The 56,181-nt window shown below is 57.2% G+C and carries 54 protein-coding genes (2 of these 54 running past the window's edge); 31 read left to right on the top strand and 23 right to left on the bottom strand.

Features of this window, described 5'->3' with window-relative positions; translation table 11 throughout:
* Together mnmE and Q9R35_RS12665 are read right to left on the bottom strand one after the other, a co-directional pair.
* Positions 1 to 1,255, bottom strand: the 5' portion of a protein-coding gene (gene mnmE, locus Q9R35_RS12670) for a tRNA uridine-5-carboxymethylaminomethyl(34) synthesis GTPase MnmE (protein WP_042485159.1). Its footprint begins 119 nt before the window's first position; 1,255 of the gene's 1,374 nt are visible here — the first part of the coding sequence; its start codon is at positions 1,253 to 1,255; the stop codon falls past the left edge of the window.
* Between the two features lie 244 nt (positions 1,256 to 1,499).
* Complete coding sequence (locus Q9R35_RS12665) at positions 1,500 to 2,102, bottom strand: helix-turn-helix domain-containing protein (protein ID WP_233249576.1); 603 nt, start codon at positions 2,100 to 2,102, stop codon at positions 1,500 to 1,502.
* A gap of 109 nt (positions 2,103 to 2,211) precedes the next feature.
* On the opposite strand from Q9R35_RS12665, the gene argE reads away from it, so the two are divergent.
* From argE to Q9R35_RS12590, 15 genes are all read left to right on the top strand, one after another.
* Positions 2,212 to 3,408, top strand: coding sequence for an acetylornithine deacetylase (gene argE, locus Q9R35_RS12660; protein ID WP_035274907.1), 1,197 nt, complete (start codon positions 2,212 to 2,214; stop codon positions 3,406 to 3,408).
* 30 nt (positions 3,409 to 3,438) lie between these two features.
* The gene (locus Q9R35_RS12655) at positions 3,439 to 4,413 is read left to right on the top strand and encodes a threonine/serine dehydratase (RefSeq protein ID WP_086060683.1); all 975 of its coding nucleotides are present in this window, start codon (positions 3,439 to 3,441) and stop codon (positions 4,411 to 4,413) included.
* Positions 4,414 to 4,415: 2 nt separating this feature from the next.
* Positions 4,416 to 5,420, top strand: coding sequence for an ornithine cyclodeaminase family protein (locus Q9R35_RS12650; protein ID WP_109089798.1), 1,005 nt, complete (start codon positions 4,416 to 4,418; stop codon positions 5,418 to 5,420).
* A gap of 30 nt (positions 5,421 to 5,450) precedes the next feature.
* Positions 5,451 to 6,422, top strand: a complete 972-nt coding sequence (locus tag Q9R35_RS12645) for a tripartite tricarboxylate transporter substrate-binding protein (protein WP_311219945.1) — start codon at positions 5,451 to 5,453, stop codon at positions 6,420 to 6,422.
* A gap of 625 nt (positions 6,423 to 7,047) precedes the next feature.
* Complete coding sequence (locus Q9R35_RS12640) at positions 7,048 to 8,178, top strand: ABC transporter substrate-binding protein (protein WP_226791423.1); 1,131 nt, start codon at positions 7,048 to 7,050, stop codon at positions 8,176 to 8,178.
* A gap of 44 nt (positions 8,179 to 8,222) precedes the next feature.
* Entirely contained in the window at positions 8,223 to 9,098 is an 876-nt protein-coding gene (locus Q9R35_RS12635) for a branched-chain amino acid ABC transporter permease (protein ID WP_311219944.1), read from the top strand.
* Entirely contained in the window at positions 9,099 to 10,058 is a 960-nt protein-coding gene (locus tag Q9R35_RS12630) for a branched-chain amino acid ABC transporter permease (protein WP_045930453.1), read from the top strand. It abuts the gene before it with no gap.
* Entirely contained in the window at positions 10,051 to 10,809 is a 759-nt protein-coding gene (locus Q9R35_RS12625) for an ABC transporter ATP-binding protein (RefSeq protein ID WP_042485129.1), read from the top strand. The genes Q9R35_RS12630 and Q9R35_RS12625 overlap by 8 nt, the downstream gene beginning before the upstream one ends.
* The gene (locus Q9R35_RS12620) at positions 10,806 to 11,534 is read left to right on the top strand and encodes an ABC transporter ATP-binding protein (protein ID WP_063690094.1); all 729 of its coding nucleotides are present in this window, start codon (positions 10,806 to 10,808) and stop codon (positions 11,532 to 11,534) included. Before Q9R35_RS12625 ends, Q9R35_RS12620 begins: the two co-directional genes overlap by 4 nt.
* Before the next feature lie 2 nt (positions 11,535 to 11,536).
* Positions 11,537 to 12,370, top strand: coding sequence for an alpha/beta fold hydrolase (locus tag Q9R35_RS12615; RefSeq protein ID WP_404977951.1), 834 nt, complete (start codon positions 11,537 to 11,539; stop codon positions 12,368 to 12,370).
* Between the two features lie 19 nt (positions 12,371 to 12,389).
* The gene (locus Q9R35_RS12610) at positions 12,390 to 13,430 is read left to right on the top strand and encodes a 2,5-dihydroxypyridine 5,6-dioxygenase (protein WP_311219943.1); all 1,041 of its coding nucleotides are present in this window, start codon (positions 12,390 to 12,392) and stop codon (positions 13,428 to 13,430) included.
* Entirely contained in the window at positions 13,427 to 14,044 is a 618-nt protein-coding gene (locus Q9R35_RS12605) for an isochorismatase family protein (protein ID WP_060186798.1), read from the top strand. Before Q9R35_RS12610 ends, Q9R35_RS12605 begins: the two co-directional genes overlap by 4 nt.
* Before the next feature lie 93 nt (positions 14,045 to 14,137).
* Positions 14,138 to 15,346, top strand: coding sequence for an FAD-dependent monooxygenase (locus tag Q9R35_RS12600; protein WP_311219942.1), 1,209 nt, complete (start codon positions 14,138 to 14,140; stop codon positions 15,344 to 15,346).
* A gap of 23 nt (positions 15,347 to 15,369) precedes the next feature.
* Positions 15,370 to 16,245 (top strand): oxygenase MpaB family protein, encoded by an 876-nt coding sequence (locus Q9R35_RS12595; RefSeq protein ID WP_035269503.1) that lies wholly within the window; start codon positions 15,370 to 15,372, stop codon positions 16,243 to 16,245.
* A 36-nt stretch (positions 16,246 to 16,281) separates the two neighbouring features.
* Complete coding sequence (locus Q9R35_RS12590; protein WP_035269502.1) at positions 16,282 to 16,989, top strand: TetR/AcrR family transcriptional regulator; 708 nt, start codon at positions 16,282 to 16,284, stop codon at positions 16,987 to 16,989.
* A gap of 112 nt (positions 16,990 to 17,101) precedes the next feature.
* Here Q9R35_RS12590 and Q9R35_RS12585 read toward each other — a convergent pair whose 3' ends face one another.
* The 6 genes from Q9R35_RS12585 to rpmH all read right to left on the bottom strand — a co-directional run bounded on the left by Q9R35_RS12585 (position 17,102) and on the right by rpmH (position 21,973).
* On the bottom strand, positions 17,102 to 17,491 hold the full coding sequence (locus Q9R35_RS12585) for a VOC family protein (protein ID WP_060186797.1): 390 nt from the start codon (positions 17,489 to 17,491) through the stop codon (positions 17,102 to 17,104).
* A gap of 104 nt (positions 17,492 to 17,595) precedes the next feature.
* Positions 17,596 to 19,038, bottom strand: a complete 1,443-nt coding sequence (locus Q9R35_RS12580) for a catalase (RefSeq protein ID WP_115634667.1) — start codon at positions 19,036 to 19,038, stop codon at positions 17,596 to 17,598.
* A 351-nt stretch (positions 19,039 to 19,389) separates the two neighbouring features.
* The gene (gene yidC, locus Q9R35_RS12575; protein ID WP_045930460.1) at positions 19,390 to 21,057 is read right to left on the bottom strand and encodes a membrane protein insertase YidC; all 1,668 of its coding nucleotides are present in this window, start codon (positions 21,055 to 21,057) and stop codon (positions 19,390 to 19,392) included.
* 107 nt (positions 21,058 to 21,164) lie between these two features.
* The gene (gene yidD, locus Q9R35_RS12570) at positions 21,165 to 21,407 is read right to left on the bottom strand and encodes a membrane protein insertion efficiency factor YidD (protein WP_035269485.1); all 243 of its coding nucleotides are present in this window, start codon (positions 21,405 to 21,407) and stop codon (positions 21,165 to 21,167) included.
* Positions 21,404 to 21,769 carry a ribonuclease P protein component gene (locus Q9R35_RS12565; RefSeq protein ID WP_042485108.1) on the bottom strand — a complete coding sequence of 122 codons (366 nt, stop codon included), beginning with the start codon at positions 21,767 to 21,769 and terminating at the stop codon, positions 21,404 to 21,406. The genes yidD and Q9R35_RS12565 overlap by 4 nt, the downstream gene beginning before the upstream one ends.
* A 69-nt stretch (positions 21,770 to 21,838) precedes the next feature.
* On the bottom strand, positions 21,839 to 21,973 hold the full coding sequence (gene rpmH, locus Q9R35_RS12560) for a 50S ribosomal protein L34 (protein ID WP_003800771.1): 135 nt from the start codon (positions 21,971 to 21,973) through the stop codon (positions 21,839 to 21,841).
* Positions 21,974 to 22,197: 224 nt separating this feature from the next.
* Between rpmH and dnaA the strand changes: the two genes are divergently transcribed.
* The 4 genes from dnaA (at position 22,198) to Q9R35_RS12540 (ending at position 28,183) form a co-directional block, all read left to right on the top strand.
* The gene (gene dnaA, locus Q9R35_RS12555; RefSeq protein ID WP_009461437.1) at positions 22,198 to 23,595 is read left to right on the top strand and encodes a chromosomal replication initiator protein DnaA; all 1,398 of its coding nucleotides are present in this window, start codon (positions 22,198 to 22,200) and stop codon (positions 23,593 to 23,595) included.
* Between the two features lie 2 nt (positions 23,596 to 23,597).
* Positions 23,598 to 24,707: a DNA polymerase III subunit beta gene (gene dnaN / locus Q9R35_RS12550; RefSeq protein ID WP_009461439.1), complete on the top strand. Its 1,110-nt coding sequence runs from the start codon at positions 23,598 to 23,600 to the stop codon at positions 24,705 to 24,707.
* 76 nt (positions 24,708 to 24,783) lie between these two features.
* Positions 24,784 to 27,237 (top strand): DNA topoisomerase (ATP-hydrolyzing) subunit B, encoded by a 2,454-nt coding sequence (gene gyrB, locus Q9R35_RS12545; protein ID WP_042485102.1) that lies wholly within the window; start codon positions 24,784 to 24,786, stop codon positions 27,235 to 27,237.
* Positions 27,238 to 27,481: 244 nt separating this feature from the next.
* The gene (locus Q9R35_RS12540; protein ID WP_042485099.1) at positions 27,482 to 28,183 is read left to right on the top strand and encodes a pseudouridine synthase; all 702 of its coding nucleotides are present in this window, start codon (positions 27,482 to 27,484) and stop codon (positions 28,181 to 28,183) included.
* A 170-nt stretch (positions 28,184 to 28,353) separates the two neighbouring features.
* Here the strand turns inward: Q9R35_RS12540 and Q9R35_RS12535 are convergent, their stop codons facing one another.
* Positions 28,354 to 28,821: a GNAT family N-acetyltransferase gene (locus Q9R35_RS12535; protein WP_042485098.1), complete on the bottom strand. Its 468-nt coding sequence runs from the start codon at positions 28,819 to 28,821 to the stop codon at positions 28,354 to 28,356.
* A gap of 478 nt (positions 28,822 to 29,299) precedes the next feature.
* On the opposite strand from Q9R35_RS12535, the gene Q9R35_RS12530 reads away from it, so the two are divergent.
* The 5 genes from Q9R35_RS12530 to Q9R35_RS12510 all read left to right on the top strand — a co-directional run bounded on the left by Q9R35_RS12530 (position 29,300) and on the right by Q9R35_RS12510 (position 33,558).
* Entirely contained in the window at positions 29,300 to 29,782 is a 483-nt protein-coding gene (locus Q9R35_RS12530; RefSeq protein WP_042485095.1) for a TRAP transporter small permease, read from the top strand.
* Positions 29,782 to 31,071: a TRAP transporter large permease gene (locus Q9R35_RS12525; protein WP_086069958.1), complete on the top strand. Its 1,290-nt coding sequence runs from the start codon at positions 29,782 to 29,784 to the stop codon at positions 31,069 to 31,071. The genes Q9R35_RS12530 and Q9R35_RS12525 overlap by 1 nt, the downstream gene beginning before the upstream one ends.
* 39 nt (positions 31,072 to 31,110) lie before the next feature.
* Positions 31,111 to 32,145, top strand: a complete 1,035-nt coding sequence (locus tag Q9R35_RS12520; RefSeq protein WP_051316312.1) for a TRAP transporter substrate-binding protein — start codon at positions 31,111 to 31,113, stop codon at positions 32,143 to 32,145.
* Between the two features lie 7 nt (positions 32,146 to 32,152).
* Positions 32,153 to 32,983, top strand: a complete 831-nt coding sequence (locus Q9R35_RS12515) for an alpha/beta hydrolase (protein ID WP_311219941.1) — start codon at positions 32,153 to 32,155, stop codon at positions 32,981 to 32,983.
* Positions 32,984 to 33,102: 119 nt separating this feature from the next.
* Positions 33,103 to 33,558 carry a GFA family protein gene (locus Q9R35_RS12510; RefSeq protein ID WP_311219940.1) on the top strand — a complete coding sequence of 152 codons (456 nt, stop codon included), beginning with the start codon at positions 33,103 to 33,105 and terminating at the stop codon, positions 33,556 to 33,558.
* 247 nt (positions 33,559 to 33,805) lie between these two features.
* Here the strand turns inward: Q9R35_RS12510 and Q9R35_RS12505 are convergent, their stop codons facing one another.
* The 3 genes from Q9R35_RS12505 to Q9R35_RS12495 all read right to left on the bottom strand — a co-directional run bounded on the left by Q9R35_RS12505 (position 33,806) and on the right by Q9R35_RS12495 (position 37,037).
* Entirely contained in the window at positions 33,806 to 34,990 is a 1,185-nt protein-coding gene (locus tag Q9R35_RS12505; protein ID WP_199265218.1) for a porin, read from the bottom strand.
* A 165-nt stretch (positions 34,991 to 35,155) separates the two neighbouring features.
* Positions 35,156 to 36,079, bottom strand: a complete 924-nt coding sequence (locus tag Q9R35_RS12500) for a dihydrodipicolinate synthase family protein (RefSeq protein WP_042485077.1) — start codon at positions 36,077 to 36,079, stop codon at positions 35,156 to 35,158.
* A gap of 43 nt (positions 36,080 to 36,122) precedes the next feature.
* Entirely contained in the window at positions 36,123 to 37,037 is a 915-nt protein-coding gene (locus Q9R35_RS12495; RefSeq protein ID WP_311219939.1) for a Rid family hydrolase, read from the bottom strand.
* Between the two features lie 360 nt (positions 37,038 to 37,397).
* Between Q9R35_RS12495 and Q9R35_RS12490 the strand changes: the two genes are divergently transcribed.
* From Q9R35_RS12490 to Q9R35_RS12475, 4 genes are read left to right on the top strand one after another with little or no spacing between them, the layout of a single operon-like run.
* Positions 37,398 to 37,934, top strand: a complete 537-nt coding sequence (locus Q9R35_RS12490) for a helix-turn-helix domain-containing protein (RefSeq protein WP_026483973.1) — start codon at positions 37,398 to 37,400, stop codon at positions 37,932 to 37,934.
* A 43-nt stretch (positions 37,935 to 37,977) separates the two neighbouring features.
* A complete protein-coding gene (locus tag Q9R35_RS12485; RefSeq protein ID WP_311219938.1) occupies positions 37,978 to 39,207 on the top strand; it encodes an FAD-binding oxidoreductase in 1,230 nt (409 codons plus the stop codon).
* Positions 39,200 to 39,490, top strand: a complete 291-nt coding sequence (locus Q9R35_RS12480; protein ID WP_210939135.1) for a (2Fe-2S)-binding protein — start codon at positions 39,200 to 39,202, stop codon at positions 39,488 to 39,490. The genes Q9R35_RS12485 and Q9R35_RS12480 overlap by 8 nt, the downstream gene beginning before the upstream one ends.
* Positions 39,483 to 40,919: an NAD(P)/FAD-dependent oxidoreductase gene (locus tag Q9R35_RS12475; protein ID WP_311219937.1), complete on the top strand. Its 1,437-nt coding sequence runs from the start codon at positions 39,483 to 39,485 to the stop codon at positions 40,917 to 40,919. Before Q9R35_RS12480 ends, Q9R35_RS12475 begins: the two co-directional genes overlap by 8 nt.
* Positions 40,920 to 40,928: 9 nt before the next feature.
* Here the strand turns inward: Q9R35_RS12475 and Q9R35_RS12470 are convergent, their stop codons facing one another.
* Genes Q9R35_RS12470 through Q9R35_RS12450 form a run of 5 tightly spaced genes read right to left on the bottom strand, consistent with a single transcriptional unit; the run spans position 40,929 to position 45,847 of the window.
* Entirely contained in the window at positions 40,929 to 41,747 is an 819-nt protein-coding gene (locus tag Q9R35_RS12470) for an enoyl-CoA hydratase/isomerase family protein (RefSeq protein ID WP_311219936.1), read from the bottom strand.
* Positions 41,747 to 42,856 carry a nitronate monooxygenase gene (locus tag Q9R35_RS12465; protein ID WP_311219935.1) on the bottom strand — a complete coding sequence of 370 codons (1,110 nt, stop codon included), beginning with the start codon at positions 42,854 to 42,856 and terminating at the stop codon, positions 41,747 to 41,749. The genes Q9R35_RS12470 and Q9R35_RS12465 overlap by 1 nt, the downstream gene beginning before the upstream one ends.
* 1 nt (position 42,857) lies before the next feature.
* Positions 42,858 to 43,823, bottom strand: coding sequence for a tripartite tricarboxylate transporter substrate binding protein (locus Q9R35_RS12460; RefSeq protein ID WP_311219934.1), 966 nt, complete (start codon positions 43,821 to 43,823; stop codon positions 42,858 to 42,860).
* Positions 43,824 to 43,864: 41 nt separating this feature from the next.
* On the bottom strand, positions 43,865 to 45,013 hold the full coding sequence (locus Q9R35_RS12455; RefSeq protein WP_311219933.1) for an acyl-CoA dehydrogenase family protein: 1,149 nt from the start codon (positions 45,011 to 45,013) through the stop codon (positions 43,865 to 43,867).
* A gap of 24 nt (positions 45,014 to 45,037) precedes the next feature.
* Positions 45,038 to 45,847, bottom strand: coding sequence for an IclR family transcriptional regulator (locus Q9R35_RS12450; RefSeq protein ID WP_063690053.1), 810 nt, complete (start codon positions 45,845 to 45,847; stop codon positions 45,038 to 45,040).
* 158 nt (positions 45,848 to 46,005) lie between these two features.
* Between Q9R35_RS12450 and Q9R35_RS12445 the strand changes: the two genes are divergently transcribed.
* The 3 genes from Q9R35_RS12445 to Q9R35_RS12435 are packed head-to-tail and all read left to right on the top strand — an operon-like array spanning position 46,006 to position 49,255.
* Entirely contained in the window at positions 46,006 to 47,217 is a 1,212-nt protein-coding gene (locus Q9R35_RS12445) for a CaiB/BaiF CoA-transferase family protein (RefSeq protein WP_086069711.1), read from the top strand.
* A 14-nt stretch (positions 47,218 to 47,231) separates the two neighbouring features.
* The gene (locus Q9R35_RS12440; RefSeq protein ID WP_311219932.1) at positions 47,232 to 48,233 is read left to right on the top strand and encodes a YhdH/YhfP family quinone oxidoreductase; all 1,002 of its coding nucleotides are present in this window, start codon (positions 47,232 to 47,234) and stop codon (positions 48,231 to 48,233) included.
* Positions 48,230 to 49,255: a CaiB/BaiF CoA-transferase family protein gene (locus tag Q9R35_RS12435; RefSeq protein WP_042485047.1), complete on the top strand. Its 1,026-nt coding sequence runs from the start codon at positions 48,230 to 48,232 to the stop codon at positions 49,253 to 49,255. Before Q9R35_RS12440 ends, Q9R35_RS12435 begins: the two co-directional genes overlap by 4 nt.
* A gap of 69 nt (positions 49,256 to 49,324) precedes the next feature.
* Here Q9R35_RS12435 and Q9R35_RS12430 read toward each other — a convergent pair whose 3' ends face one another.
* The 6 genes from Q9R35_RS12430 to ilvC form a co-directional block, all read right to left on the bottom strand.
* A complete protein-coding gene (locus Q9R35_RS12430) occupies positions 49,325 to 49,999 on the bottom strand; it encodes a GntR family transcriptional regulator (RefSeq protein WP_042485044.1) in 675 nt (224 codons plus the stop codon).
* A gap of 70 nt (positions 50,000 to 50,069) precedes the next feature.
* Positions 50,070 to 51,839, bottom strand: a complete 1,770-nt coding sequence (locus tag Q9R35_RS12425; protein WP_311219931.1) for a TRAP transporter large permease subunit — start codon at positions 51,837 to 51,839, stop codon at positions 50,070 to 50,072.
* Positions 51,836 to 52,429, bottom strand: coding sequence for a TRAP transporter small permease subunit (locus Q9R35_RS12420; RefSeq protein WP_045930479.1), 594 nt, complete (start codon positions 52,427 to 52,429; stop codon positions 51,836 to 51,838). Before Q9R35_RS12420 ends, Q9R35_RS12425 begins: the two co-directional genes overlap by 4 nt.
* Positions 52,430 to 52,598: 169 nt before the next feature.
* The gene (locus Q9R35_RS12415) at positions 52,599 to 53,609 is read right to left on the bottom strand and encodes a PDR/VanB family oxidoreductase (RefSeq protein WP_311219930.1); all 1,011 of its coding nucleotides are present in this window, start codon (positions 53,607 to 53,609) and stop codon (positions 52,599 to 52,601) included.
* A gap of 51 nt (positions 53,610 to 53,660) precedes the next feature.
* Positions 53,661 to 55,166: a Rieske 2Fe-2S domain-containing protein gene (locus Q9R35_RS12410; RefSeq protein WP_042485031.1), complete on the bottom strand. Its 1,506-nt coding sequence runs from the start codon at positions 55,164 to 55,166 to the stop codon at positions 53,661 to 53,663.
* A 34-nt stretch (positions 55,167 to 55,200) separates the two neighbouring features.
* Positions 55,201 to 56,181, bottom strand: partial view of a ketol-acid reductoisomerase gene (gene ilvC, locus Q9R35_RS12405; RefSeq protein WP_226349122.1) — the 3' portion only. The gene runs 81 nt beyond the window's last position; only the last 981 of its 1,062 coding nucleotides appear in the window; the start codon falls outside the window, past its right edge — the gene reads right to left on this strand; the stop codon is at positions 55,201 to 55,203.

Below are 56,181 nucleotides of genomic sequence, written 5' to 3'. Positions count from 1 at the left end.
GCACCTGATCGCTGTGTGTGGCGTGTTCTGCGGCCAGGCCCAGGTGGTACTCCGCGCGCTCCAAGGCCCGCAGGTGTCGTTCTCGCGCCAGCCAGGGGGACTCACTGCCGGGGTTCCAGCCTGCGATATCCAGCAAGGTGCGGCGCAGCGTGTCCAGGCCGATATCCTTACGGGCAGAAATTGGCAGCACAGTGGCGCCACTCTCTTGTGCGGGCAAGGCGGCCTGTTGCTCTGCTGTCAGCAAGTCTATCTTGTTATAGACGCGCAGCACGGGTACGTGTGATGGCAGGCGAGTGGTAATGGCACTGTCCAACTCGTCTTGTGGGTTACGTGCATCGAGCAGGTGCACGATCACGTTCGCCTTGGCGATTTCGTCCCAGGTACGGGCGATACCGATGCGCTCCACGGTGTCCTCGGTTTCACGCAAGCCGGCGGTATCCACGATATGCAGCGGAATGCCATCAATGTGGATCAGCTGCATGACGCGGTCGCGGGTGGTGCCGGCAATATCGGTCACGATGGCCACATCTTCACCAGCCAGGGCGTTGAGCAGGCTGGATTTACCCACATTGGGCTGGCCTGCCAGTACAACGTGCAGGCCCTCGCGCAGGATCGCCCCCTGACGCGAATGCTGCAGGATGCGTTCCAGCTCGTCCTGTATGCCTTGCAGGGTGGCCGCAGCCTGGTATTTTTCCAGAAAGTCGATTTCTTCTTCGGGGAAATCCAGCGTGGCTTCTACCAACATGCGCAGGTGAATGATGCGGTCGGCCAGGGCGTTGACGTTGTTGGAAAACACGCCGGACAGGGAGGCGACGGCACTGCGGGCCGCGGCTTCCGAGGAAGCGTCAATCAAGTCGGCCACGGCCTCGGCCTGGGCCAGGTCCAGTCTGTCGTTCAGGAAAGCGCGCTGGGTGAATTCTCCCGGCTCGGCCAGGCGCAGGCCCTGATCTTTACCTGCTTCCAGGCAGCGATCCAGCAGGCGGCGCAGAACAGCCGGGCCGCCGTGGCCTTGCAGCTCCAGCACGTCTTCGCCGGTATAGGAGTGCGGGCCTTTAAAGAACAGTGCAATGCCCTCGTCGATTGCCTCACCTTGTGCATCCTTGAAGGGCAAAAAGTGCGCATGACGCGCTTGCAGCGTACGGCCAAACAGGGTCTGGATCAGAGTATCAAGCTCTTTGCCAGACACGCGGATGACACCAATACCACCCCGGCCGGGGGCGGTGGCAATAGCCACAATAGGGGAAGAACTGGACATGGGCAGATCGATCAAAGAGGCGGGACAGAGCCGTATTGTAATGGAGCTGGTGGATGGTTCGGGCTTGGCACACTCGCCCTTGTTGGTATCTGAAACGCTTGTGTTTATATACCTGTGGCCTAGGCTCTTGAGAATCAGGCAATCCAGCAGACATCTGGGCTATCTAACCGGGGCCAGAGCAAATAAACAAGCGCTTTGGTCTGTCACCAAAGCGACTGAAGCCAGCCGTCTGTGCCTCTTGAACCTAGTGATTGTTCACACAAACCACCAGAATCTCCACGCTCTCCCCGTGCTCACACAGGTACAGGTGGCCCAGATTGCTTTTGAAGTAGATGCTGTCGCGCGCTTGCAGCACATGGCGGCGGCCGTCCTGGAACTGCATGGTCAACTGCCCGTCAATCACAAAAATGAACTCTTCGCCTTCGTGCTGGCTGAAGTCGCTGGCATCGCGCGGCTTACCGGCCAATACACGGCCGTGCATGGGCGTCATTTTCTTGTTGATCCATTCCGATGCCAGCATGCCGTACTCATAACGATGAGCATGGTAAGTCACGGTGCGCGAGGCCCGTCCCACCAGAATATCCATGCCGGACTCGTTCTGATCGCGTGGCGTCTTGAACAGGTCGGACAAATCCATTTTCAAGGCCCGGCTGACGGCCAGGAATTTCTCGTAGCTCAGGCCAATCAGGCCGCGCTCTGCCTTGGACAGGGTGGACAAAGACACATTGGATAAGCGTGCCAACATCAGCAGAGTCAGGCCCTGTCGTTTGCGTTCATCACGTATGCGCGCCCCCATGGCTGTTTTGCTCAATAAGTTGGGGGCGGTGTTGGCTAAGTCTTTTGTCATAACCTAAAGAAGTAATAAACCATCTTCTTATAAATAATATTAATTTTCTTATAAGAAAACTCTGTCCTATTGTATAGAACTACACGCTTTACGCTGGGAGAAAGAAGGCATGACTGCGTTGTTTGATCCTACTGCTTATCCCTCTACCTCGGTGGAATGGATACAAAAACTGATTGCTTATGATACGACAAGCCGGGAATCTAACCTGGAACTGATTCATGACGTGCAGGCCTATTTGCAGCAGCAAGGGCTGGAAACCGTGCTGACGCATGATGCCAGCGGCCGCAAGGCCAATCTGTTCGCCACGATTCCGGCAGCTGATGGCACACGTACTGGTGGCATTGTTCTGTCGGGCCATACCGATGTGGTGCCCGTCGACGGTCAGAACTGGAGCAGTGACCCCTTCAAGGCCGAAATCCGCGACGATCGTCTGTATGGCCGCGGCACTTGCGACATGAAAGGCTTTGTCGGTGTGACGCTGCAATTGGTTCCTGAAATGCTGGCGACCAAGCTGGCCAAACCCATCCACCTGGCCTACTCCTACGACGAAGAGGTCGGTTGTGTCGGCGCGCCCGTCATGATTGATGATCTGGTTCGTCGTGGCGTGAAACCCGAAGGCTGCGTAGTGGGTGAACCCACCAGCATGCGCACCATCGTGGCGCATAAAGGCATTAACGCTTATCGCTGCCGCGTACATGGTCATGCCGCTCACTCTTCGCTGACCCCCAAGGGTGTGAACGCGATTGAACATGCGGCACGCATCATTACCGCCATCCGTGATCTGGCCGACGACTACAAGAGCATGGGCCCCTACGACCACGATTTCGACGTGCCCTTCACCACCTTGCAGACCAGCATGATTCGGGGCGGTATCGCCTTGAATACGGTGCCTGATCTGTGCGAATTCGAGTTTGAATACCGCAATCTGCCCGGTGTGGACCCCGAGCCGATCTTGCAGGAAATCCGTGAATTCATCGATCTGAAAGTCCTGCCTGCCATGCGCCGCGAGCATCCCGATGCTTTGGTGGAACTGGAAAAGCTGGCCAGCGCCCCCGGTCTGAATCCCGAAGAGCAAGCCGCCATCACCAAGCTGGTGCGCGAACTGACAAGGGACGACACGGTACGCAAAGTGGCCTACGGCACCGAAGCAGGTCTGTTCCAGCAAGCCGGTATCCCTTCGATTATTTGTGGCCCCGGCAATATCGAGCAGGCCCACCGCCCCGATGAATACGTGGAACTGGCCCAGGTGGAACAGTGCGAGCAGTTCTTGCGCGCCCTGATTCGCAGCCAGGCCGTGGCCTCTTAAAAACAGACAAACAGGTTTCAACGCAAACCCATGACAACAGAAAAAGTTACCAAGGAAAACGTGGTGCAGGCGCATGAGCGTCTGCGTCCCTATGTGCGCCAGACGCCCGTGTTCGATTACCAGACCGGGCGTCTGGACAGCGCCGTCAATTTCAAGTTCGAGCATCTGCAGGCCTCGGGTACCTTCAAGGCACGCGGTGCTTTTACTAACTTGCTGAGCTTGTCCGAAGAGGCTCGCCAGCAAGGGGTGACCTGCGTTTCCGCAGGTAATCACGCTGTCGCTGTGGCCTACGCCGCCCATCAAATGGGGGTGAAAGCCAAGACCGTGATGATCAAGACCGCCAGCCCGGCCCGCGTAGCCTTGTGCCGCGAATATGGGGCCGAGATCGTCTTTGCTGATAACGGCGAGCAGGCTTTTGAGCTGGTGCGCCAGATTGAAAAGGACGAACAGAAAACCTTTATTCATCCGTTCAGTACCTACCCCACCGTGCTGGGAACCGCCACGCTGGGCTACGAGTGGTTGCAGCAGGCTGGCAAGCTGGATGCTGTGCTGGTGCCGATAGGAGGCGGTGGCTTGGCCGCGGGAGTCTCGGCAGCCGTCAAGCTGTGGCAGCCGGATTGCGTGGTCTATGGTATCGAGCCCGTGGGCGCGAACGTCATGGCACTAAGCCGCCAGGCTGGCGAGCCGCAAAAAATCGGTGCCATGCAATCCATCGCAGACAGTCTGATGGCCCCGCATACGGACGAGTTCAGCTTCCGCGTGTGTCAGGACAATATCGACACTCTGGTGACGGTCAACGACGACCAGATCCGCGCTGGCATGCACTTCCTGTTCAACGAATTCAAGATGGCCACTGAACCGGCTTGCGCGGTGGCGACAGCCGCCTTGATGTTCCCCTTGCGCAAACATCTGGCCGGGCAACGAGTGGGCGTGCTGTTCTGCGGCTCCAACACGGATACCGACACCTTTATCCGCCATATTACCACGCCACTGGCGCAAGGCTAATCATGCAGCTAAGCGTTTATGTAGCAAAAGCCCAGGAAGTGTACGAGGGGCTGGATATGGGGGCGGCGATTGATCTGATGCGCCAGGGTTTTATCGCCATGCAGCAAGGGCGTATTGACCAGCCCTTGCGCACGATTGTGCGCAGCCATTTGTCCAGCGGCTTTCTGGGCATGATGCCTGCCTGCATCGATATGCCGGAGATTTATCCCGAGCCTTTGTACGGTGCCAAGATGGGCACCCTGTTTCCAGACAATGTGCGCCTGGGTAAAGACCCCCATCAAGGCTGCGTGCTCTTGATGAGCGGCTTGACTGGCGAGACTCGTGCCATTCTGGACGCCAGCAGCGTGACGGCCTTGCGTACCGCAGCGGTCAGTGGCCTGGCCACCGACATGCTGGCGCGCCCGGATGCCAGCGTGCTGACCTTGTTTGGCGGCGGGCATCAGGCCTTGTGGCAGTTGCGTGCCGTGGCGCAAGTGCGTCGCTTGAGCAACGTATTTGTGATTACTCGCTCTGCACCGTCGGCTCAGCATTTTATTGAGGAAGCTCAGGCGTATCTGGATTGCCCCTTGATAGCCGGAGTCTCGGCCCAAGAAGCCGTGTCCCAGTCGGATATGGTACTGACGGCCACCAGCTCTGCCACACCTGTCTTGCAGCGCGAATGGCTGCGCCCTGGCACGCACATCACCGCCATGGGCTCCAGCACACCTGCCAGCAGCGAGCTGGATGGACCCACCATGACGGCAGGCCGCTTGTTTGTGGACCGTGCGCAATCGACTCGTAACGAGTCGGGCGAGTTCTTGAATGCGTGCAAGCAGGGTTACTTGTCGGCGGATACCGAGTTGAACGAGCTGGGTGCCGTCCTGGAGGGACAAGCCGCAGGCCGCATCAACAACGAAGAAATCACGATTTTTAAATCCTTGGGATTGGCATTCGAGGATGTACTGACGGCGGCCGCCTTGTTAAGCCGTCATGCCGCGCAAGGGAATGGACGAGTAGTAGAACTTTAATAGCGTCATCAAGAGGTAGGGAGACAAGTAATGAAAAAGAAATGGGCGCAGGTTTTGCTGGGAACGGCGTTGACATTGGCAACAGGCATGTCTGTTGCCAGCAAATTGCCGGACACCATACGTTTGGTCGTGGGCTATCCGGCTGGTGGAACAGCGGATGCCGTCGCGCGGGTGTATGCCGAGCAACTGCGTGAAAAGTTGGGTGTGAATGTGGTGGTGGATAACCGTGCAGGTGCGGGTGGGCAGGTTGCCGCTCAAGGTTTTTTGCGCTCGCCTACCGATGGCTCGGTGCTGCTGGTCGCCAATAATCACATGATGACCACCCTGCCCCTGACGGTGAAAACGGTCAACTACGATCCCATGAAGGACTTTGCGCCGGTGGCGGTGATTGCCAAGTTCGAGCATATCTTTGTGGTGGGGAAAACCACGCCTGCCAATACCTTGCAGGAGTACGTGGAACTGGTGCGCAAGGAACCGGAAAAGTACGGCCACTATGGCATTCCTGCTCCTGGCAGCGCTCCCCAGTTCATGGGCTACAGCATCGCCAAGAAGAACGATATCCAGATGTCCCCCGTGCCTTACAAAGGGGGCGCACCCTTGATCAACGACCTGCTGGGAGACCATATCCCTGCCGGCGTGGATGCTGTGGGCATGATTACCGAACACGTTGCTGCTGGCTCGGTGCGAGTTCTGGGAATTACGGGTGAAGCGCGTCTGCCTATCCTCAAGGACGTGCCGACCTTTGTAGAGATGGGCTACGGGGATCTGAAGGCTTCGGGCTGGATGGGGATTTTTGCCCCGCTGGGCATGGAGCCGGAGATGGTCAAACAGTTCCAGGATGCCTTCAATGAAGTGGCCAAGCTGCCACGCATTGAAAGCGCGATTGTGCCGATTGGCTTTCGACCCGAGTCAGGCGATGCTCAGGAACTGTCCCGCATTGTTCAGGATGATCTGGATACCTGGGGACCCATCATCAAGGAATCGGGGTATTTGCAGCAGTAAAACTCAGGGCTTTGGTGCAGACGGCTGCTTGGGATGGGCGGTGTCCATCAAGCCCGATGAGTGCAGATTAGCGTTTCGACCCGGTTCTTATGGGACATGGAGAGCAATGGCCAGTCGCAGCTAACAGGGCAAAACGTGTTAGCGCAGAAAAGCCGGAATGCGGGCCTGATGCCAAATCAGGTCCGCTTTTTTTTGGCGATTTCAAAAAGGGAACCGGCACTTTCAGAGTCTGTTGGTTGTGTCTCGTGTGAGGCCAGCTTTTGGGCGGCATTTCCTTATCAGAAAGAGGCCTCGTAGCCCGAAAAGGGAGCTGGTTATTTATGTGCTGAGACATCGAATTTTCGGTGCGTAGGCAGTCTGTGGGTAGCTGAAATACCTCTGGTCCACCCCTTCAAAGAGCACTTGAAGGATGCCATCAAGATTGGGCTGGCGAACAGGTTTCGACTGGGCTCAATCATCCGTGAAAACTACTGAAAATCAATTAAGTGACTGATAGATAACAATAAAAAATTATTTTAAGTCTGTAGGGAATTCCCTATATTTTATTTATTGGCTAGTCAGTTAATAATATTTCAAACTAGAAATAATCAATCAGTTAATTAAAAACCAAGGAAGGAGATACAAGGTGCGCAAGACGATATTGACGATGGGGTTGCTCATGACGCTGGGTGCTGCGGGGGCCGTGCAAGCGCAAACCATCAAAATTGGTGTGATTCAGCCTTTGACCGGGTCGGTGGCCTACAACGGGGAGGCTGATGTGAATGGCTCCAAGTTGGCTGTCAAAGAGCGAAATGCTCGTGGCGGGGTCCTGGGCAAACAGGTTGAACTGGCTATTGAGGATGGAGAATGCCAGCCCTCCAAAACCGTGAACGCGGCTGAAAAACTGATTCAGAAAGACAAGGTGCCAATTATTTCCGGCGCCTTTTGCAGCTCCGCCACCATTGCGGCTATGAGCGTGGCGCAAAAGTACAAAGTGCCTCTGCTCTCGGGCGTGTCGTCAAAAAGTGATTTGACCGAGCGTGGCAATGAGTGGTTCTTCCGCACCGCAGAAACCGATGGTTTGCTGGCCCATGCCTTCGCAACGATTCTGGTCGAGCAGCTCAAGCTGAAAAAAATCGCCTACATCGGGGTGAATGATGACTGGGGCCGGGGCGGCATGGAGGAGTTCTCCAGCCAGATCGAAGCCCTGGGCGGTGAAACCGTGCAAAAGTTGTATTTCGACCATGGCACCACGGACTTCTACACCTTGTTGACGCGGGTACGGGCCGCTAAACCGGATGGTGTCTTTGTGGCAGCCGAAACTCAGGACGGCTCGATTCTGGTCAAACAGATGAAGGAAGTGGGTCTGGAGAGTCTGATTTTCGGCGTAGGCAGCTGGGCGACCGCGGACTTTGTGAATCTGGCCGGCTCTGCATCAGAAGGCATTCATGCAGCTGTTCCTTATGCCCACACCTTGCAGCGTCCCGAAAATCTGGAGTTCGTGCAGTCCTATCAGAAAGAGTATGGCGAGCTGCCTGGCAAGTATTCGGTAGCTGGCTATAACGCGATGAACATCATCATGGACGCGATCGAACGCGCAGGGGAAGCCGATCCGGACAAGATTCGTCTGGCATTGCCGGCCACTGATTACAACGGCCCCAATGGCAACTTCAAATTCAACGAAAAACGCCAGGGCTACGGCTTTGATGCCGTGCTGGTGAAGCTTCAAGGCGGGCAGCCGGAAATTGTTGCTCAGGCAAAGGTAACGGCGGACTAAGAGCACGATGAGCTGCGGATTTTATCGTTTGATGAGGGGGCATTGTGTTTGATTTATTGCTGCAGTTCATTGCCAATGGACTGGTGAACGGGACGTTTTACGCGCTGTCGGCTCTGGGTCTGACCCTGATTTTTGGCTTGATGCGATTGGTGAACTTTGCCCATGGCGAGTTCTACATGATCGGTGGCCTGCTGGGATGGTTGGTGACCCAGCAACTGGAGCTGAACTTCTTTGTGGGCCTGGCGCTGGTCATGATGATCGTCGCGGTGTTTGGTTGGCTGCTGGATCGCTTCCTGATTGCCCGTATCCGGGACAAGGGCCCGGAGCCTGGCATTTTGCTGACTATCGGTTTGTCGATTTTCCTGACAAATACCGCCTTGATGATCGTGGGTACGGCACCTCTGAAAGTGGTGGCGCCGGTGCCTAATACTCCCCTGTTTTTGGGACCGATATTCATCACCGAGGTGCGCGTTTTTGCGATCGGGATGTCTATTGCGGCCATCGTCGGCGCACGCCTTCTGATCCAGAAAACCCGCTTGGGTAAAGCCATGCGGGCCACGTTCCAGGATTCGACGGCGGCCAGTCTGGTCGGTATTAATACCGCCACGATCTACGCCTCCACTTTCGCCTTGGGTGTAGTTCTGGCGGCAACCTCGGGCATGTTGCTCAGCTCCATTTATGTCGCGCAGGCTTCGATCGGTGGCCTGATCAGTTTGAAGGCCTTTGTGGTGGTCATTCTGGGCGGGATGGGCAATTTCGGTGGAGCCATTCTGGGTGGCTTGATCCTGGGCGTGGCAGAAGCGCTGTGGGGAGGTTATGTGCAAACGGGGACGGCGGACATGGTGGGCTTTGCCCTGGTTATCTTGATTCTGTTCTTCCGCCCCTATGGCTTGTTTTCGGTTCGAGCGGAGCGCGCGTAAATGAAAATAGAACGTCACTTTATGGTGGGCTTCCTGGCCTTGTCGGCGTTGCTCGCTGGTTTTGTGCAGAACGATTATTTGCTGCATATCCTGGTGCTGGTGTTGATGTATAGCGTGCTGGCCAGCAGCCTGAATCTGATCATTGGCTATGTAGGGGAATTCCCGCTAGGTCATGTGGCATTTTTTGGCCTGGGCGCGTATTCGGTCGCCATTTTGAGTTCACCTGCGGTGGGCTGGCCTGTCACGGTCACCATTGCTGCGGCGGCCTTGATTGCCGCAGCAGCGGGTTACGTGATTGGGCGTGTGACTTTGCGTCTGAATGGGCCCTTCTTTGTCATTGTGACCCTGGCCTTTGCCGAGGTCCTGCGCCTGCTGGCCAATAACTGGGTGGACCTGACCAATGGCCCGATGGGCATCTCGGGTGTGGCTCATCCTGCCTTGCTGGACATGTCGCCCTGGCTGGCTGGCAAGCGGGGTTTTGTGGTGATGGGCATTGTGCTGGCCGCCATCACTTTCTACATCTGCTACCGCCTGGTGCATTCCAGTGCAGGCCGTGCTGCTGTCACCCTGCGAGAGAACAACTACGTGGCTCAATCGGTCGGTATTGATCCTTTTCGCTACTCGCAGTTTGTCTTTGTAGTGGCGGCCTTTCTGGCGGGGATTGCCGGGGCCTACTACGCCAGCTACATCAGCTTTGTAGGGCCAGAAGTCTTCGGTTTTCCGTTCACAGCGACCATGATCATCATCGTTTTGCTGGGTGGTAAAGGCACTTTGCTGGGGCCGATCGCCGGGGCCATCGTGGTGGCCTTGCTGGAGGAGTATTTACGCGAATTCAAGGAATTGCGCCTGTCCCTGTTTGGGCTGATCGTCATGGCCTCGGTGCTGTTTGCTCCGGATGGAATCATGGGATTTGTGCAGCAGCGTTTTCATCATCTATTTGGGAGGACGCGTCATGCTTGAAGTGTGCGGTCTCAGCAAATCCTTTGGCGGTATTCATGCGGTCCAGGATATTGATTTCACCGTTCCTGCCGGGCAAATCGTCAGCTTGATCGGGCCTAATGGCGCTGGCAAAACAACGTGCTTCAACCTTATCACCGGCTTCTATCAGCCTACTCGTGGGCGGGTGTTGTGGGATGGCAAAGAGGTCACGGCCAGCAAGCCTTATCGCATGGCACAGCAGGGCGTCATTCGCACTTTTCAAAAGACCAATGTGCTGCGGGCTCTGAGTGTTTTCGACAACCTGGTCCATGCCCATTATTTGGCTGATCGGGCACCCTTGTGGCGCACTTTCTGGCCTAGCAAAGAGCAGGCAAAAACCGAACAGGAAATCATCGTCTCGGCCCGCCGTATTCTCGATCAGATTGGCCTGGCCAAGCGTGCTGATGTCCTGGCCAGTTCCTTGTCTTGCGGCGAATTGCGACTGCTGGAGGTGGGCGTTGCTCTGGGCGCCAAACCCAGGCTGCTGATGCTGGATGAACCAGCGGCAGGACTCAATACCCACGAGGCAGAAGGCTTGGCCGACCTGCTCAAACAGCTGCCTGGGCAGTGGGTGGAGTCCATTTTGCTGGTAGAGCACAACATGGGTCTGATCATGCGTGTGTCTGACCAGATCGTGGTCATGAATTTTGGCAAAAAACTGGCAACGGGTACACCGGCAGAGATTCAGGCCAATGAGCAAGTGTTGGAAGCCTATATGGGGAAAGCGGCATGAGTAAACAGGACATTGAACCTTTATTGGCTTTGCAGGATGTGGTGGCGGGTTACGGCAATTTGACGGCCTTGCATGGCGTCAGCTTGCATGTGCAGCCTGGTGAGGTTGTGGCCATTCTGGGAGCCAATGGCGCCGGAAAATCCACCACGCTCCGGGCAATCTCCGGCCTGATTCGCCCTACTTCCGGCCAGATCACCTGGAAAGGACAAGTGATCAGTGGTCGTAGCCCTGAACATATTCTGAAGCTAGGTTTGGCTCACTGCCCTGAAGAACGGCATGTGTGGCCTGAAATGACCGTTGAAGACAATCTGGATCTGGGCGCTTACCTGATCAAGTCCAAGACTGAAGTGGAGCGGCGTAAAGGCATTGCCTTTCATCGCTTCCCGCGCCTGAAAGAGCGATACAAGCAACTGGCAGGCACGCTTAGCGGCGGGGAGCAGCAGATGCTGGCGATTGCTCGGGCATTGATGTCAGAACCGGAGCTGTTGATTCTGGACGAGCCCTCCTTGGGGCTCAGCCCCAAGATGGCTTTGGAGGTTTTTCAGGTGGTGCGGGACATCAGTGAGCATGGCGTGTCCATTCTGGTGGTGGAACAGAACGTGCATAACGCGCTGAACGTAGCCAGTCGAGCCTATGTGCTGGAGACAGGGCGTGTTATTGCAGAGAAAGACAGCGCCAGCATGCTGAAAGATCCTGAACTATTGAGTGCTTACCTGGGAGGCTGATGATGAGCATGAACAAGACGACTGAACTCCCATCGCGACTTAGCTATGGCGCTCATGTCCACGCTAACGGCATCCGGCAGCACTACTTGCGTTATGCCGGTCCCGGACCCGCTTTGGTGCTGGTGCCGGGTATCACCAGCCCTGCTCCCACCTGGGGGTTTGTGGCAGAGCGTCTGGCCCGGCATTTTGATGTGTATGTGCTTGATGTACGTGGTCGTGGTCTTTCTCAAGCAGGCGCAGATCTGGATTACGGCGTGAATGCTTGCGCGGATGATCTGTGCGAGTTCGTTCGGGAACTGGCACTGGAGTCGCCCATTTATGTGGGGCACTCCATGGGGGCGCGCATTCTGTTGCGTGCGGCCAGCCGAGGGCTGGCCAAGGGGGCCGCCATGGTGCTGGTGGATCCGCCAGTGTCCGGCCCAGGGCGACGCCCCTATCCGGCGAATATCGCCTGGTACACCGATTCCATTGCACAGGCTCAACAAGGTATGAGCGCCGAGCAGATGCGGCAGTTTTGCCCGACCTGGACTCCCGAGCAACTGGCGCTGCGCGCCCAGTGGCTGCACACCTGCGATGTGCGCGCGGTGACGGACAGCTACGAGTGGTTCCACACCGACGATGCGTTCCCGGACTTTAGCCAGCTCAATGACTGGAAGGTGGCCCTGATGGTGGCGGGCAAGGGGGATGTCATTCGCGATGAGGATAGTAAAGAGGCGCAGTCCTTGAAGCCCGACTTGCAGGTCTTAGGTGTGCCAGGCGCCGGGCACATGATTCCCTGGGATGACGAGGAAGGCTTTTATAGCGCATTGGGCACCTTTCTGGGCCTTACCTTTTAACAAGAAACAGGAGTGGAAGATGGCTGTATCTGATCATCAAATGGTTCAGGCCTGGAACGAGGTGCTGAGTCTTTCTGGAGTGAAGCCGGGGCAGATGGTCACCATTCTGACCAGTTTGCATACTCATCCTCAAACCTTGGCTACAGCCAAGCTGGCCGTGGCGGCCTTGGGGGCAACCCAGATGCAGGTGGATTTGCTGCCTGTAAACGCAGAAAAAGCATTGAGCCGCGACCTTTTGGCTTACTTGGGCACGACCCCGTTGACGGGTAATCCAGCCGCGATTGCCGCCCTCAAGGCCAGTGATTTGGTGCTGGATCTGATGACTTTGCTGTTCTCTCCCGAACAGCATGAGATTTTGCAGTCTGGCACTAAAATTCTCCTGGCAGCCGAGCCGCCCGAGGTGCTGGTGCGTATGGTGCCGTCCTTGCAGGATAAGGAGCGTGTGGAGCGTTCGGCACAGGTGCTGAAAGGGGCTCGTGAAATGCGGGCTACGTCCAGGGCTGGAACGGATCTGGTCATGCCTTTGGGTCAGTACCCGGTGGTAAAGGAATACGGCTTTGTGGATGAACCGGGGCGCTGGGATCACTGGCCTAGCGGTTTCATCCTGACCTGGCCAAACGAGGGGCAGGCTCATGGTCGCATCGTGATTGATCGTGGCGACATTTTATTGCCCATGAAGTCCTATACGGCTGATCCCATCATCATGACGGTCGAGAACGGTGTGGTGACCTCGATTGAAGGCGGGCTGGATGCCGAGCTGCTGCGCGAATACATGGCCTCGTTCGACGATCCTGAGGCTTACGCCATGTCCCACATAGGCTGGGGCCTGCAGCCTCGTGCTCACTGGTCCACGCTGGGCCTTTACGACAAAGAGCAAACCCTGGGCATGGATGCCCGTGCCTACGCAGGCAATTTTCTGTTCTCCTTTGGCCCCAATAATGAAGTTGGGGGCGACCGCACAACGGCTTGCCACATTGATATTCCGCTGCGTGCCTGCACCGTGACGGTAGATGGTCGCGAGACGGTGCGGGAGGGCAAAGTGGTAGAGGAGTTGGCATGAGCAGCCAGAGTGTTTACGAGCGACAGGGATTTGGGCAAGGGCTGGAGCTTGAAGGCAATGTCGGGCTGTTAATTGTGGATTTCGTTAATGGTTTTGCCGACCCCCAGGCATTTGGTGGTGGAAATATTCTGGAAGCCATTGAGCAAACGCGTACGGTTCTGGCGGATGCACGGGCACAGAACTGGCCGGTGGCACACAGCCGCATTGTCTTTGCCGATGACAGCGCCGACCGCAATGTATTCGGTCTGAAAGTCCCCGGTTTGGTGCAGCTACGAGAGCACAACCCGGCCAGTGCCATTGTCGATGCCCTGAAGCCTGCACCGGGTGAACTGGTCGTGCGTAAAACGGTTCCATCGGCCTTCTTTGGTACTGCCTTGGCTGCCTGGTTTGCAGAGCGGGCGGTGCAGACTTTGCTGATTGCTGGCGCAACGACCAGCGGGTGCGTACGTGCTTCCGTCGTGGATGCCATGTCCTGCGGCTTGCGCCCTTTTGTCCTGGCAGATTGCGTGGGTGACCGAGCCAAGGAGCCTCATGATGCGAGCCTGTTTGATATTCAACAGAAGTACGGCGAGGTTCGTCCGTATGCAGACTTGCGTCCTTTGCTGGTGATCTAGGCTTATCAGTTTTTTTGCGTATTTATTATTTATTTGTTTAATTAATTGGGGAGGTTTGGGCTTCTCAGGGCCCAAACACCGAGGATGTACAGCATGAAAAAAACGTTGAAAGTAGGTGTGATAGGCGGTGGTATTGGTGGCGTGACTTTGGCAGCAGCCCTGGAGCAACGCGGCATCGAAGTACATTTGTTTGAGCGTGCAGCCGCCTTTGGAGAGGTCGGTGCCGGGATTCAAATGACTCCGAATGCGGTCAAGGTGCTCAACGCTTTAGGTGCCCACGATGCGCTGGCCAAGGTTGGTTTCTTGCCCGAGGCTTTGGTGGGGCGTGATTGGTCCAGTGGAGAGGAAAGCTTTCGTATCCCTTTAAAGAGCGACTGCCCGAAGCTGTATGGGGCGGAGTTCTTTCACGTGCATCGCGCGGACCTGCATCATTTGCTGACCGAGCTTCTGGATACAACAACGGTCACCTTCAACACGCAGTGCACCGGGGTGTCGCAGCAAGATGGCAAGGCGGTGGCACATTTTGCTGACGGATCTAGCTTTGAGGCTGATCTGATTGTGGGGGCTGATGGTGTACGTTCGGAAGTACGTCGTTCCATCTTCGGGGAGGAGGAACCCAAGTTCACCGGCAATATGTGCTACCGGGCCGTTGTGCCCTTTGATGAAATGCCTGATTTCGTCGCACCTGAGTCTTCCTTCTGGCTGGGTCCTAAAAGCCACGTGGTGACCTATTACGTAAACGGCGGCAAGGCCGTCAATATTGTGGCGGTGAATGAAACGGCCAGCTGGGTGGAGGAGTCCTGGAATGCGCGCAGTACCCAGCAGGAAATGCTGCAGGATTTCAAGGACTGGCACCCCAATATCGTCAAGCTGTTCGAGCGTGTGACGGATGTCTATCGCTGGGGGCTGTTCGATCGTGACCCTATGACTAAATGGTCGTCGGGCCGTGTGACTTTGCTGGGCGATGCGGCGCATCCCATGCTGCCCTTCCTGTCTCAGGGGGCGGCAATGGCTATCGAGGACGCCTACGTGTTGGCGGTTGCGCTAGCCGCTTTGCCAGATGATCTGGACACCGCTTTGTCGCTTTATGAAGCAGAACGCTTGCCACGTACCAGCCGGGTGCAACTGGAAGCACGTGAGCGCGGCCGCACCTATCACCTGTCCGATAGCGAAGCCAAGGCCAAGCGTGATGCCGAATACCGTGAGCAGCAGAAGAAAAACCCGCACGCGGGCGGCATCAAGACGGACTGGGTTTATTCATATAATGCTACTGACTTTCAGCCGAAAGCATTACAGGTTTAATGGGTAGGGCCGGAGGGAGCGTCTTGTTGTCGATACGTCAGTATGTTGAGAACCAGATTCACATCATTACCGGTCTGCAAGGCAGCCCGGTAGACTTTACGACGCCTGCGGGCGACCCCGGCTTGTTTGGCCCACAGTCGGCTGTGTGGCAAGTGCATGCAGATTTCACCTCCATGATGCTCGGGGGGATTTCTGCATTGTGTTTGCAGATGCTGGACCCGAAGGTTTTGGCCGGGGTCTGGGATCATTCCCGCTTTCGTCAGGATATGCAGGGGCGCTTGAGTCGAACGGCGCAGTTCATCTCGGCAGTCAGTTATGCGGGTACGGAGCAGGCTGAGCGTTGCATTGATCAGGTACGGCGGGTGCATGAGCACGTACACGGGTATTTGCCGGATGGCACGCCTTACGATGCCAATGACCCGGAGTTGCTGCGTTGGGTGCATCACACGCAGGCCTACTGTTTTCTGCAATCCCATATGCGCTGGCGTAATGCCAGACTGGCGCCAGAGCAGCAGGATCGCTATGTTGCACAATACTCGAAAGTTGCTGTGTTGCTGGGGGCGGATGGGCTGGTCATGGATGCGGCAAGCTTGAGGGAGCTGTTTGCCCAGGCCGGTCCGCAATTACGGGTTGATGCGCGAACCCGGGAAGTGGCTACAATTTTAATGTCTTCACATACCCTGTTTAAGGGGCCCAAGGCTTGGGTTGCCAGGGTGTTTCTGTTAGCGGCATTGGATATGTTGCCAGAGTGGGCTCAACGCTGTTTTGAGCATCGCCCCAGCACGGCATCCATGTGGTGGCGTCGCAAGGTGGTGAACAGCGTTGCTGGCGTCTTGCGTTGGGCCACACGTAACGGTTCCGTGCATCGGGCGCGGCGTCGCGTCGCCAATCTGGCTTAGCTGGTAGATAAGAATGAATCAAATTTTGAGGCAAATATGGGCCGTGTAACTTTGTCGTCGGATAGCTCCTGGGTCAAGCGGGATAAGCCTGGACGCCCGGAAGGGGTAGGTGACAACACGTCAGAGCGAATTCTGGACGCCGCCGAGGAAGAGTTTTCCGAGACTGGCTATGCCGGGACCACATTGCGCGTCATCGCTCAAAAGGCGGCTGTGACCCAAGCCTTGATCAACTACTACTTTGGTTCCAAGTACGGCCTGTTTGAGGCCGTGTTCATCCGCCGAGGCAAAACCATTTCCGATGAGCGTCTACGGCGCTTGCATGCCTTGCGCGATCAAGAGGGCAAGGTCCTGGTCGATGATGTGGTGCGCGCTTTTCTGGCACCCACGATCGCCTTGCGCGAGACGCCCGGAGGTCGACGCTTCTTGCGACTGCAAGCCCGTTTGCACACCGAGCCGGCCGAGATTTCCTACAAACTGCGTAATGAAGCCTACGACGGCTCAACCCGTGCGTATGTGCAGATTCTGGAAGAAATACTGCCCGAGCTGCAGGCCAAGGACGTGTACTGGCGTGTGGTCCTGATGATTGGGGCCTATATGTATGCCTTCTCCGATACCCACCGGCTGGAAGAGCTGGCGCCAGGTATCTGTGACCCCAACAATACCGACGAGATTCTTGAGCAGATCATTGCCTTTGTCTCTGCCGGTTTGCTGGCTGCGCCGGTTGTCTTGCCTGGCAAGGCTTGAACTGGACGCCTGCATGCCGACCAGGGACCCTGTTGAACTCTCTACTTTGAAATGACACTTGTCCTTTCTCGCCATCAGGGCCGACGCCAGCAAATTTTGCTGGCGTTTTCGTTTATTTAACCGGCGTACACAACTCCACCACAACCCGCTCTGGCGTCTGCACATAAGACACCATCTGTCCCCATGGCTTGTTCTGTGGTGGCGCCAGTTCCGTGCCCCCTTCCGCCAGTGCCTTGGCATGAGCTGCAGGCACATCGTCGCAGACCAGGGCGATTTCAATGGCTAGTGGCACGTCGGATGCGTGAGTCGACAAATGCCCTTTGGGGTAGTTCATGTAGGCCAGCATTTCCCCCGCAAAGGCCAAGGTGGTTTGGCCGGTTTCCAGCTCGCCGTACAAGCCGGTTTCATGCAGCATTTTGGTGGACAAACCAAACGCGCGGTTAAAGTAATCCAGTGCCTGGCCGACGTCGGGAACGTAGATGATGGTGTAGCCAAATTTCATGGTGGGGCTCGATAGGAAAACGCAGGGCCAGTGCAAAAAAAATCGGCTCCCCGATTGTAGATGGGGAGCCGATTCTTTGATGGCTTAAACAGCCCGGTCAGGGTTTAAAGCTGACCGCGTTTTGTCAGTTCTGCCCTTACACCGGCACCGTAGGCAGGGTCTGCCTTGGTGAAGTGGCCCAACTGACGTTCGATGATTTCCTTGGGAACACCCGCCATGGCGTCGGCAATATTGCTGAACAGACGCTGCTTTTCCTCGTCGTTGAACAGGCGGAACAGATTGCCGGGCTGCGAGTAGTAATCATCATCTACACGGTGATCCCAGTGATCTGCCGGCTGGCCGTCCAGCGCCAGAGGCGGCTCGCTGCGGGGAGCCTGTTGCCATTCACCCTGGCTGTTGGGCTCGTAGTTGATCGTGCCGCCGTTATTGTCGCCAGTACGCATGGCGCCATCGCGGTGGTAGCTGTGGAACGGGCAACGTGGTGCGTTCACCGGCAGCAGGCCGTGGTTCACGCCCAGACGGTAGCGCTGGGTGTCGCCGTAGGAAAAGATACGGCCTTGCAGCATGCGGTCGGGCGAGTGGCCAATACCAGGCACCAGGTTGGCAGGCGTAAAGGCGGCTTGCTCCACTTGGGCGAAGTAGTTGGTGGGGTTTTCGTTCAGTTCCAGCATGCCCACATCGATCAGCGGGAAGTCGCCATGTGGCCAGACCTTGGTCACGTCAAAGGGGTTGATGTGGTAGGTGCGCGCCTGCTCTTCGGTCATGATCTGAATGCGCAGCGCCCAGCGTGGGAAGTTGCCCTTTTCAATGTTTTCGTACAGATCGCGCTGCGAGCTCTCGCGGTCCTGGCCTACGACTTTGGCGGCTTCTTCGTTGGTGTAGTTGGCAATGCCTTGCTGGGATTTGAAGTGGAACTTCACCCAGTGGCGCTGGCCCTTGTCGTTGATCAGGCTGTAGGTGTGTGAACCAAAGCCATGCTGCTGACGCAGGTTACAGGGCAAGCCGCGGTCGCTCATCAGGATGGTGACCTGGTGCAGGGATTCGGGCGACAGGGACCAGAAATCCCAGGCAGCGCTCATGTTGCGCAGGTGGCTGCGCGGGTCGCGTTTCTGTGTGTGGATGAAGTCGGGGAACTTCAGTGGATCCCGTATAAAGAAGACAGGAGTGTTATTGCCCACGAGGTCCCAGTTTCCGTCTTCTGTATAGAATTTGAGGGCAAATCCTCGAACGTCGCGTTCTGCATCGGCGGCTCCTGCTTCACCAGCTACGGTGGAAAAACGTAAGAAAACGGGGGTCTGGCTGCCTGGCTTGAAGACCTTGGCCATGCTGTACTGCGTGATGTCGTGCGTGACGGTAAAGGTACCAAAAGCGCCCGAACCCTTGGCGTGTACGACACGCTCCGGGATGCGTTCACGGTCAAAGTGAGCCAGCTTCTCCAGCAGCCAATAATCCTGCATCAGGACAGGACCACGAGGGCCTGCCGTCATGGAGTTCTGGTTCTCCTCAACTGGGCGGCCAGCGGCGGTCGTCAGGGTTTTGTTGCTCATTGTGATTCTCCGTTGAAGCTGACCCGAACCGAGTGGGGCGGGTCGTTTTAAGAAGTTGAGATCAGTCTACTTGCCTGGGTGAAAATAGTTAAATCAAATGATTTTAGCGAACGAATAGCTTTTTGCTATTGAAAGGGGTTTTCATCCCGATCATAGCGGTAAGTAGAAACACAGAAAATGAAATTTCTACGATCGGGGCAGAGAGGAAAAGCTAATAAATGTGTGCACACAGTCTTTAAGCGCTGGGGGACAAGGCATTATTGGCGGGTAGTAGCGTTTAGTGCAATCGGGTAGATAACAGGCATAAAAAAACCCCGCTAAACGTAGCGGGGTTTTTTGTGTCAGAGCGAATTAGCTGTTGGCTGCTTTCGCGCTGTTCTTTTCGATCTGCACCATGATGTAGCGCTGCTGGGCAATGGACAGGATGTTGTTCACGCACCAGTACAGAACCAGGCCGGCGGGGAAGAAGAACATCATGCCACCAAAGACCAGAGGCATCAGCATCATGACTTTGGCTTGCATTGGGTCAGGTGGCGTTGGGTTCAGCTTGATCTGCAGGAACATGGTACCCATCATGATGGCGGGCAGAATCATCCATGGGTCGCGTGCGGCCAAGTCGTGAATCCACAGAATCCAGGGTGCACCGCGCATCTCGACGCTGCCCAGCAGCACCCAGTACAGCGCAATGAACACAGGGATCTGAACCAGCATGGGCAAACAACCACCCAGCGGGTTGATCTTCTCGGTGCGGTACATCTCCATCATGGCGGCGTTCAGCTTGGCCTTGTCGTCACCGAACTTCTCGCGCAGGGCTTGCATGCGTGGAGCAAATTGCTTCATCTTGGCCATGGAGCGGTAGCTGGCAGCCGACAGCGGGAAGAACACCAGCTTGATCAGCACGGTCAGCGCCACAATGGCCCAGCCCCAGTTACCCAGCAGGGAATGCAGCCAGGTCAGCAGCTTGAACAAGGGCTTGGAGATGATGGTCAGCCAGCCGTAGTCCACCACCAGGTCCAGACCGGTAGCCAGTTGCGACATGGCTTTCTGGTCTTGCGGGCCTACCCACAGGGCAGCGTCCACAGCCTTGCTCTGGCCAGCGGCGATCGAACCGACCGATTCCAGCGTGCGCACGGCGTACAGATTGTTGCCCAGCTTCAGGATCTCATTGGTGCGTTGCAGGTCCTGGGCAGGAACCCAGGCGGTTGCAAAGTAATGCTGCACCATGCCAATCCAGCCGTTATCCACGCTGCGAGCGTAGGCGGCCTTGTTCTTGTCGATGTCCGAGAAGGTGATCTTCTGGAACTTGTCGCCGCTGGAATAGACCACAGGACCGGTAAAGGTGCTGTACAGGCGGGAAGAGTCGGGTGGGTTGTTGCCGTCGCGAGTCAGTTGCAGGTACAGGCGTGGGTCAATGGCCGAGCCGGTATTGTTCTGGATGTCGTGACGAACCTGGATGTCGTAGCGGCCCTTGTGCAGCGTGTAGGTCTTGGTGACCTTCACGTCGTCCGAAGTGGCTTCAAACACGACGTCCAGCGTATCGCCCGTCATGCTGCGCTGGCTGGAGACCAGGGTGAACGGGGTCAGGTGGTTGGGCAGGTTCTGGCCGGCGGCACCCACAATACCGGACTGAGCCAGGTAGGTGGAGGCGGGCGAGTTATCCAGCAGCACCATGGGCTGTTCGGGGTTCTCGGGCGAACCGTACTTCAACAGCTCGGCCTTGATCAGCTGGGCACCTTCGGTGCTAAAGCCCAGCTTGTAGACGTCTGTCGTGATGTCGATGGTTTGCGCTGTGGCGGACACCGCGCTGTTGCTCGAGGGCAAGGCAGCAGACGCAGTCGGCTCTTGAGCAGCGGGAACACCACCATTTGCGGCAGGTTCGTCGGAGGCTGCTGGCGCTTGTGTGGTGGCTGGGGTGGAAGCGAACAGCGATGGCTTGCCGTTATATTCCTGCCAGTTATTCCACAGCAGCAGCAGTGCAAAGGAGAAGATCATCCATAGGATGGTGCGTCGGATATCCATAGCGCCTGTATCACATTTATAAAGCTGAGCAAAAGCTTAGCAGTTTAACGTAGCTGGTCGGCAAACAGGGGGTTGCCTTGAAAAACAAGGCGCAGACCAGGACGGTTTTAGAAAGTGTTGCGGTCTTCGGGCGTGCGAGCGGGCACAGGATCATGCCCTCCCTTGCACCAGGGATTGCAGCGGCAGATGCGTACACCACCTAGCCATAAGCCTTTGAGCGGGCCATGAATGTCAATGGCCTGCAAGGCATAGTTGGAGCAGCTGGGGGTAAAGCGGCAGTTTCTGCCGATCCAGGGACTCAGAAAAAACTGGTAAAAGCGGATCGGCGCCGAAGCCAGTTTGCGCATCATGGCCGTACCCTGGACAACAAGGTGGTGGCCTCATCGCGAACCAGTTGCTTCAAGACAGTCAGCGACACCAGGGGCACCTTGCTGTGCAGCCTAAAGACATAGGCGGCATTGGGCAAGCCTTCGCGTTTGTGGCGGAAGGTTTCACGCAAGATACGCTTGATGGTGTTGCGGGTGACGGCGCGGTTGGCAAAGCGCTTGGGGACGATCAGTCCCAGACGGGCGCCTTCGGTCTGGTGTGGATCTTCGCCACGAGAGCGAGTGACCACGAACAAAGCCCCGCGACCTACGCGTTGCCCTTTAAGAGACTGTGCGTATTCGGTGGGGCTATGTAAGCGAGCCGTAGCTGGAAAGGAGGCACGCATGATGCGTATCGTGGGAGTCGGGCTTTAGATAATAGATCCATCACCCTAGGCCCCGCATCCCGACATGGCTTATACAGCCAGACGTTTGCGACCTTTGGCGCGACGTGCGTTCAAAACAGCGCGGCCACCGCGAGTTTTCATGCGAACGCGAAAACCGTGGGTACGCTTGCGACGGGTAACAGAGGGTTGGTAGGTGCGTTTCATGGTGTATCCAAAAAAATGAGCCGCCAGAAATCGCAGAAAATCTCCACCCCGACAGCGCAAACGCTTGGGATCTGGCAACAGAAAATCGTGTTAAGCCCGTCATTTCAGCAAATTCTTTCTGTTGTGTCAATTATTTAGCCCGATATTACGCAACTAAATTTGTTAGCCTGTGGATAACTTGGCACAGCTCAGGGTAGAATCGAGGTTTACAGAAGTGATGACCGATGAATGAATTCTGGCAGTCCTGCGTTCAGAAATTGGAGCAGGAGCTTCCCCCCCAACAAATAAGTGCGTGGATACGTCCACTGGTTCCCCTGGACTTCGATAGCGAAGCCGGGGTGTTGCGCGTTTCTGCTCCTAATCGTTTCAAACTGGATTGGGTCCGCAAGAATTTCGCCACTCGTATCGAGGAACTGGCTTCGGATTTCTACGAATGTCCCGTTACGGTTCAGTTCGAGCTGCCTTCGGCCAGCGCGGCGCCGCGTCGCGCCCTGGCCGATCGTGCTGCTCCTGCGCCTGCAGGCAGCCCCGCCGGTGAAAACCTGGCCCCGCCTGTTGCCAACCCGGCCATGACGGCGGTGGTGGATGCGGTACAGGATCGTTCGCGCCTGAATGCCGAACTGACCTTCGACAATTTCGTGACGGGTAAAGCCAACCAGCTGGCACGCGCAGCAGCCTTGCAGGTGGCCGAGAACCCCGGTGTCTCCTACAACCCGCTCTTTCTGTATGGCGGTGTGGGTTTGGGCAAGACCCACCTGATTCACGCGATCGGCAATGCGCTGGTCGCCAATGGCAATGGTGTGCGGGTCCGCTATGTCCATGCCGACCAATACGTGTCGGACGTGGTCAAGGCGTACCAGCGCAAGGCGTTTGACGAGTTCAAGCGCTACTACCATTCGCTGGACTTGCTGCTGATTGACGATATTCAGTTTTTCGCCGGCAAGAACCGTACGCAGGAAGAGTTTTTCTACGCCTTTGAAGCGATGGTGGCTCAGCGCAAGCAGATCATCATCACCTCGGATACGTATCCCAAAGAGCTGGCCAATATTGATAGCCGCCTGATCTCGCGCTTTGACTCCGGCCTGACCGTGGCGATTGAGCCGCCCGAGCTGGAAATGCGCGTGGCGATCTTGCTGCGCAAAGCCCAGGCTGAAGGCATTGCCATGCCCGAAGAAGTGGCCTTCTTTATTGCCAAGCATCTGCGCAGCAACGTGCGCGAGCTGGAAGGGGCGCTGCGCAAGGTTTCGGCCTACGCGCGTTTCCATGGCCGCGACGTCCTGACGGTGGAAGTGTGCAAGGATGCACTGAAGGATTTGCTGTCGGTCTCCAATGGGCAGATCACAGTGGAAAATATTCAGAAAACCGTGGCCGATTTTTATAAAATCAAGGTCGCGGATATGTACTCCAAGCGCCGCCCCGCCAATATCGCCATGCCGCGCCAGGTGGCCATGTATCTGGCCAAGGAACTGACCCAAAAGAGTTTGCCGGAAATTGGCGATCTTTTCGGTGGCAGGGACCACACTACGGTGCTGCACGCGGTGCGCAAAATCTCGGATGCACGCACCAAGCAAGCCGAACTGAATCACGCATTACACGTACTGGAACAAACTCTCAAAGGATGACCATGCAACTCGTTCAAGCTACCCGCGACGCATTGCTAAAGCCCTTATCCACAGTAGTTGGCATTGTGGAGCGCCGCCATACTTTGCCGATTCTGGCCAACATCCTGCTGCGTAAAAACGGCTCTGATGTCTCTTTCCTGGCAACCGACCTGGAAGTGCAGATCACCACCAATGCTGATTTTGGCGTGGGTGAGGACAATGCAGCCACCACTGTGGCGGCCCGCAAGCTGCTGGACATTCTGAAAGCCCTGCCCGACTTTGGCGATGTGCGTCTGGGTCTGGACAGCGGCAAGCTGACCATCCAGTCCGGCAAGAGCCGCTTTCAGTTGCAGACTCTGGAAGCCGCTGATTTTCCAGTGCTGAACCTGCCCGAGCAATGGGACGTGTCCTTGAGCATGCCTCAGCGTACCTTGAAGCACCTGTTCAATACGGTGCACTTTGCCATGGCCCAGCAAGACATCCGCTACTACCTGAACGGTATGTTGCTGGTGTTTGAACCCGGTCTGGTACGTACGGTTACCACGGACGGTCACCGTCTGGCTCATAATGCCACCGCAATTGATGGCGTGCAGGAACGTCACGACATCATCGTGCCTCGCAAGACGGTGCTGGAAATGCAGCGTCTGCTGGGCGATACCGACGATCTGGTCAATATTGACGTGTCCAGCCGTCAGATCCGTTTCCGTTTTGGCGATGTGGAGCTGGTCTCCAAACTGGTTGAAGGCAAATTCCCCGACTTTGCGCGTGTGATTCCTTCCAACTACACCCGCCACTTTGATGTCAGCCGTGAAGTGCTGCAAGGCAGCCTGCAGCGTGCTGCCATTCTGACCACCGACAAACTGCGTGGCGTGCGACTGCAACTGTCGCAAAACCAGTTGAAGATTTCTGCTTCCAACGCTGAACAGGAAGAAGCCGTCGAAGAGCTGGATATTGATTATGAACACGAAAGTCTGGACGTTGGCTTTAACGTCAGTTACCTGCTCGATGTGTTGGCCAGCATCAAGGACGAAACCGTCCGCTGGTCTGTGCAGCCCGATGCCAACGCCTCCGTGTTGATGACGCTGCCCGAGCAAGAAGACTTCAAGTACGTGGTCATGCCGATGCGCATTTAATGCGGCATGTTCGACTGGTATGGCCCGCCGGGCCATACCCGCTTGAAGCAGACAGGCTATTACAAGGTTTTATGCTATGACCGATCAAACCACGACCACCCAGCCAGCCGATTACGGCGCTGATTCCATCAAAATGCTCAAAGGCCTGGAGGCCGTGCGCAAGCGTCCAGGCATGTACATCGGGGACACCTCCGATGGCACCGGCCTGCACCACATGGTTTTCGAGGTGGTGGATAACGCGATTGATGAGGCGCTGGCCGGTCATTGCGACGATATCGTCGTCACCATCCACTCCGACAACAGCATTTCGGTGTGCGATAACGGCCGCGGTATTCCAACCGATATCCACAAGGACGACGAACACCAGCGCAGCGCCGCTGAAATCGTCATGACCGAACTGCACGCCGGCGGTAAATTCGACCAGAACTCCTACAAGGTGTCTGGCGGTTTGCACGGTGTGGGTGTGTCTTGTGTGAACGCCCTGTCCGAATGGCTGCTGCTGACCATCTGGCGTAACGGCAACGAACACCAGGTCGAGTTCCGCCGTGGCGAGCGCACTGCGCCCCTGGCCGTGACTGGTCTGGCTGAAGGCCGCACGGGTACTTGCGTGCGCTACCTGGCTGACGTGGAAATTTTCAGCAACATCGAATACCACCACGAAATTCTGGCCAAGCGTCTGCGCGAGCTGTCCTTCCTGAACAATGGCGTGAAGATCCGCCTGGTTGACGAGATCCAGGGCAAGGAAGAAGACTTTGCCTTCCTGGGCGGTGTCAAAGGCTTTGTGGACTTCATCAACCGCAACAAGACCCCGCTGCACCCTAACGTGTTCAGCGTGGCTACCGAGTCCAATGCTGGCGGCACGCCGGTGTCGGTTGAAGTGGCCATGCAGTGGAACGACAGCTACGCTGAAACCGTGCTGTGTTTCACCAACAATATTCCCCAGCGCGACGGTGGTTCCCACCTGACCGGTCTGCGTGCAGCCATGACCCGCGTGCTGAACAAGTACATTGCCGACAACGAACTGGCCAAGAAGGCCAAGGTCGATACCTCCGGTGACGATATGCGCGAAGGCTTGGTCTGCGTGCTGTCGGTGAAGGTGCCCGAGCCCAAGTTCAGCAGCCAGACCAAAGACAAGCTGGTGTCCAGCGAAGTGCGTCCCGCCGTGGAAGAAGCCGTGGCCCGCACCCTGGAAACCTGGTTGCTGGAGAACCCCAACGACGCCAAGGCCTTGTGTGGCAAGATCGTGGAAGCAGCCCGTGCCCGTGAAGCGGCCCGTAAAGCCCGCGAAATGACACGGCGCAAGAGCGTGCTGGAAGGCGCTGGCCTGCCCGGCAAGCTGGCCGATTGTCAGGAAAAAGACCCAGCCCTGTGCGAACTGTACATTGTGGAGGGTGACTCCGCAGGCGGCTCGGCCAAGCAAGGCCGAGACCGTAAATTCCAGGCCATCCTGCCGTTGCGCGGCAAGGTGCTGAACGTAGAAAAAGCCCGTTTCGATCGTCTGATTTCCAGCGAGCAGATCACTACCCTGATCACTGCCCTGGGTACCAGCATCGGCCCGGACTTTGATATCGACAAACTGCGCTACCACCGCATCATCATCATGACTGACGCGGACGTGGACGGTGCTCACATTCGTACCCTGCTGCTGACACTGCTGTACCGTCAGATGCCCGAGCTGATTGAGCGTGGCTATGTGTACATCGCGCAGCCGCCTTTGTTCAAGGTTAAGGTTGGGCGTGAAGAGATGTACCTGAAGGACGAGGCCGAGGAAGCGGAATTCATGTTGAAGCTGGCACTGCGCGATGCAGTGCTGACGCCATCTGAAGGTGCAGCTCCCATCACAGGCGAAGCCCTGTCCGACTACGCCCATCGCTACGTGAAGGCCAAGGCCGTGATTGAGCGTCTGTCGCGTCATATGGACGGTGATGCCCTGTCAGCGTTGGCTGAAGGCGTGAAGTTGAACTTGGACACGCAGGAAGCAGCCGAACAAACTGCTCAGGATTTGGAGAAGGCGCTGTTCGACGAAGCTGCCCCCACCGTCGTTAAAGTCTTTGCTGCCTTTGATGAAGGGAGCGAATCCTGGCGTGTGGTGGTGCAGCGTCTGCACCATGGCAACATCCGTGTCACGGTGTTTGACCGCAACTTCGTGCGTGGTGGCGATCACCAAACTCTGGCCCGCGCTGGCGAGACCTTTGCCGGTCTGATCGGTGATGGCGCCATGGTGGCTCGTGGTGAAGGCGAGAAGCGTCGTGAAACCGCCGTGGATGATTTCCGTGAAGTCATGCAATGGCTGTTGACCGAAGCCGAACGCGGGCTTAGCAAGCAGCGCTACAAAGGTCTGGGTGAGATGAACCCCAGCCAGCTGTGGGAAACCACCATGGACCCCACCGTACGTCGTTTGCTGCGTGTGCAGATCGCTGATGCCATCGATGCGGATCAGATCTTCACCACGCTGATGGGTGATCACGTTGAGCCACGTCGTGCCTTTATCGAATCCCATGCCTTGCAGGCGGGGAACCTGGATATTTAAGGCTGTCGGTGCTCACAGTTTCTGAAAGCTTCTCGGTTTGATGAAAACCGATCTCAGGAATTCGTGAAAAACCTCGCAGCGATGCGGATGAATAAAATGGGCTCCGGCGTTCCTGCTGGGGCTCATTTTTTTGGTGATGACGGATGGGCCTTGAATCCTAAGGATCAGGCGTCGGCCGTAAGGCCCCCTGACCGATCGTAGAGACGTTGTAAATTATTCAATAACTTATTTGTTTGGAAATGGAATGCGACTGGACAAGTTTCTTGGTGAGAGTACGGATCTGAGTCGCTCAGACGCACGTAAGGTGCTAAAAAGCGGGGAAATCACGGTTAATGGCGAGGTGGTGACTAAGGGCACCCACGTTGTGCAAGAGGGCGATGTGGTGTGCTGGGACGACGAGCCGCTTGCCCTGGTTGGTTTGCGTTACATCATGCTCAATAAGCCCGCTGGTTACGAGTGCAGCCTTAAAAATAGTGCTTACCCGTCCGTGATGATGCTGATCGATGTAGAAAAGCGCGAGCGCTTGCACACCGTCGGTCGCTTGGATGTGGATACTACCGGCCTGATTTTGATTACGGATGATGGCCAGTGGACGCATCGTATTATCTCGCCCCGCCATCAATGCGATAAGGTCTACGTGGCGACCTTGGCAGAGCCTTTGCCTGACAATGCAGAAGAACTGTTCAAGGCCGGTATCTTGTTGAATGGCGAGGACAAGCCAACGCTGCCAGCTGTGCTGGAACGCATTGATGAACGCACCGCAAGGCTGACCATTCAGGAAGGGAAATACCATCAGGTGAAGCGTATGTTTGCCTCCTTGGGGAATCTGGTTCAGACCCTGCATCGTGAGCGCATTGGCTCGCTTTCCCTGGATGACAGTCTGGAGCCGGGAGAGTCGCGCTACTTAACGCCGGCCGAGGTGCAGCAGTTTGTAGAAGAAGGCTAAGCCCCCGGTCCTTGGTTCTGGCTTTGATAAGTCAAAGGTGTATCAAGGCCAAGGCTTTGATGTCCTGACATTGGGAAACCAGTCAAAAAAAGCGCTCAAACAGAATGTGTTTGAGCGCTTTTTTGTACCTGCATCAATCATCAAAGGGTCTGGTGGCGCGGTGTCCTGCCTTATTTAAGCGCCTTGCGCATGATGCTGGTGTTGTGTTCATAGCCCAGCTGCTCATACAGAGCGATAGCGCCCCGATTATTGCTCAAGACCCCCAGCTCGATGTAGTCCAGTCCACGCACGTGTGCCCACTCCTGGGCGGTCTGCATCAGCAGCTTGCCCAGTCCCATGCCTCGTGCCGATTCTGTCACGACAAGATCAATCACATAGGCAAAGTCATGCGGCGTGATGCAGTTGTACGGCGGGGTCTTTTGCTGCTGAACAATAATGAAACCCAGCGCCTGATCGTCCTTCTCGGCCACAAACAAGGCTGCCTGGTCCGACTCGATCATGGACCGGATAAAGCCTTCGTCCTGCCGTGCTTCCAGGTAGTAGTGCGGCTGCAAATGATGCATGTGGGCAAATAGCTCGGCGTACATATCTCCAATCGTGCCAATGTCAGCAAGTTGGGCGGGACGTAGGGTGGGCATGGTTCGGGCTCTTGGTCAGTAATAAAGTGGAAGCGAAAACAGAAGCGTCTTGATGGTAGGCCGGGCACGGGGAGGAGGCAAATCTTCTGTTCAGAATATCCCTTCAATAACAAGGGGTAATCCGCTTTCATGCAAGCCTGAAGCTTGGGTCCAGCTTCGTTCTCTGCACACCCTTTCCTCCTGAAAGCCGCTTCTGTACATTTATCCCTGTTTTTGTAAAGTATTTGTGCACGTACTTTACGACCGTCTTTTTCCTGCAAACTCTTTTCCCGGGTTTCATAATGAGGCTCTGAAACCCTTGTGAATTCAGGTTTTTTATAAATATTTAATGGAAAACCCCAAGCTTATTTTTTTCAAAAAACTAGAGGTTTAAAGTAATATCACACTGTTTTTGGGAAAATTTTGTGTACATTTAATGCACGAAATTTACACGAGGCGCTGAAATTTATACGCAATGCCTATAGAGGGGAGGAGATTGATGCAGACCCGTTTCTTGCGTCATGTTTGTAGTTGGATGTTCGGGCTGTCCGCACTGGCCATTCTGGCCTTGATGGCGGTGGCCTTTGCCGATGTCATGATGCGCAGCTTTGTGCGGCCGCTGTCTGGCGCTTTTGAATTAACCGAGGTGCTGGTCGGGGTGATGGTGTTTGCCGCCCTGCCCTTTGTCACCTTGAGTGGCAAGCACGTCAAAGTGTCCTTGCTGCGCTCTCTGGTGGGCAAGAACGTGCTGATGCAAGGTCTGTTGCGCTGGTGCAGTCGTGTGGCGACAGGTGTGCTGATGGCCTTTCTGGCTTATCACCTGTGGGCCTTGGGTACACAGTTTGCGCAGACCAATTCGCGCGCGGTATTTGCAGACCTGCCATTGGCGCCTTTTGCTTACTTTGCAGCGGTGATGTGCGCCCTGTCCACGCTGGCCGCACTGTTCAGTGCCGACGGCGACGAGCTCGCTGAGGAAAAATAATGACTGTCGTTGTCACTGGCATGATCATCCTGATCGTGCTCATGGTTCTGGAAGTACCCATCGCCGTGGCGATGGCTCTGGTTGGTATTGGTGGCTTTGCTTACGTAGTCGATTGGGGCCCGGCCGCCTATATGGCCGCAGAAACCTCGTATCGCCTGGTTCATAACTACAACTTGTCGGTCATCCCACTGTTCATCCTGATGGGCAATCTGGTAACACGGGCGGATGTCTCCAAAGACCTGTTCGATCTGGCCTATCGCTTTGTCGGTCATCGTCGTGGCGGTCTGGCCATTGCCACAGTGCTGTCGGGCGGCATGTTCTCGGCCGTATGCGGTTCCAGCTTTGCGACGACGGCCACCATGGCCCGGGTTGCGTACCCCTCCATGAAGCGCTACGGCTATGCCGATTCCCTGGCAGGTGGCGCTATTGCATCAGCCGGAACTCTGGGTGCCATGATCCCGCCCAGTGTGCCCCTGATTGTCTATGGCGTGCTGACCAGCACGGATATTGGCAAGCTGTTTATTGCAGCCGTGTTGCCCGGTATTTTGGGCATGGTGTTGTATATCGCTGCGGTGATGGTGGCCACTCGCATGACCCCCGGTCTGGCAACGGCGGGAGAGCGTAGTTCCTGGCTGGAGCGCATTCGTAGCTTGAAAAGTGTCGGTGCCGTTTTGCTGTTGTTCCTGCTGGTCATCGGCGGGATTTACGGCAACTTGTTCACTCCCACAGAAGCAGCCGGAATCGGGGCCGTAGGCGCCTTGCTCATCATGATCTGGCGTCGCAAGTTCTCCTGGCAGAGCTTGATGGGTGCCCTGCGTGAAACTGCCATGACCAGCGCCGCCATCTTCGTGATTATGGTGGGCGCACAAATCTTCACCACCTTTGTGAACGTGGCCGGTTTTACCGCCATGTTGTCCGATGCGGTCCAGCAATGGGACTTGCCGGGCTGGGGCATCGTGCTGGGCATCGTGGTGTTGTACCTGGTCCTGGGCTGCATGCTGGAAGGCATGTCCATGTTGCTGCTGACTCTGCCCATTGTCTTCCCATTGATCACGAACCTGGGCCTGGACCCGATCTGGTTCGGCATTCTGGTGGTGACCTTGATCGAAGTGGGCCTGATCACACCGCCCTTGGGGATGAACGTCTTTGTGCTCAATTCCGTGGTGCCATCCATGTCACTAGGGACGATTTATCGAGGCGTTATCTATTTTGTAATGGCTGATCTGCTGCGCCTGGCGCTCTTGATTGGCATTCCTGGCATTGCTTTGTTTCTGCCCTCATTGATGTAAGCCATTTTTATTGAATCTGATTTTCTCGAAGGAATAAGCATGATTAAGCAAGTTAGCAAATGGGTGGGGGTAGCAGCAGTCGCCCTGGCAGCCAGCACCAGCGTGCAGGCACAAAACGTCACGCTGCGTTTTTCCAACTGGTTGCCACCCACCCATCCCATGGTGACCGAGATGTTGAACCCTTGGGCCAAGGATGTGGAACAGGCCACGGAGGGACGGGTGAAGATTCAGGTTCTGCCGCCCCTGGGCACCCCTGCTTCGCACTACGATCTGGTGCGCAATGGCGTGGCAGACATGACAATTGGTGTGCACTCCTACACCCCGGAGCGTTTCAAGCTGACGGAAATGGTGGAGCTGCCCATGACGGCCGAGAACGCTCAGGTGAATTCGCTGGCCTACTGGCGCACCTACCAGAAGTACTTCATGGGCAAGAACGAGCACGCCGGTACCAAGTTGCTAGGCGCGTGGGTTCCTGGCTCGTACCAGTTGTGGACAGCCGCCAAGGTAGACAGCCTGGACAAGCTGGATGGCACCAAGATCCGTATTCCCGGTGTGCTGGTGGAGCGTATCGCCAAGCTGCTGGGTCTGGTGTCGATTTCCTCAACGCTGACCGAAGCCTATGACCAGATTTCGCGAGGCATTATTGATGGCATGTTCCAGAACTACACCACGGTGATCGACTTCAATCTGGCGCGCTTCATGCCGAATCTGTTCGTCCTGCCCGGTGGCTTCTCCGCTTCCAGCCAGTTCATGGTGGTTAACGAGCGCAGCTGGCAGCGTATCAGCGAGGCCGACCGTGCCGCGATTGATGCCTTGTCGGGTGAAGCACTGGTCAAACGTTTCTCGGGTATCTGGCAAAAGAACAATATGGCCGCTTTTGATCGCTTGAGCGCTGAAGGCATCAAGGTGCACCGCATTGAAGGCGAGCAGCTGGAAGCCATGAAGACCAAGCTGGCGGTGATTGAGCAGCAATGGTTAAGCGAGGCCAAGGGTGTGGAGGCTCAGGAAGCGCTGAACTTCTACCGTGCCGAGCTGGATCGCGTAGCTGCCGAACTGGGCGTTCCCAAGGACTAAGCCCGTCATGACACAGCATCTGGAAAGTGAGTACAACGCCAGTTGGCATGTGCCCGATCACAAGGAGATTGTGGCCTCGTGGTCGGGGTTGGCCGAGCAGTTTCGGGCTGGTTCGCGTCATGAAGCCAATCAGCCTTACGGTCCGGAAACGCGTAATGTCATGGACATTCACTTTCCGGTTGTGGAGCGCCCGGATGCGGCGGTGCTGATGTTCATTCATGGTGGTTATTGGCAATCCATGGACCAGCGTCGTTTCAGCCATCTGGCACAAGGCAGCGTGGATAACGGCCTGATTACGGTATTGCCCACCTATACCTTGTGCCCGCAGGCTAGCGTGGCGCAGATTATTGACGAACTGCGCCTGGCTTGTGCGACGGTCTGGCGACGTTTCAAGCGCCCGATCGTGGTGGCAGGACACTCGGCAGGAGGGCATTTGGCAGCCTGCCTGCTGGCTACCGACTGGCCCGGTTTTGCCCCGGATCTGTCTGGTGATATGTTGCAAGCAGGTTTGGGCTTGTCCGGCCTGTATGACCTGGAACTGCTGACGCATATCGGCATTAATGATGCCTTGCAGCTCAATGCCGAAACCGCTCGAGCCTCCAGCCCCTTGTTCTGGCCTGCCCCTGCACATGGCCAGTCTTTCGAGGCCTGGGTAGGGGGAGATGAAACCTCGGAGTTTCATCGTCAAAGCCAGGAACTGGCCAAGGCCTGGTCCGGGCAAGGGGTGGATGCGGTGTATCGCAGCTTGCCTGGAACAAATCACTACAACGTGATCGCGGCCTTGGCCGATAAAGAATCCGTACTGGCAGCTCGTCTGGTTGCGCTGGCAAGGAATTGAGTTATCTCTGTCTTTCATTAGGCAAACCACTTTTACCGGGCCTTTGGCCCGGTTTTTTTTGCGTTTGTGATTTAGCATGACATTTCCCACCCTGGTCTCCTTGTGATTCAAAGCCATTCATGACTGAAAACACCCCTGATACCCGCCCTGTGTACAAAGCGGCCTGCCATTGCGGAGCCGTTCGTTTCAATGTGAAGCTGACCGATGGTCTGCGTTCGGCGCGCCGTTGCAATTGCTCGTATTGCCGCATGCGCGGGGCGGTGGCGGTGTCGGCGAACCTGGCAGATATTCAGGTGGAGCAAGGGCAGGATGCTCTGACCCTTTATCAGTTCAACACCGGGCAGGCCCGGCATTATTTCTGTTCGCATTGCGGGATTTATACCTTCCATCAGCGCCGCTCCAACCCGGAGCAGTATGGTGTGAATGTGGCCTGTATTGAAGGCATGAGCCCCTTCGATTTTGAGGAAGTGCCGGTTAATGAAGGCCGCAGCCATCCCAAGGATCGATCGGGTGGTGGCAGTGTGATTGCTGGCTGGCTGCGCTATAAGGCTAATCCGGAGACGCAGGACGACTGACGTTGCCTGCCTGCTTTGTGCTGCGACCAATAAGAAATACCCCCAAGCAGTACCTTCGGCTTGCAGCCCCATCGAGGGGCGCTTTTACATGGGGTACCGAGCCTCGGGAGCGGCCCGGTGGTAAAAAAACGCCCCTTACGGCTAGCGTAGAGGGGCGTATAAAAACAGATATCGCGGAACAGAATCGCGTATCTACGGAAAAACAGTACAGCGAATTACGGTATGGCCCCCGAGGGGGCATCCCGCTTTAGAACTTGTGGTTGAAGGCCACGTACAGCTGCGTAGCGCGTGCGTCTGGCAGGAAGGTCAGGTTCTGCGCATAGCCGCCGTATACGTACACCATGGTGCGCTTGGACAGGTCGTACTGGTAACCCACCGAGTACACATGCTGACGTTTGGTTTGTGCATTGGGGCCGGTAATGCTTTCTGGCAAGTTGCGTGGATCAGCCATGTTCCAGCCCAGCGAGAAGCGTCCACCGGCCAGGGGTGTGGTCACCCCAAAGGAGTAGGAGTTGATCCGCAGGCCCGGTACCGCAGCAAAGGATGGCAAGGGGTTGGTGACGTTGCTCAGGCCAAAGACCTGGGTAGCAAACAGACCGTCACGGGTTTGACCGATACCGGCGAAAACTTTGACCACATCAAAGTCGTAGCTGGCCGCACCCGCCCAGGCGCTGACACGGGTGGAGTCGGCAGCAGGACGTGCGCCGCTGGCAGACTGTTTATTGATGTGCAGTTGGTCGTACACCAGAGCGGCACTCAAGGGGCCGTTGTTGTAGCGCAGGCCGGTGGTCACTGCACGGATATTGCTGTCCTTGCTGTTGGTGCCGTCCGGGCGCTCGCTATCCCAGTGCTGCTTGCCGTTGATGTTGAAGGAATAGCCAATACCGAACTGAAAGCCGTTCAGCGTGGGCGATTGGTATTGGATCTGGTTGTCGTAACGCACCGTGTTGGCCACGCTGAAGGTCGATCCAAAGCCCACAATCCCGCCACCGCCACCCAAGGGGTGAGCCATGCTGAAGTATTCGGTAGGCATATTGTTCTTCAGGCCGAAATCCACCTGGCCCCAGTCCTCGCCTGCCAGACCCAGTGTGGCCTGACGGCCGAACAGGCGACCACCCTGAATGGATTGGCCGGTAGGCACATCAAAGCCGCTTTCCAGCACAAACTTGGCTTGCAGCCCGTTGCCCAGATCTTCCGTGCCACGGATACCCCAGCGGCTGCCAAAGTGCACCCCGCTGTTGGGGCCCAGACGCGAGGTCTTGAACTCGGTAGCATCGGTTCGGTCCCGGCTGTAGCTGCTATTGCCTTTGTTCATGTCGTAGCCAACACCCGTGTCCAGAATCCCGTACAGGGTGATGGATGCGTGGGCTGCCGAGCTGGCCATCAGTAAAAACAGGGCCGTACTGACCGCGGTTTTATTTCTTGTTTTCAATTCCTCTTCTCCTTCGTGGTAGATAAAAAAAGCGTGCAGCAATCCCCCTACCGCAAGTGATGCAGCAAGAAACAGGCGCAACAAAGCAGGCAGGGCAAAGTGCCTGCGCCGTGTACCAGCGAAGGGGGTGTGGGGCGAGTACCGGCGGTACTCGCGGCAGGGGTCTTAGATCAGTTCAAGATCGACCAAAGTTTGGCGTATGACGTCTATCTCGGTGTCCTCGACCTCCAGAATGGGGCGGCGTACATAGGGCTGCACGGGTACGCCGCGCATCTTGAATGCAACTTTCAGCACCGAGGGCGAAGAGCCGTAGCGGCCGATCAGCTCGGGGGTGTACCAGCGTTGCAGAATCTGTATGTCTTTCTGGCCGCAGGCGCGGGCAGCGTCTATATCGCCGCGCCAGATGTGGTTGTAAAAATCAGGCTGATAACGGCCCAACACGCCGCCTGCGCCAATCGTGCCGTCGCCATCCACACTTTGCAGCAGGGACAGGCCGTGCTCGTCCATGCGAAAGCCGTACACACGGACCTTGTCTTTCAGGCGGAACAGCGTCTTGATGAACTGTTCAATGCTGGGGCTGGATTGCTTGATGCCGACGACACCATCGATATCGCTCAGTTGCTCCAGCAAATCCACCGACAAATCGATTCCGGTCCCGGCAGGCCAGTTGTAAATCACGATAGGCAAGGTGATTTCTTTGGCAATCTGCTGGTAAAAGGCCAGGATTTCCTTGTCGTTGGGGCGTACATACGGGGGCGGTGCAATCACGACCCCTTCATAGCCCAGTGCCTGAGCCTCTTGAGCAAGAGCGACCACTTCGGCGGGTGTGTAGCCGGTACAGCCCGCCAGCAACGGCAGCTTGCCGCGCATGGCGTCGGCACTGGCGCGGAACAGCTCTACCCGTTCCTGGTTGGACAGGCTGGTCCATTCACTGGTGGTGCCGCCTACAAACAGACCGTGCATGCCCTCGGCATGCAGCCATTCCAGCATGCTGTGCAGTGCCGGTACATCCAGCTGTCGTGCTTCATCAAAAGGGGTGATGGTGGTCGGGATGTAGCCCTTCCAGTTCACCCGGTGTTTCTTGCTCATGTGTGTCACTTGTATGGGTTGAAGAAAAGAGGAGGCCTCTGGCTCAGGGCAGACGTGCCGTGGCTTCGATCTCGACCAGCATGTCTGGCAGCGCCAGATTGGCGACTCCCAGCAAGGTGTTGGCAGCCGGTTCGGCCCCCTCGTAAAACTCGTTGATCAGTGCGCAGATCGGGCCCAGCTCTTCAGGTGTGTGGCCGACCAGATAGGTGCGCAAACGCACGACATCGCGCGGGCTGGCACCGGCTTCTTTCAGGACGGTTTTCAGGTTCTGCAAAGCCTGGCGGGTTTGTGCGATGCGATCGCCTGCGCCCACTAACTGCCCTTCACCATTCCAGGCGACTTGTCCGGCCAGATGCACGGTGCGGCTGTTGTCCTGCACGACCGCGTGCGAAAAACCGAAGTTGGTGCTGTTGTAGAGCGATGCCGGATTCACGCATTCACGGCCCTGGGGGGCGTTCAGTGGCTGACTGCGTTGGACCAGCTCAAAAATATTGCCCCAGGGGTCGGTGAAGTATTGAAACTGGGCTCCCGCAGTGGGGCCCGAATCGAAGGCGATTCGATCCAGCACTGTGCAGCCGTGCTGTTCAAGTTGTGCAACCGCCTGATCCAGATCGGCCACCAGAAAACCCAGGTGATGTGCACCCACATGATTGGACTTCAGGGCCTTTTGGGTGTCGCTGGCAGGTTGTGCGTAGGAAAACAGCTCGATATGAAAGCCATTGGGCAGCACCATAAAGGCCAGTTCCAGATTGGCATCGGGTACGTCCAGGTGGGCGTGGGTCCAGTCTTTGCCTTGCGCAGAACGGGGCAGGTCAGCACTGTTGATGGGCCCCAGACGGTAGAGTTGGCGGGCACCAAACAGGCGTTCATAAAAAGCAATGGCCGCATCCAGATCGGGTACGGTCCAGGCGGCGTGATCAATTTGTTCAATAGCCAATGGCAAAACAGGCGATGTCATGAAGTCTCCGTTTGTGCCCGTACAGGGGCTGTATACAAGGTTGTGCAATAAAACTGCACATAATTTACGGTTAAATAATACTTTAGGCCTGTAGTTTTTTGTTGAAAAACCGGACTACGTATTTTCCCTAGGTAAATTATTGTTTATAAACAATGGCTTGTGATTTAGGTTTGTGACGTCCATATCGATGTTGCGTGTAAAGTACTTGTGCACACATGTAAAGTCTGGAAGAATTCAGCACTGAAACTGCACGGTTTGTGCAGTTTCAGAACATGCATTTGCACACCATTAGGCTGCCTCTCTTACCCTATAATTCGTGAAGTTCGGCTACACATAACTACACGAACATAGGACTTCAGAATGATAGGCAAACGACTTCATGAGCTGCGCGTGGCCAAGGGTCTGTCCCTGCGGGAGTTGGGGCAGATGGTCAAGCTCTCGCCCACGCTGCTCAGTCAGGTAGAACGCGGTGTCACCACACCCAGTTTGACGACCCTGCGCAAGCTCAGCGGGATCTTTGGGGAATCCATGTCTTCCTTGTTCATGGATACCAGCAAGGGGCCGTCGGTATGGATCAGCCGCCCGGGTGAACGCATGTTGCTGCGTGGCCCGCGTGGGGGCGTCGTCTATGAACGGCTCACCCGGGGCAATGGCGAGATGGAAGTGTTCCGGGCTGTTTACGAAGTCGGTCAACAGTCCATGGACGATATGTCGCACCCGTCCCTGGAAAGTGTCTATGTGGTCCGGGGTGTCATTACTGCAGAGATTGATAAGGTAAGTTTTGACGTCAAAGCTGGTGAGAACATCAGCTTTGATGCACGCCAAAGCCACCGTTACCTGAACCGGGGAACGGAGGAAGCGGAAATCATCATGTCGATTACCCCGCCCGTCCCCTGATTTGTCTTGATCCGGGGCGCACGGTGTACCGCATCACTACACTATGAGCCCCAAGCCTGATTCTCTTTCCCCCCTACCTGCCTGTGCCCCTGGCACCCTGCCCACCCGGACGGATGTCCTGATCATTGGCGGCGGGCTGCTGGGCTGCGCCGCTGCCTATTACCTGAGCCTGGCGGGTGTGCCCGTGACCTTGATCGAACAAGGTGAGCTGGGCCTGCAGGCATCCAGCCAGAACGCGGGCAGCCTGCATTTCCAGATGGAATACCGCATGATCGAGGCGGGCCTGGAGGCCAGCAAACGCGCCTTGCAAGCCATGCCCTTGCATGTGGACGCCATTGCCCGCTGGCGGGCTTTGGAAGATCAGTTGGGTGTGTCGGTGGGTGTGCGCCAGAAAGGCGGCTTCATGCTGGCAGAAACGGCTCAGCAAGCCCAGGTTCTGGAACAAAAAAGCCGCCTGGAAAACCAGGCTGGTCTGCAGGTCGAGCTGCTGGACCGGGCCGCGTTACAAGCCAAAGCGCCCTATTTGTCGGACTCCGTGTTGATGGGGGCTTTTTGTGCTGATGAAGGCAAAGCCGACCCGCGTCGCGCTAGTCTGGCCCTGGCCGCCGCCGCACGTGCTCTGGGGGCACAGATCGTCAGCCAATGCCAGGTTGTGGACTTGAAGCGTGTGGGTTCTGACTGGCATGCCCAAGTGCTCAGTGGCGAGCAATGCCGCAGCAAGCAGGTTCTGATTGCTGCCGGTGTCTGGTCCGGGCGTATTGCGCAAATGACCGGTTCGCAGTTACCCGTCAGCCCGATTGCCCTGACCATGACGGCCACTGCGCGCACCGCCCCCTTCATGGATTACCTGTTCCAGCACGTAGGGCGACGCCTGTCCTTGAAGCAAACCGCAGAAGGTACGGTGCTGATTGGCGGCGGCTGGCCTTCCACACTGCATCACCGTAACGGGATCGCGGATCTGGAACGCAAGCCCAGTCTGAACCTGGATTCTTTGCAACGCAGCGTGCATACCGCCTGCAGCGTGGTCCCTCAATTGGCCTCTTTGCCTGTCTTGCGCTCCTGGACCGGGGTGACCTCTTTAGTGTCGGACCAGCTGCCTTTGCTGGGTCAGGTGCCGCACCGCCCCGGTTTGTTCATTGCCACCGGCGGAGCCGCATTCACCCTGGGTTTGACCTACGCCCATTTGCTGGTGGCGCAGATGCTGGGCCAGCCGCCCAGCCTGGATATCTCTGCCTATGATCCTGATCGTTTTAGGAGTTTGACCTTTGCCTGACGCACAACGCTTGCTGCACAAACGCCAGCGCTTCGAGCCTGCCGTGGTGACTATCAATGGTCATGAGACCGCCTGTTATCTTGGTGAAACCGTGGCGACGGTCTTGCTGGCGGCCGGTGTCGGTGCCTTTCGCCGTACCGCCAGTGGCGCGCCCCGTCGTCCGGTGTGCAATATGGGCGTGTGCTTTGACTGCATTGTGACCATTGACGGGGTGCAGGGGCAGCGCAGTTGCATGACCACGGTGCGTAGCGGCATGCAGATCGAGGTAGCCGACCATGTCTGACATTCTGGATTTATTGATTGTGGGGGCAGGTCCGGCAGGACTGTCTGCGGCCCGTATTGCCAGCTCACAGGGTTTAAGCGTGACCGTGGTGGACGAGCAGCCGCGCTTTGGTGGGCAGGTGTTCAGGCAGGCGCCCGAGGAGTTTGCGGCGGCGGATCCGGACTCCATGCACACCTATCCTTTTTCACACAGCTTGTTTGAATGGGCGCGTGGCACCACGGCCGTGCAGTGGCATTTCAGTACCCTGGTGTGGGGGATTTTTGACGACCCGCAGAATGAACATGTGCGTCAGATCGGCACTGCTGGCCCACAGGGTGCTTCCGTGCTGAAAGCTCGCCGGGTGTTGATTGCGACCGGGGCCTATGACTTGCCCGTGGCCTTTCCGGGTTGGACCTTGCCGGGCGTGCTGAGCGCCGGTGGAGTGCAAACCATGATCAAGAGTCAAAGCCTGATGCCGGGACAGCGTTTCCTGCTGGTGGGCGGCCATCCCCTGCTGCTTCTGGTTGCTGAGTTGTTGCTGGATGCCGGTGCACAGATTGCCGAAGTTGCCATTGCCCGCAGCTTGCCGTCCATGAAGGAAATGCTGCGCGCTACGCGTGCCCTGCCAGGACAGTCCAGGCTGGTTAAACAACTGCTGACGATCTTGTTGAAACTGCGTCGTCATGGCGTGCCTTTGCGCTTTGCTACGGGTATAGAGCGTGCTCATGGGGACGAGTCCGTTCAGGCTGCCACGCTATGTAACGTCGGTCAAAACTGGCACGCCATGGCGGGCACACAAAGACGTGTAGAGGCAGATACGGTGGTCGTGGGTTATGGCCTGCTCGCCAGTACGGAATTGGCGCGTCAGGCTGGCTGCGCTGTTCGGTGGGACAGTGCCGCTGGCGGCTGGCTGGTGCAGCATGATGACAGGCTGCGCAGTACCCAGTCAGGCGTGCTGGTTGCTGGAGAGCAGACGGGCATTGCAGGGGCATTCAATGCTCATCTGCAAGGTGAACTAGCCGCGTGGCAATGTGTGCTGGAGTTGCAGCAGCCAGCTGCCGTGACAGAGATAGAAAAAACCATTGCCGACCTGCAACTGCGCCTGGGTCGTAATCGTCGTTTTACCGACACTGTTATTGCCTTGTCGGCCCCCAAGCTGGAGGCACTGACCCAGGCAATCACTCCGGATACGGTGGTGTGCCGCTGCGAGGAAGTCACGGCACAGGAGGTGAATCAGTTTCTGGATGCCCATCCTTATGTGGCGGACATTAACAGCATCAAACTGGCCTGCCGTACCGGAATGGGGATGTGCCAGGGGCGCTATTGCCAACACACCGTGGCGCAGATGCTGGCCAGTCGTTTGGGCAGGGGTATGGATCAAGTGGGAATTTACAAGGCTCAAGCGCCTGTGAAGCCTGTGCCGGTCGCGGTGTTGGCGAATATGAAATAAGCGGCCTGCTTATTTTTCTTGCCGATCCCAGTCATAAGCCAGTGTTTGGCCGGCCTGAAATTGCTGTACGCAGTCCTGGTGGTAGCGGGTATTCATGGATACGGCCTGAGACAGGGCCTCCAGGTTGGACAGTGCTCCATAGTTCATGTCGAAGCTTAGGTTGAGAAGACGTTTGCTCAGTGCCAGGGCTTCGGGTGGACCTTCCAGCAGGCGGCGAGCGAATGCAAGCGTAGCCGTGGGCAAGTGTTCGGAAGGATGGACGGCATGGACCAAGCCCAACCGCCTTGCCTGGGCTGCCGTCAGGCTGCGGCCTGTCAGCAGCAGGTCGCGGGCGACTGACAGGCCCACCATGCGCGGGAGCAGATAGTGCGCGCCAAAATCTGCGACGGCCCCAACGCGGGGGAAAGACATGCGAAAGCGACTGCGTGCACTGCACAGAATGAAATCCGCGTGCAAGGCCAGGCTGAATCCCGCACCGGCTGCAGCCCCGTCTACAGACGCTATCAGCAGTGCATCCAGTTCCAGCAATTGGCGTAGCCAGGAGCTGCTGTGATCCAGCCGCTGGCGTGTGGCCATGGGGGAGCTGGCTTGTGGATCGGCATGCCGTTGTGCCATCTCGTGAATATTGCCGCCCGAACAAAAGGCACCTTCGGAGCCTTGCAGGATCAAGACCCGTATCTGCGGGTTGGCTCGAACCTGCTCCAGCATCCGCATGTAGTCCTTGCGCAGTGACTCGGACATGGCATTGCGGGAGGCAGGATGTTGATGCGTGAAGATGGCGATACCGTCCTCAATATGCAGGCTGGAGACCTCAAGGTGGGCAGACATCAGGGCTCCTTGGGCGTGTACTGAGCCATGCTTTGCAAGCGCGCCCAGGCGGTGTCCATGCCTTTGACCAGGCCCGCCATTTGCTCGGCAATAGTTGTCAATTCCTGAATACCGAAAATGCTTTGGCCTGCAGCCTCGTAAATCAGATCCTGATTGTTGTGCTGATGAACGGAGGCAAATACATCGCCTGTCAGAACCTGTTGCAAGGGCATATTCAAAGGAGTGGGTGCGTCCGCTGCGGCCCAGGCGTCAATCCACTCGCTACGGATGACACGACATGGTTTGCCGCTGTGCGCACGAGAGATGACGGTGTCTTCGCTGTCTCCCTGGATCAAGCGTTGCAGCAGGGCCGGTGGCGTGTGATTTTCCTTGGCGGCCATCCAGAGAGTGCCTAACCAGCCTCCTTGAGCCCCCATCCCTATGCAGCCCAGAATTTGTGCGCCGGTAGCGATACCGCCCGCAGCCAGAACGGGTGTGCTGCCTGCGACGGCAATAATCTGTGGCAACAGCGCCATGGTGCCGATCGGTCCGGTGTGTCCGCCCGCGTCATAGCCTTGGGCTACCAGTACATCTACACCCAGTGCCATGGCCTTGTGGGCGTGGCGTACCGCGCCGACCAGTGACATGGTCACTTTGCCTCGTGCGCGGGCGGCCTGGATCAACTCAGGCCGTATCCCAATGGCGGTGGCGACAGCACTAGCGTTGGAGTTCAGTACGGCTTGGATCTGCGCCTCAAAAAAAGCCTCTGAGCGCACATGGCTGGTAAAGAAGCTGGGCTGTGTGGGTGCTTCTATCTTGAAGCGCTGACGCAGGGACTCCACAAATTCCAGATGCTCATTGGGCAGGCTGGCACGCATGCTTTCGGGGTCTGCCTGGGCGGGGACCTTACTCGGCAGCATCAAGTCGATGCCATAGGGCAGCCCGTTCAGTGCCTGTTCGACCTTGGTGATGATGGCCGGAATGTCGTCCGGTGCATCCCGCCCCAGGCCTAAAACAGGGAACCCCCCTGCCTGGGCAATTGCTACCACCACATCGGGTTCATGAGAAAACCCGAAGATGGGGTGAGCAATATTCAGGGTGTCACACAGGGGAGTACGCAGCAGACTCATATCAATTGTTCTCGATATTGGCTTGCTTGATGACCTGGGCCCATTTGCTCTGTTCAGCGGCAACAAACTCGTCGAACTCCTGGGGCGATTGCGGGTTCAGCTCCATACCCAGCATATTGAATTTCTCCTGTACGTCGGGCATGGCCAGAATGGCCTGCATATCGCTGTAGAGTTGATTCACAATCTCGTCTGGTGTTGCTTTCGGAGCGACCAGGCCAAACCACGTCCCGACGGAGTAGTTGGGCAAATTGGCGGATTCCGCCACGGTGGGCAGGTCGGGCAAGGCTTTGGCGCGCTCGCTGGTGGTCACTGCCAAGGCGCGCAGCTTGCCCGCTTTGACATGTTGCATGGCCAAGGCTGCTGTCAAAGGCATCAGGTCCACACGCCCACCCAGCAGATCGTTCAAGGCATCGCTTTGCCCTTTGTAGGGGATGTGTGTCAGGGGGATCTGAGCTTCTTGAGCCAGCAATTCGCCAGACAAGTGGTTGGATGTGCCTATACCTGCAGTCGAGTATGTCAGTGGTGGATCTTTCTTTTTGGCCAGTTCGATCAGCTGTGCCATGTTCTGTGCCGGCACACTGGGGTGCACCACAATCACATTGGGGACAATCCCAAAGCCAGCAATAGCGCGAAAACTCTCTACCGGGTCCCAGGTGACACGGGGTTGCAAGCTGGTGGTGACGGCATGGCTGGGGCTGACCAGCAGCAAGGTATAGCCATCAGCTGGGGCGCGCGCCGCGTAGTCCGTACCGATAGCGCCTCCCGCGCCGGTGCGGTTTTCCACGATTACCGTTTGTCCGTGCTGCTTGGTTAGTTTTTCCCCCACCAGGCGGGCTACGGAATCCACAATACCGCCGGCCGAAAACGGGACGACGATTTTGATGGGTTTGTCGGGGTAGGTAGCGTGGGCGGCGGCCAATGGGGCTGCCGTGAGCAGGCAGGCAAGGGGCAGGTGCAGGAATCGCATATTGTCTCCGGATTTATTATGGTGTGGGTCTGGCTCGGTGTTCAGGCCTGTGCCAGGGTCTGCTTGGCGATGTTGGCGATATGAATCTGGCTGGTGCCTTCATAAAGACGGAATACACGTACGTCTCGATAAAAGCGTTCAGCAACGTTGTCGGCGATATAGCCGCTGCCACCAAAAAGCTGCACGGCCCGGTCGGCGACGCGACCGCACATCTCAGAGGCGAACAATTTGCACATGGATGCTTCCAGGGTGATGTCCTGGCCAGCGTCCCGTTTGCGGGCAGTCTCCAGGACCAGCGCTCTTGCGGCATAGGCTTCGGTATTGCTTTGGGCAATCATTTGCTGCACCAGCTGGAACTGGGCGATGTCCTGACCGAATTGCTGACGGGTGCGGGCATGGCGCACCATTTCGTCAACCAATCGCAATGCGGGGCCCACGCACAGGCCCGCCAGATTGATGCGCTGCTTGTTCAACGCTTTCATGGCGGTGCGAAAACCCTGCCCTTCCAGGCCGCCGATAATCGCGTCTTTATGGACACGTACCTTGTCCAGCACGACCTCACCCACGGGCGAGCCATGCTGACCCATCTTGCTGTAGGCCAGGGGCGTGTGCAGCCCTGGAGTGCCGCGTTCGATCAGGAAAGCGGAGATGCCGCGAGAGCCTGTGGAGTCGGGGTCGGTGCGGGCAAACACAGTGAACAAATCGGCAATGGGCGCATTGGTGATAAAGCACTTTTTTCCGGTGATTTCGAAGTAGTCCCCGTCCCGTACTGCGACCGTTTTTTGAGCGGTGGCGTCCGAGCCTGCATCGGGCTCTGTCAGCGCAAAGCAGCCGGTTACTTCTCCGGAGGCTAATAGGGGCAGATAGCGCCTCTTTTGGTCTTCAGTTCCATCCACGACCAACGACTCGGACGCGATGCCGGTATTGCCCCCAAAGCGGGCCCGAAAAGCGGCAGATACCTGGGAGACTTCGATATTGACCAAGGCCAACTCTTCGGTTGTCAGACCGGCGCCGCCGTAGGCTTGGGGAATGCTGTGGCCAAACAGCCCAAGCTCTCGCATGCCCTGCACCACGCTTTCGGGGATCTGGTCGTTCTTGTCCACCAGGGCTTCCAATGGCAGGCATTCAGCGTGGAGGAACTCGCGCACTTCATGTAGCAAGGCATCGAGTCGGGCGGCATCACGTATCATGGATTTCTCCGAAAAAAGGGGGTGTCAGTGCAGGCCCTGGGCCAGTTCCAGTTGCAGTACGGCCGACTTCAGCTGTGGCAATACGTCTTGTGTCAGATAGCCTTTGCGCGCCTGATGGGCAGCAATGGTGCAGTTCATGGCGACGGGTGATTCACCGGGTATGCGGCGCACCGGCAATGCGATGGCATGGATATCGACATGCCAGTCACCTTTGGACAGGCAATAGCCTTCACGTTTGTAGCGTTGCTCGTCGTCGGTCCATAGCTTCTGGTGGCTCTCGAAGGCGTGTGGATCGTGAATGCGCAGGTAGTTCAGAATGGCGGTGCGTTCGGCCATGGGATGAGCCAGGATCAAGGCGCGTCCAATAGCGCTGGGCAGCAGCGGGCGTGAAGTGCCTATGTCGGGTAGATGATGGTTGGCCGTATCCGCACGCACCGAGTCGATGTAGATCACATTGCCCCGGTCCCGAATACCCAGGTTGACCGTGCAGCCCGTGCTGCGTGCCAGGGCTTCCATGATGGGTTTGGCCGACTGGCGGATCTGCATGCTGGCCAGTAGCGGATGGCCCAGCGAGAGCACGCCCGGCCCTAGCCGGTACTTCTGGCGCTGCGGGTCCCGATCCAGATAACCGAGCAGGGTCAGGGTGTAGGTCAGGCGGGAAATGGTTGGTTTGGGCAGGCCCGTTCGTTCGGCAATCTCGCGATTGCCCAGCCATGGAGTGTGTACGGTGAAGCAGCGCAATACCTCCATGCCGCGCGCCAGATTCATGGCGAACTGGCGGTCGGACGAGAGGTCATGCGGGTTGACCAAACCGGGCAAAGTAATAGTGTTCACGTGGCAGATTCTCCGAACAGGTGGACTTATGATTCGTTCTCCAAAAGGTGGAGTCAACGATTCGGACAGACTGTTTCGCTGTGCGAAATCCTATATTGCCCGAGTGGATAGGCTGGGTCATAAATGGTGCTCTTCATCACTTTTTGATCCGGACAACCATGAACCAAAATGACTCCCATACCGGCTCGCTTGCTGGGGTGCGTATTCTTGATATGGCCACAGTTCTTGCGGCTCCCAGCGGGGCGACACTGTGTGCGGATCATGGGGCGCAGGTGGTCAAGCTGGAGCTTCCCAATGGCAGTGATGCCTTGCGTCACATGCAGCCGGTCAAGGATGGGCAGCCCTTGTGGTGGAAGGTGGCCAATCGCGGCAAGAAGGGCATCACCCTGGATGTACGCAAGCCACGCGGCAGGGAAATTTTCCTGGAGCTGATTGCGGGTTTTGATGTGCTGGTCGAGAACTTTCGTACCGGCAGCCTGGATCGCTGGGGTTTGGATATCGAGACTTTGCATCGCATCAATCCACGTCTGATCGTGGTGCGTCTGACGGGCTTTGGGCAGACGGGGCCTTATCGCCAGCGGGCCGGCTTTGCGCGGGTATTTGAAGCGATGAGCGGCTTTACCAATTTGACGGGTATGCCCGATGGCCCGCCCTTGCATGGCAATTTCCCCTTTGGGGATTCGATCGCTGGTGTGTTCTGTGCCTTTGCCATTGCTGCGGAAATTGCGCGCTTGCGCGCCGATCCGCAAGCCAGGGGTGTGGAGGTGGATCTGGCCGCTACAGAGGCCCTTTTCCGTCTGTTTGACCCTTTGGCGGTCGAGCATGAACAGTTGGGCCAGGTCCGGCATGCCGTGGGCAACCGTACGACCTATACGGCTCCGTCCAATATGTACTGCAGCCAGGACGGGGTGTATTTCACTGTGGTCGCTTCATCGCAGGCGGTGTATGAGCGGCTTTGTCAGGCGCTCGGGCACCCCGAATGGATAGAGGACCCGCGCTTTGATACTTTGCCTCATCGTGTCCAGCATATGCAGGCGCTCGATAGCGAGTTGGAACGCCGCTTCACCGGGCTGAGTTTTGAACGGGTCAGTGCCCTGCTGGACCAGTTCCAGGTGCCGTTCAGCAAGGTTTACGATATTGAGGACATCAAGGCTGATGCGCATTTTCAGTCGCGGCAGATGATCATTCGTTTGGCCGATCCGGAGTACGGCAGCTTGCCCGCGCCTTGTGTTGTGCCCAGAGTGGTAGGCCGTGCGATGCCCGTGCCTCACACCGGGCCAGCGGTGGGTGAACATAACGCCGAGATTTATGCCTCCTTGGGCTTGGATACCGGGGCCTTGGCCGAACTGCGTGCACAAGGCGTCATTTAAAAAAGGAGTAGGCGATGCATGGCAAGGGCTTTCAGGCCTTAGTAACGCGACAAAACGGCGAGACGGTCAGTAACGCCTTGGAGTGGCGCTCTCCAGTCAGCCTGTCGCCAGGAGAGGTCCGGATACGCACGGCCTATGCCGGTGTGAATTACAAGGATTGTCTGGCTATTCAAGGGCAGGCGCGTATCATTCGGGACTTCCCGCGTGTGGGTGGCATAGAGGCGGTTGGCCAGATTATTGAGTCGGCCAATTCCTCCTTTGCCGTGGGCGATCCGGTTATGGCCCATGGATTTGATATGGGCATTTCCCAGGACGGCGGCTTTGCACAGCAATTGTATGTGTCAGGTGACCATGTGCAGAGAATCCCGTCAGGGCTGTCCTTGCGGGAAGCGGCGGTTTTGGGCGTACCGGGGTTTACGGTGGGTTTGGCCCTGGACAGGTTCGAGGCTCAGGGGTTGACGCCACAATCGGGCCCTGTGGCGGTATCCGGGGCGAATGGCGCGGTAGGCATGTTGACCATTGCTCTATTGGCGCAGGCGGGCTACGAGGTCGTGGCTTTGACACGGCGTACTGAGCTGGCCCCCGCTTTGCAGCAACTGGGCGCCAGCGAGGTGCTGGATACCGCGATCACACAGTCCAATCGTCCTTTGGAGACCGCCCGGTTTGCGGCGGCCATCGACAATGTGGGTGGGGCGGTGCTGTCCTGGCTGCTTCGGTCGATGAGCGACTCTGGTCAGATTGCCTCGGTGGGTAATGCGGCAGGCAATACGTTTGAAGGCAGTGTGTTGCCTTTCTTCGTGCGGCGTGTGCAGATCTTTGGGGTGCTGGCCAATGCGCCGTGGGAGCAACGCTACCGTGTCTGGAATCGATTGGCGACAGAATGGCGTCCCGACTTTGCGCTATTGGAACCGTATGTGCATGTCGTCGAATTGGCGGATGTCCCTGATCTGGTGCAACGCCAATTGGAGGGTGCCGCACATGGTCGCAGTCTGGTCGCCTACGGAGACGTCCTATGAATCAGGTGCTGGCAGGGGTACGGGTTCTGGAGATGGAGGCTATTGGGCCGGTGCCTTGGGCAGGGATGATTCTGGCGGACCTGGGGGCTACCGTGGTTCGTATTGCCAGGCCAGAACCAGCTGATATGGGGATCGTGCGTGATCCTCGTTTTGAAGTCACGACACGAGGCAAACAGCGGGAAACAGTGGATTTGAAGTCTGCTGCCGGACGCGCCAGGGTGCTGGAACTGGCCGCAGAGGCCGATGTGTTGATAGAGGGAATGCGCCCCGGAGTGATGGAACGTCTTGGACTGGGTCCGCAGGATTGCTGGCAACACAATCCGGCACTGGTGTATGGCCGGATTACGGGCTGGGGCCAGTCCGGGCCTTTGGCCAGCACGGTGGGCCATGACATCAACTATCTGGCCTTGAGTGGTGTGTTGCATGCTATCGGCCCGGCAGACGGTGCGCCGGCGGTACCCTTGAACCTGATCGGGGATTTTGGTGCGGGCGGCATGTTGCTGCTGGTCGGCGTTCTGGCCGCTTTAATGCAGGCTCGTAGTACCGGCAAAGGGCAGCTTGTGGATGCCGCCATGGTGGATGGGGCCTTGTTGATGTTAGCCCCGATTTTGGGTCGTTGGCAGGCAGGGCAATGGCAGGATCAGCGTGCCAGCAATCTGCTTGATGGAGGAGCACCCTTCTATTCGACTTACCAGACGGCTGATCATAAAGCAGTGGCGGTGGGTGCGATTGAGCCGCGTTTTTACAAGGCCTTGCTTGACGGTCTTGGTCTGGATTCGGACAGCCTTCCCCAGCAACATGATCAGAGCGCCTGGCCCGTAATGAAAGAACGATTTGCCGAGATTTTCGGGCGATATCCCAGGGCTCATTGGGAAGCGGTGTTTGCCGGGACAGAAGCGTGCGTGACACCGGTACTTTCCTTGGCGGAAACCGTGACACATCCTCACTTTGTCGAGCGTGGCAGTTTTGTACGTTCGGATGGGGTGGTCCAGCCGGCTGCGGCTCCCCGGTTTTCCTGCTGACAGACCAGAAATAGTTGTCGTAAAAAAAAGCCCCTGAACAAGGGGCGTTTTTTGTGGCTTTGCCTGGATTCAGACCGGTTGTTCCAATATCTCCTGCAGGCGGGTCAGCAGCTTGTCGCTGGCGTTGTGCATATGCCGTTCGCAGATGGCAAGGGCGCCCGCTTCGTCGCCCGACGCAATGGCCGCAGCCAGTTCTTCATGTTCGTCCCAGATGGACAGACGCTGTTCTGCCGATTGCAGTACCGCCCCCATGACACGCCGCAGGTGTACCCAATGAACCTGTGCACTCTCGGCGATCATGGGGTTGCCCGACGCTTCGTAAATTGCTTTGTGAAAGGCTTCGTCGGCTTCGATCATGGCGCGTACGTCATGACCACGAGCAACCTTGCGGCCCAGACGGATCAGGTCCGGGTCCAGTACGGCACTTTGACGTGCCGCCAGCTTGGTTGCCAACGCTTCCAAGGCACCCCGCACCTGGTACAGATGCCCGATATGTTCCAGATCCAGCGGGGCCACCATGACGCCCCGCCCTTCGGCGTCTTGCAGCAATCCATCTTTCTTCAGGAGCTGGATGGCTTGCAGCACAGGCGAGCGTGACACTTTGAGCTGCTCGGCAATGTCTTCCTGAGTGATTCGCGAGCCGGGGGCCAGGGAGCCGTCGCTGATGGCATCGAGCAGGATGCGGTAGACCTCGTCTACATAGTGTGGACGGGCCTGCAACTTACCGGAAAGCTTGGCATGCATGAGGTCTGGAACTCCGCTACAAACAAAAAACAAGTTAAGGCCGCAGCCTGACTGCGGCCCTGGGTTTACATCAGGGCGTGGTCCGCATGGATTGCAAGAGCGCCGCCATGGGGTCCTGGTCTGACGTCGCTTGTACCTCGAACGGGTTGCTTAGCGGGTCGTCTGCCTGTATTGCTCCTGGGCTGAGCATGGGGGCGGGACGGTTCAGCTGGAGCAGGATTTCTTCATCGCTCAGGCTGACTGTTTTGTGCAAGCCTCCCGTTACCAGTTGCGGATAGGCAATCACAATACCCACCACCAGCAATTGTAGTACGACGAAGTAGGCTGAGCCCTTCCAGATCTGCTGGGTACGAACCCTTGGAATAGTTTGCTGGCTAACGGAATCTACATAGTCGGATCGGGGTGCCACGCTGCGCAAATACAACAAGGCAAAACCGAACGGGGGTGTCAGAAAGGATGTCTGCAGGACCAGAGCAATCACGATACCGAACCAGATCAGATCAATGCCCAGGCTGTTGGCGACGGGTGCCAGTAAGGGCACCACAATGAATGCAATTTCAAAAAAGTCCAGGAACATGCCCAGCACAAAGATGATGGCGCTGACGGCAATGACAAAACCCAGTTCGCCGCCGGGAATGGCATCAAACAGGTGCTCTACCCACAGGTGGCCGTCTGCGGCACTGAATGTGAAGCTGAAGACGGTGGAGCCGATCAGGATGAACATCACGAAAATAGCCAGCTTGGCGGTATTTTCCAGAGCTTGATTGAGCAAGGACCAGTTCAGGCGTTTGCGTATCAAGGCCAGTATCAGCGCGCCAATCGCACCCATGGCCCCGCCTTCTGTTGGTGTAGCAATTCCCATGAATATGGTGCCAAGGACCAGAAAGATCAGGATGACTGGCGGGATCAGGGCGAAGACAAAGCGTTCGGCCAGTTGCGAGAGCAGTCCCCAGCCTGTCACGCGATTTACCGTCGCAAACAGCAGCGCACTCATGGAGGCGACAACCAGGGCGGTGATGGCCACTTGATCCGTGGGGGCCTGAGCCGGCTGGGAAAAGACCTGGGCCATCACTTCGTTGTGCAGGCCTGCCCATGTAAACCCGATGAAGGCGCATAGCAGGACCAACATGCCCAGCGACCGTCGTCCGCTTGCACCAGTGGCTGTCACCTGACTTCTGGCCTGTTCTGGCAGTGCTGGCATCCAGGAGGGGCGGAACAAGGCCAGAACAATGACGAACGTAATGTAGATCACCAGCAGCAAGAGACCAGGGCCCAGTGCTGCTGCGTACATGTCTCCGACTGAGCGGCCCAATTGATCGGCCATCACAATCAGGACCAGAGACGGCGGCAACGCCTGTACCAGAGCACCTGAGGCGGTGATGACGCCCGTAGCAATTTCCGGTTTGTAGCCGTAGCGCAGCATGACGGGCAAGGAGATCAGGCCCATGGAGATCACTACCGCCGATGTGACGCCGGTGGAGGCGGCCAGAAGGGCCCCTACCAGGACAACCGAAACGGCCAGGCCACCACGGACAGCACCAAAGAGCTGGCCCATGGTTTCAAGCAGGTCTTCTGCCATGCCCGACCGTTCCAGGATGATGCCCATTAGCGTGAAAAAGGGGATGGCCAGCATGGTTTCGTTTTGCATGATGCCAAAGATGCGCAGCGGCAAAACCTGGAACAGATTGGTCGGAAACAGGTCCAGTGCAATGCCTAGTACGCCAAATACCAGGCCGGTGGCGGCCAGCCCGAAGGCTACAGGAAAGCCGGTCAGCAAGAGCACGATCAGGCTCAGGAACATGATGGGGACGAAGTAGTCCGTGATAAAGGTGGCAATCATCGTGCACCCTCCTGTGCGGTCGATAGCGCTTGGGCGGGCACCTGAATAGGCGTGTCCTGGGCATTATCTTCAGCAATGCAGTCCGGCCCTTTGCCTGTCAGGAACAGGATACGTTTGACCAGCTCGGCCAAGCCCTGAAGCAACAGCAGGCTAAAGCCGGCAGGAATCAGCAGATAGGCGGGCCAGCGCACCAGCCCGCCAGCATTGCCGGACATTTCACCCGAATGCCAGGCGGCGGTGAAAAACCCCCAGCTCAGGTTGATGACAAAAATACAGAACGGGATCAGGACGACAACAATCCCGGCGATGTCGACCAGGTTGCGTCCCCGCGCCCCCAGGCGGGTGGAAACAAAGTCGATACGAACATGGCTGTTATGCAGAAATGCGTAGCCTCCTCCCAAGAGAAAGACAGCCGCATACAGGTACCACTGAGCTTCCAGCATGCCGTTGGAGCTCAGGTCAAAGGCCTTGCGAGTGATGGCGTTGCTGGCGCTCAGAATGGTGGTGGCCAGCAATAGCCATTTGATGATGAATCCGATACAGCGGTTCAGGTGGTCTATTCCCCCCACCATGGTTTTCAATGCAGTCATTTTTGTCTCCGCGAATATTGTTGTGTTCGTCGTTGTGCTGCCGGGGAGTATTTGATGGCGGCCGTGTGCCAGCCGCGTTGTAGCAGGTGCTGTGGTGACTCCTTGGGCCATGAGCGTGCCCGAAGTAAATGGGGTGTGCCCTGGCGGGAGCCAGGACCAGGAGATGGCTTTACAGGTCCAGAACCAGTACGCCCGAGCGTGCGCGCGAAACGCAGGCGGTCAGGCAATGGCTTTGCTCGTCGGGACTGAGGATGTAGTCCTGGTGATCAACATCCCCTTGCAGGTAGTTGACGCGGCATGTGCCACACAGGCCCGATACGCAGGAGGTGGCAATAGGCACACCGGCTTGCGTCAAGGCATCGCTCAGGGATTGATCGGGAGCAACCTCAATGCACTGGCCGGTACTGGCAATTTGCGCCACGAAGGCACCGGGAGGCAGGGTATTGGCATTAGGGGCAGGTTCAGGCGCCTTGAAGTGTTCGCAATGCACGGAACCGGCAGGCCAGTGCGAGCTGGCCTGCGCACAGGCTTGCATGAAGCCGGCTGGGCCGCAGTAATACACGTGGGTGCCTTCAGCTGCATTGGCAAGCAAGTCTTGCAGGTTCAGACCTTGTGCGGGATTGCCGTTGTCCAGATGCAGATGCAGGCGGCCTTGCTCTTGCCATGTGAGCAGTTCGGAGCCAAAGGCGGCCGTATCGTGGCTGCGAGTGCAGTAATGCAATTCAAAGGGCTGGCCCTGCGATTCCAGAAAGTGGGCCATCGCCTTGATGGGGGTGATGCCTATCCCCCCGGCCAACAAGATGGAGCGGCGTGCGTTCGGGTCCAGTCGGAAATGATTTCGGGGCGTGCTGACGGTGACTTGCTGCTGGACCTGCAAGGCGTCGTGCAAGGTGCGTGAACCGCCTCGTCCATTGACATCGCGCAGGACAGCAATGACGTAACGATGACGCTCATGAGGCGGGTTGCACAGCGAGTATTGGCGGATCAGGCCGGGTTGAATATGTACGTCTATATGGGCACCGGCCTCGAAGGCGGGCAACTCGCCACCCTGAGGACAGCTGAGTTCATAAGAATTGATGCCTTGTGCTTCGTAGCGGATTTGCCGGATCCGCAGTGACAGCAGCCCGTCCGGGTTGGTAGCCGCCTGGACGGGAGTGGCGGGTTCTGCAATGGCGTTCATGGCGCTCTCCGTATGGGGCACCCGCCCCTTTGGAGCGGGTGCGACAGGCGATCAGGATTCAGCCGCAACAGCGCTGAGCGATTGTTGAAGTTCCTGCATGCTCTGTTTGACGAAAGCCTCGCGCTCCGAGCCTTTCAGATTGTCGGCCGAGGTCAGGATGCGCACGATTTCGCGCGTGGCATGTCGGCGGCGTGCGACTTCCTGGGCCAAATCCTCGGACTCGGGAATCGCCAGGACATTGCCCGAGCAATAGCTGTTGGGGGCGCCACCACAATCTTTCAGCCATTGGGCAAAGCCTTCCGGGGTCGCGGCAGGGTTGGAGCCACGCAAGGCATCGCGCAACATCTTGCGGAACATGTACAGCCCGGCGTCGAACTTGGTCGGGTTCTCCAGAGCATGGACGGCAATCGGGCGTTGGCTGATGATGGCCTCGTAATCGCCTGGTGCCTGTTGGCATTCCTTGTAGTTGTGGCGGGCACGATGGTCGGACGGGATGGGTGGCAGATCTTCCAGCTTGTATTGTCCAAAGCGCTCGGGACGGCGCATGGCAACCTGCCCTTCCAGAAAGTCGATGGTCTCGTAGCCCACCATCTCCTTGTTCCCCACTCCGCGTGTATCAATGCCAGGACCCATGACGCGCCAGCCAATCATCTTGCTGTTCTGGTCGTCCACGGGAACGGTCCAGCGCACGATGTGAAAGCGGCTGAAAAACTTTTGCTGGGCACCGTCTTCGGAGGTGTAGGCATGCAGGCTCAGATTGGGCAGGACCTGGTGCTGAACACGGATAAACAGATTGTCCTTGCTGGCACGACGCGCACCCGCGCAGGCCAGGCTGCGGCCATTATGTACAGGGATGAACTGCATGTCGGGCGCCACTTCCATGGAGGCCGCGCCTACTTCGTCAAAGGTGGTGCCCTGGTAGTTGCCGCCTACCACGTTCTTGGCGGCGTGCAAGGCAGTGGGGTGGAAGTTGTCAGCAGCATTGTCTTGCACTTGCAGCCAGTTGCAGTGCTGGAAGTTGCTGAAAGCCACCAGTTCATCGCCGGGCATGACGGTGAAGTTTTCCTCCCATTCGGGGAAAGGAGGTTCGGCATCGGGCGGGCCCATATAGGCAAAAATCAGGCCATGGCGCTCGAAGGCCTTGTAAGCACCCTGACGGATGGAGCAGGCGTATTTTTCGCCCTCGGCCTCTTCGCCTTTGGGGTAAGGGACATGCAGACAGGTTCCGTCTACGTCGAACACCATGCCGTGATAGCAGCACATAATGCCCTTTTCCTGGATGGCACCGTATTCCAGGGAGGCGCCACGGTGGGCGCAGTGGGCGTGCAGCAGGCCGATCTGGCCGCTTTTGTCGCGAAAGGCGACCAGCTCTTCCCCCATGATTTTCAGAAAACGCGGGGTGTCAGTCAGTTCCGCGGCCATGCAGACGGGATGCCAGAAACGGCGCATGTACTCGCCCATGGGCGTGCCTGGGCCGACTTCGGTCAACTCAGGGTCGTGATCAGGAATGCGGTTGGTGTAATAGCCGCCGTAGGGAATCAGTTTCTTTTCGGTCATGTCGTCCTCGTGTACAGATCAATGGTGGAAAGGGTCAGGCTACTTTTCGGTCGACCAGCGCCTGGGCGCTGATCCAGGGCATCATGGCGCGCAGCTGCTCGCCGACGATTTCAAGGCGGTGGCGTTGGTTCAGGCGTCGATGGGCATTCAAGGAAGGTTGGCCGGCACGGCTTTCCAGGATGAAATTCTTGGCATAGGTGCCGTCCTGGATGTCGCGCAGCAAGGCTTTCATGGCCTGGCGTGTGTCTTCGGTCACGATGCGTGGACCGGCCTGGTATTCGCCAAACTCGGCATTGTTGGAGATGCTGTAGTTCAGGTTGGCGATGCCACCCTCGTACAGAAGGTCCACAATCAGCTTGAGTTCATGCAGGCATTCGAAATAGGCCATTTCTTCGGCATAGCCCGCCTCGACCAAGGTTTCGAAGCCACACTTGACCAGATCCACCATGCCGCCACAGAGCACCGCCTGCTCGCCAAACAAATCCGTTTCGGTTTCTTCACGAAAATCGGTTTCGATGACGCCGGAGCGTCCGCCGCCATTGGCGATGGCGTAGGACAAGGCCAAGTCACGAGCCTGACCGGAACGGTCGGCATGAATGGCGATCAGGTGGGGAACCCCGCCGCCTTCTACATAGGTGGAGCGCACCGTGTGGCCGGGTGCCTTGGGGGCGACCATGATGATGTCCAGATCGTCGCGGGGCTGGATCTGACCGTAATGGATGTTGAAACCGTGGGCAAAGCCCAGTGTGGCGCCGGGGCGGATATGGGGAGCGACTTCCTGCTCGTAGACGCGGGCAATGTCCTCGTCAGGCAGCAGCATCATCACGATGTCGGCTTGTTGCACGGCAGACGCGATGTCTGCCACAGCCAGACGGGCAATGGCAGCCTTTTGACGCGAGGCACTGTTGGGGCGCAAACCCACGACCACTTCCACGCCAGAATCACGCAGATTCAATGCGTGAGCATGGCCTTGAGAGCCGTAGCCGATGATGGCAACCCGGCGTTGCTGCACCAG

Source organism: Alcaligenes sp. AB3 (assembly GCF_031844565.1).
GTDB classification, from domain to species: domain Bacteria; phylum Pseudomonadota; class Gammaproteobacteria; order Burkholderiales; family Burkholderiaceae_B; genus Alcaligenes; species Alcaligenes faecalis.
This window is presented reverse-complemented; position numbering and strand designations above follow the sequence as displayed.

Coding starts and splice junctions, on each gene's coding strand:
- gyrB (WP_042485102.1), top strand. CDS start 24,784: ATGACCGATCAAACCACGACCACCCAGCCAGCCGATTACGGCGCTGAT.
- Q9R35_RS12495 (WP_311219939.1), bottom strand. CDS start 37,037: ATGACATCGCCTGTTTTGCCATTGGCTATTGAACAAATTGATCACGCC.
- yidC (WP_045930460.1), bottom strand. CDS start 21,057: ATGGATATCCGACGCACCATCCTATGGATGATCTTCTCCTTTGCACTG.
- Q9R35_RS12410 (WP_042485031.1), bottom strand. CDS start 55,166: ATGACCGAAAAGAAACTGATTCCCTACGGCGGCTATTACACCAACCGC.
- Q9R35_RS12620 (WP_063690094.1), top strand. CDS start 10,806: ATGAGTAAACAGGACATTGAACCTTTATTGGCTTTGCAGGATGTGGTG.
- Q9R35_RS12440 (WP_311219932.1), top strand. CDS start 47,232: ATGCATGGCAAGGGCTTTCAGGCCTTAGTAACGCGACAAAACGGCGAG.
- Q9R35_RS12455 (WP_311219933.1), bottom strand. CDS start 45,013: ATGATACGTGATGCCGCCCGACTCGATGCCTTGCTACATGAAGTGCGC.
- Q9R35_RS12470 (WP_311219936.1), bottom strand. CDS start 41,747: ATGTCTGCCCACCTTGAGGTCTCCAGCCTGCATATTGAGGACGGTATC.
- Q9R35_RS12665 (WP_233249576.1), bottom strand. CDS start 2,102: ATGACAAAAGACTTAGCCAACACCGCCCCCAACTTATTGAGCAAAACA.
- Q9R35_RS12490 (WP_026483973.1), top strand. CDS start 37,398: ATGATAGGCAAACGACTTCATGAGCTGCGCGTGGCCAAGGGTCTGTCC.
- Q9R35_RS12520 (WP_051316312.1), top strand. CDS start 31,111: ATGATTAAGCAAGTTAGCAAATGGGTGGGGGTAGCAGCAGTCGCCCTG.
- Q9R35_RS12565 (WP_042485108.1), bottom strand. CDS start 21,769: ATGCGTGCCTCCTTTCCAGCTACGGCTCGCTTACATAGCCCCACCGAA.
- Q9R35_RS12605 (WP_060186798.1), top strand. CDS start 13,427: ATGAGCAGCCAGAGTGTTTACGAGCGACAGGGATTTGGGCAAGGGCTG.
- Q9R35_RS12415 (WP_311219930.1), bottom strand. CDS start 53,609: ATGAACGCCATTGCAGAACCCGCCACTCCCGTCCAGGCGGCTACCAAC.
- Q9R35_RS12610 (WP_311219943.1), top strand. CDS start 12,390: ATGGCTGTATCTGATCATCAAATGGTTCAGGCCTGGAACGAGGTGCTG.
- Q9R35_RS12630 (WP_045930453.1), top strand. CDS start 9,099: ATGAAAATAGAACGTCACTTTATGGTGGGCTTCCTGGCCTTGTCGGCG.
- argE (WP_035274907.1), top strand. CDS start 2,212: ATGACTGCGTTGTTTGATCCTACTGCTTATCCCTCTACCTCGGTGGAA.
- Q9R35_RS12475 (WP_311219937.1), top strand. CDS start 39,483: ATGTCTGACATTCTGGATTTATTGATTGTGGGGGCAGGTCCGGCAGGA.
- Q9R35_RS12460 (WP_311219934.1), bottom strand. CDS start 43,823: ATGCGATTCCTGCACCTGCCCCTTGCCTGCCTGCTCACGGCAGCCCCA.
- rpmH (WP_003800771.1), bottom strand. CDS start 21,973: ATGAAACGCACCTACCAACCCTCTGTTACCCGTCGCAAGCGTACCCAC.
- dnaN (WP_009461439.1), top strand. CDS start 23,598: ATGCAACTCGTTCAAGCTACCCGCGACGCATTGCTAAAGCCCTTATCC.
- Q9R35_RS12445 (WP_086069711.1), top strand. CDS start 46,006: ATGAACCAAAATGACTCCCATACCGGCTCGCTTGCTGGGGTGCGTATT.
- Q9R35_RS12615 (WP_404977951.1), top strand. CDS start 11,537: ATGAGCATGAACAAGACGACTGAACTCCCATCGCGACTTAGCTATGGC.
- Q9R35_RS12425 (WP_311219931.1), bottom strand. CDS start 51,839: ATGATTGCCACCTTTATCACGGACTACTTCGTCCCCATCATGTTCCTG.
- Q9R35_RS12525 (WP_086069958.1), top strand. CDS start 29,782: ATGACTGTCGTTGTCACTGGCATGATCATCCTGATCGTGCTCATGGTT.
- Q9R35_RS12585 (WP_060186797.1), bottom strand. CDS start 17,491: ATGAAATTTGGCTACACCATCATCTACGTTCCCGACGTCGGCCAGGCA.
- Q9R35_RS12650 (WP_109089798.1), top strand. CDS start 4,416: ATGCAGCTAAGCGTTTATGTAGCAAAAGCCCAGGAAGTGTACGAGGGG.
- Q9R35_RS12625 (WP_042485129.1), top strand. CDS start 10,051: ATGCTTGAAGTGTGCGGTCTCAGCAAATCCTTTGGCGGTATTCATGCG.
- dnaA (WP_009461437.1), top strand. CDS start 22,198: ATGAATGAATTCTGGCAGTCCTGCGTTCAGAAATTGGAGCAGGAGCTT.
- Q9R35_RS12420 (WP_045930479.1), bottom strand. CDS start 52,429: ATGACTGCATTGAAAACCATGGTGGGGGGAATAGACCACCTGAACCGC.
- Q9R35_RS12645 (WP_311219945.1), top strand. CDS start 5,451: ATGAAAAAGAAATGGGCGCAGGTTTTGCTGGGAACGGCGTTGACATTG.
- Q9R35_RS12530 (WP_042485095.1), top strand. CDS start 29,300: ATGCAGACCCGTTTCTTGCGTCATGTTTGTAGTTGGATGTTCGGGCTG.
- Q9R35_RS12590 (WP_035269502.1), top strand. CDS start 16,282: ATGGGCCGTGTAACTTTGTCGTCGGATAGCTCCTGGGTCAAGCGGGAT.
- Q9R35_RS12465 (WP_311219935.1), bottom strand. CDS start 42,856: ATGAGTCTGCTGCGTACTCCCCTGTGTGACACCCTGAATATTGCTCAC.
- Q9R35_RS12500 (WP_042485077.1), bottom strand. CDS start 36,079: ATGAGCAAGAAACACCGGGTGAACTGGAAGGGCTACATCCCGACCACC.
- Q9R35_RS12600 (WP_311219942.1), top strand. CDS start 14,138: ATGAAAAAAACGTTGAAAGTAGGTGTGATAGGCGGTGGTATTGGTGGC.
- Q9R35_RS12515 (WP_311219941.1), top strand. CDS start 32,153: ATGACACAGCATCTGGAAAGTGAGTACAACGCCAGTTGGCATGTGCCC.
- Q9R35_RS12540 (WP_042485099.1), top strand. CDS start 27,482: ATGCGACTGGACAAGTTTCTTGGTGAGAGTACGGATCTGAGTCGCTCA.
- Q9R35_RS12655 (WP_086060683.1), top strand. CDS start 3,439: ATGACAACAGAAAAAGTTACCAAGGAAAACGTGGTGCAGGCGCATGAG.
- yidD (WP_035269485.1), bottom strand. CDS start 21,407: ATGATGCGCAAACTGGCTTCGGCGCCGATCCGCTTTTACCAGTTTTTT.
- Q9R35_RS12430 (WP_042485044.1), bottom strand. CDS start 49,999: ATGCATGCCAAGCTTTCCGGTAAGTTGCAGGCCCGTCCACACTATGTA.
- Q9R35_RS12535 (WP_042485098.1), bottom strand. CDS start 28,821: ATGCCCACCCTACGTCCCGCCCAACTTGCTGACATTGGCACGATTGGA.
- Q9R35_RS12580 (WP_115634667.1), bottom strand. CDS start 19,038: ATGAGCAACAAAACCCTGACGACCGCCGCTGGCCGCCCAGTTGAGGAG.
- Q9R35_RS12435 (WP_042485047.1), top strand. CDS start 48,230: ATGAATCAGGTGCTGGCAGGGGTACGGGTTCTGGAGATGGAGGCTATT.
- Q9R35_RS12485 (WP_311219938.1), top strand. CDS start 37,978: ATGAGCCCCAAGCCTGATTCTCTTTCCCCCCTACCTGCCTGTGCCCCT.
- Q9R35_RS12510 (WP_311219940.1), top strand. CDS start 33,103: ATGACTGAAAACACCCCTGATACCCGCCCTGTGTACAAAGCGGCCTGC.